The sequence below is a fragment of the Bilifractor sp. LCP21S3_F8 genome (assembly GCF_052117805.1).
Classification (GTDB): Bacteria; Bacillota; Clostridia; order Lachnospirales; family Lachnospiraceae; genus Bilifractor.
Window position 1 is genome coordinate 1 of sequence record NZ_JBQKIK010000021.1, and the last position, 57,671, is coordinate 57,671.

Genomic DNA, 57,671 nt, shown 5'->3' on the forward strand with positions numbered 1-57,671 from the left:
ATGCCGTTATAATAAGTATACACGAAATAAGGAGGTAGTATAATGGGTTTTCAGAATACAGGCTATATCTATTGTGGTGCTCCGCCTGCGGGGCATGGGGGTTTACTGTATTTTTCTACTATCCGTTCTATATTTGATCAGCGTCATGGATCATGTACTCGTCTGACCCTGCCTGAACGCACAGTTATTCATCCGACACTGCTTGAACTCACAGTATTTCCCCCAGAAGTGTCGGTACTGTCATACACCGTATCCGTCTGATACGTGGACGCGATCTCCTGGCTTCGCTCGTCCAGCTTATCAATCACAGACTGTGCGTCCGCCCCTGTCAGCGGCGTGGGAACATAATCGTTGTACTCCCAGGTCGTGGACTCCAGACAGGGAATGATATTAATTGCAGAACCTGTCATCCTTGCGTTTTCGTCCACCGAGATGGTTGTCTGGAAAATCATCGTATCGATTTCGGTCGGATGATAATTGCCTCCGAAGCAGAAATTTCCGAGGGAATAAGCGATGGTCTTTCCCTTATAGTACTCGATTCCCTGTATCACATGCGGATGATGGCCGACCACGAGATCCGCTCCCTCGTCGATCGCCTGATGCCCGAGCTTCACCTGATACTGATCCGGGCAGCTCTCCAGCTCATTGCCCCAGTGGAAGACGGCGATAATTACATCCGCACCTTCCTTTTTCAGCTTGTTGATATTTGCGGTAACCTGAGGTGCCACGCCGTCATACTCGTCCAGCTCATAGATTCCGAACAGACCGACCTTCACACCCTTTACCTCAATCACGGCAGTATCGTCATAGCCAAAAGGCTCAATGTGATTTTCCTTCAGCGTGTTCACGGTATCCGTAAAGCTCTTCTCGCCGTAATCATGGCTGTGATTATTGGCCACGTTTGCGGCCTCAATCGACTCCTTGTTGATGATGTTCACATATTCCGGAGGAGCCTTGAAGGCGAACTGATTAGCAACCCTGGCAGTCTCGTTGGTCAGCGTCCCCTCAAAATTGATAACGGTAAGATCATCCTTGCTGAAGATATCCTTTACATTCTTCAGAAAATAATCCGGGCCGTTCAGGTCGTAGTAGGCATTCATGCTGGTGCTGTAATCAAAATACTCATCTGTCCCGAGAATTACATCTCCGGTAAAAGTCATCTTCAGGTCTGTCGGCGTGATCTTCGCGGATGCTGCCGCCGCAGCTTCAGAACTGGAGGCGGTCACCGCTTCCAGCGTCTCACCGGATGCAGTCTTTCCTCCTCCATTCTTCGAGGGACCGCCTGCGTGAACCGCCGCAGCGATGATAACCACAAGCAGAACTCCTCCGCCCGCACAGCAGGACAGTATCCGTTTCCTTCTCCGAACCTGTGCCTGCCGGCGCCGTCTCGCCGCCATCCGCCTCTTTCTCGCGCGAATCTCTTCCTCCGTCATGCCGGAAATGTCCCGCCGTGAATCCCGCCGCGCACCTGGCTTTGTGTCACGGTTCCTTCTCCCGTCATCCATAACCATAATCCCCCACATTTGAAAACTATATTCGCAGCTTCCGTGCCGCTAACAGGCGACCGTCGTTGTCGTCGCTAATGTTCTTGGCCCGCTGATGAGCAAGCTCCCCGTGGGCCAGGAACATTGCGACTCACCTTATACAAGTATATATGCAAATCCTAGTGATGAAAAGCCTTTCGTTTACTGTGATTCTTTCTTCTCCACTCTGGCTGTGATATAGTATTTAAAGAATTTTGCAAGTGAGGTCTCGGACATGGATCTGAAACAGATGGAATATTTTCAGGCGGTTGCAGACGCGGGCAGCATCAGTGAAGCGGCGAGGCGGCTTCATGTCGCCCAGCCGCCGGTCAGCTATCAGATGAAGATGCTGGAAAACGAGCTCGGAGTACAGCTCTTTGAAAGAGGTGCCCGCCACATCCGGCTTACCAAAGCGGGCCATATTTTTTATACGCGGGTTACCCGCATCCTTGAAATGGCGGATAATGCGGCAAGGGACACGATTCGGGCCGGCAAGGGGCAGACGCTGTATCTTGGGATGACATCCACAACCGTCTCCATCATCCAGCCCGTGCTGAAACGTTTTGCAACAGACCATCCCGATGTCCACTACCAGCTGTATGACGGTTCCACCTTTGAACTCCGCCACCTGCTTGACACGGGCGTGATTGAGGGTGCCGTTCTCCGGACTCCCTTTCCTGTGGAGGAGTTCAACTGCCGCCTGATTCGCACCGAACCTATGCTTGCAGGATTCCCTGCACAGTGGAGCCCGCAAAAGGCAAGAGATGCAGAATTCCCGGCCGCAAAATTCGCGGCCTCAGAATCCCCAACCGCTAAATCCCCGGAAGAATCCATTTCCGGAAATTCCGGAAAGATCTCTCTCTCAGAGCTCTCCCGCTATCCGCTCTCCGTTTACCGCAGATACTATGATCTGATTCATGAACAATTCACCGCGCAGCATCTCACACCTGATTATTTCAGTATCTGTGACGACGCCAGAACATCATTGCTCTGGTGCAGCAGCGGATGCGCCGTATGCCTGTTCCCGGAATCACTCCGGCCCGCACTCCCCGACGGAATCCGGACAATGACCATCGACTCGGAAGAGCTGCGGACCTCAATCCTGTTCGCTGCTCCAAAAGAGCGGCAGCCCTCCGCCCTGATCACCGACTTTACCGGCTATCTCATGTATGCGGCCGAATGAAATATCAACTGCAACGTACATATATGCGGCCGAATGAAATATCAACTGCAACTTATTCAGTACGTCATGTATACCTGCCGGATCCGGTTCTTTTCTCATCACACAAACCGGCGGGTTATCATCACACAAACCGGCAGGTTATCATTGATTTTACCCCCAGTCTGTACTAATATAGTTCCATAGGCAAAGCAGGATTGAAATGCGTAGTGTTTCCACTGCACGGGAGATGAGTGGGAAACGAATTGCCGGCCTTAGACAGTATATGGCACTTGTAAAAGCATGACATCTACTGGAAATGCATGGCTGCGATATTTCAGTCCATCCCGTTGCTGGACTTTATTACGGGACCTGTAACCTTGCGGTCCTGTTTTTTTTGCCTTTTTATCTCCTGCGCATGCGTCATGCCGGCTGCAACAGCGAGAAAACGCAGCCCGCGTTTCATTGAATTGGAGGTTTTATCTTATTATGATTGACAAGGTGAAGGTGGAACAGGCTGTGCGCCTGTTTCTTGAGGGAATTGGCGAGGATCCTGACAGAGAGGGCCTCAAGGGTACGCCCGACCGCATCGCGAGGATGTGCGAGGAGATTTTTTCGGGTACAGACGAGGCGGCAAAAAAAGCACTCTCCGTCACATTCTCCAGTCCCGCCGACAACCTGGTTCTCGAGAAGGACATTCATTTCTACTCAGTCTGCGAGCATCATCTGCTCCCCTTCTTCGGCAACGTGCACATCGCTTATCTGCCGAACGGAAAGGTCGCAGGACTCAGCAAGCTTGCCCGCACCGTTGAGGCATATGCCCGCCGCGCCCAGATCCAGGAGAAACTGACGGATCAGATCGCGACCGCTGTGATGGAAAATCTGGACGCCCGCGGTGTCATGGTTGTCATCGAGGCAGAGCATCTGTGCATGTCCATGCGCGGGATCAAGAAACCCGGCACCCGGACCATGACCTATGTCTGCAAGGGAGCATTCGAGAAAGATCCCGCTCTTGTAGACCGCGTGCTCGCCATGATCCGCACCTGAGAAATCCGTCACCTGTTGCCTGTCAGGATAATGTCTGAAGTCTGCTGGCAGATAGCCTTACGATTTCATGGACAGAGCCTGAAGTCTGTTGCATATAGCTTTGAGGCTTTCGAAAAAACCCTGAGGCATGCAGCAGATCAGCCTCAGGTACCACACAGAATTATGGAGGCAATCATGTCCCCACACACCAGTGAGAACAGCCAGCATCCGGAACAGCCGGACCGTGTCCGCAGGATCATGGAGCACCCGGAGTTCCGCATGGAACTGGAAAAAACACAACACCTCGAGAAGGACCGCGTTTTCTGCCGTCACGACTGGCAGCACCTTCTCGATACCGCAAGAATCATGCAGATCCTCTGCCTTCGGGAGAATCTTCCGGTAAGAAATGATCTGATCTATGCGGCCGCTCTGCTCCATGACATCGGAAGAGCGCGCCAGTATGAGGACGGCACTCCTCATGATCTTGCCGGCGTACAGATCGCCGGCCCGATTCTTGCGGACTGCGGCTATACCGCAGCTGAAACCAGCCTGATCCTGTATGCCATCGGCAGTCACAGATTACACGCAGCCTTGACTGCCGGAAGCGATCCGGCCCTTGCTTCGGAAAAGGCAGAATATTCCGAAGCTATCCAAAACCGATTTGCACAGATTATGTACGCTGCAGATAAAAAATCCCGTCCGTGCTATATATGTAACGCCCGAAAGGACTGCAACTGGCCGGAGGAACGCAAAAACCGGACACCGGAGATATGACGGTTCCAGCCGCCTGCTCCTCTGCCCGGTTTTGCCGGTCTCGCGGGCCCGAAAGATAACAGACATCCAAAAAGAAAGTAGAGGTACTTGATCATGAGCAAATCAGAAGCACCACGTACAGAAGCCATCGAAGCCCCGGCAGCTTCCGCCGGCAAAGCAGTGCACACCATAAAAATCGGCACACGCACCTTTGAGCCGGACAAGCACTGCTATATCATGGGAATCCTGAATGTCACACCGGATTCCTTCTCCGACGGCGGAAAATGGAATCACCTGGACACAGCCATGAAACATACAGAGCAGATGATCGCAGAGGGAGCCGACATCATCGATGTCGGCGGAGAATCCACCCGTCCCGGATACACAAAGCTTCCGGACCAGGAGGAGATTGACCGCGTTGCCCCCGTCATCGAGGCAATTCACAGCCGCTTCGATATCCCGATCTCCCTCGACACCTACAAGAGCGCCGTTGCAAAAGCAGGTCTTGCGGAGGGCGTCGATCTAATCAACGATATCTGGGGCTGCAAATATGACCCCGAGATGGCTTCCGTTATCGCCTCGTCCGGCGTCGCCTGCTGCCTGATGCACAACCGGGACAATACCGACTACACCGATTATCTGCAGAATGTTCTGGATGATCTCAGGGAATCCGTCGCAATCGCGAAAAGAGCCGGTGTGGCGGATGACCGGATCATTCTGGACCCCGGCATCGGCTTCGCCAAATCCTACGAGCAGAACCTGAAGCTGATGAACCACCTGGAGCTTCTGAAGGATCTCGGCTACCCGTATCTTCTCGGCACATCCCGGAAATCCATGATCGGTCTGACCCTGGATCTGCCCGCGTCCGAGCGTGTGGAGGGAACCATCGCCACAAGCGTCATCGGTGTCATGAAAGGCGCCGGCTTCGTCCGCGTCCATGATGTCAGGGAAAACGCCCGGGCCATCCGCATGACAGAAAAGATCCTGCAGACCATATAAGTCCCCCGCATTGCACCACTGCCGCAATGCGCATATATGACTGCGCCGTTCAGACATACAATTCATAAAAACAGAAGGAAAAGAAACGATGCATTCAACCAGCCATGACGAAATCCGAATCGACAATTTAACGGTATTCGCAAAGCACGGCGTCTATAAAGAAGAAGCCGTGCTCGGTCAGAAATTTACCGTATCCGCGGTGCTCTGCACCGATATCCGGAAGCCCGGCCTCACCGACAATCTCGAGAACACCATTAACTACGGAGAGGTCTGCCACGAGATCACCGGTTTTTTGACAAACCGCCGCTTCCAGCTGATCGAGGCCTGCGCCGAACAGCTTGCGGAACACCTTCTCGTAAAATATGAAGGTCTTCTCCGGGAAATCACCCTCGAGATCCATAAGCCCTGGGCACCCATCGGCCTTCCGCTCGACCAGGTCTCCGTCCGGATCCACCGCGGTTGGCACACTGCCTTTCTCGCGCTCGGCTCCAATATGGGCGACCGGCAGGCAATGCTCGATCTCGCCGTGAACGGTATCAAAAATGAAAAAAAGAACCGTCTCCTGAAGGTCTCCTCCTTCATAGAGACGGCTCCCTACGGCTACACCAACCAGGACCCCTTCCTCAACGGTGCCTGCATGATCCGCACTCTTCTCACTCCCGAAGAGCTGCTTGATCTCTGCGCCTCCCTTGAACAGGAGGCACAGAGAGTCCGCAAAATCCACTGGGGTCCCCGCACCCTCGACGTGGATATCCTCTTCTACGATCAGGAAATCATCGGAACGGAACGTCTCAACATCCCGCACCCTGACATGGCAAACCGGGACTTTGTCCTTCGGCCCATGGCAGAAATCGCGCCGTGGTGGAGCCATCCGGTCACACACCTGACCATGGCGCAGATGCTCCGGAACCTGGAAAATTTTGAAGGAACTTACAAAAAAAATTAATTTTCGTCAGGCATTTTGAAGAAAAAGACCGGTTTCCGACAAGATCCCGATTAATAATAGAGGAGACAAGATGAATTTCAGAGAATCAATGGAATATCTCGACAGCGTCCCGAAATTTTCACCGAAAGACGTAGTAAGCGGCACCGTCGCCTACGAACTCGGAGCAATGCGGACGCTGATGGAATCACTGGGAAATCCGGAGAAGCAGCTCCGCTTCGTTCACATCGCCGGAACAAACGGAAAGGGCTCCGCTTCCGCCTTTCTCTCACAGATTCTCATTGAGAGCGGCCTTCGAACCGGAAGCTTTAACTCTCCCGCCATCGAGCATTTCACCGAACAGTTCCGCATCAACGGACGCGACATCACCGAGGAAGACTTCGCAGCAATCCTGACCCGCGTCGCGTCACAGATTCAGCAGAACCTCAGAGACGGAAAACCGCAGCCCACTCAGTTCGAGATCCTGGTTGCAGTGATGTTCCTCTATTTTCACGAACAGAACTGCGACATCGTCGTCCTCGAGACCGGAATGGGCGGTCTCCTCGATGCCACAAATGTCATTCCCTCCCCGGAAGCCGCCGTCATCATGACCATCAGCATGGACCACACTGAGATTCTCGGCCGCACACTCCGCGAAATTGCCTTTCAGAAGGCCGGCATCATCAAGGAAGACACCGACGTTCTCCTCTATCCCCAGAAGCCGGAGGCCGATCAGGTCTTCGAAGCGGTATGCAGAGAAAAAAAATCCCGCCTTCACCGGGTAAACGTCTGCCGGGAAGCGCGGGAATATTCCCTGCAGGGACAGATCTTTGATCTAACGCTCGAAGCGGATTCGCAAAGCTCTTTATCTGAAATGTCTCTTCCCGAATCTTCCGGATCTGAAACATCAGTACGCGAAACATCAGTACGCGAAACATCATTATTCGGAACATCAGTATCCGAAATCTCTACAGATAACACGTCAGCATCAGGAACAACGATCCGGGATCTCTTCATCCCGCTCCTCGGCTCCTATCAGTGCGCAAACGCCTCCATGGCCGTCGCCGCAGCCGAAATTCTCCGGCAAAAAGGCTATCCGATCACGGAAGACGCTGTCCGAAAGGGACTCAAACACACCGTATGGCACGGAAGATTCGAACTCATGCACAAAAATCCCGCCGTCATCGTAGACGGCGGGCATAATCCGGAAGGTGCCGCAATGCTCCGGGACAGTCTCACCCGCTACTTCCCGGGGCAGAAAATCACCTTCCTCATGGGCATCCTCGCAGACAAAGACTACCACAGGGTCATCGATATCGTCGGACCCCTTGCAAAACAATTCTACACCGTACCCGTGCCGAACCCCAGAGTCCTCGATCCCGAACAGCTCGCCCGTGAACTCCGGGAGGCCGGATACACAGCTGAAGCCTGCGGCTCGATCGAAGAAGCCACCGACAAAGCCCTCAAGAACTGCACCGAAAAAGATGTCATCTGCTCCTTCGGATCCCTGTACTATGTGGGAAGAATACGGGAGCATCTGAATGTCGAATTCTCAGAAACGAAATAATAATCGAAGTAAAAATACCAATTCTGAAAAGCAGATCATTTTTACTCAGCGATCAACTCCAGCAAGAGCCCGGAAACCGGGCTCTTTTCTGCTGCATCCATCCTATAAATACACCTCATGAATTGCTGGATGACACGATACTTTCATCCGAACCATCCTCATCCACCTTCTTCGAAGAACTCCCGTCTGCAGAGCCCGCCGAATCCAATGATGAACCGGACCCCTTCTGACTACCTGCACTCGTTCCACCACCGGTTGTACTGTCCGTACTTCCTCCGGTATTTGTAGCCGCATTCGAATTCGCTGCCGATCCACTATTTTTCCCAGATCCTGCTTTCGGCGCAGCATTTCCTGTAATCGTGTTCGAACCGTCATCTTCCTTCACATTAATTGTAACAGAGGTACTTACCACTTTATCAGGTCCGGCAGCGGTGATGACATACGTTCCGGCAGATCTGCTCGTGAATGTACGTACACTGCCCGTTTCTGGCAATAAAACCGAATCGCCTGAAATTTCATTGCCATTCGGATCCGTAACTTTCCAGGTTGCATCATTGACATACTGGTTCTGAGCGTCTTTGAGAGTGAGCTGAACTGGAGTGTTCATTAAAATCGTTATCGGGTTATTCTCATCCGGTTTTTGTTCAACATTGTTATTCGTGATGCTGAAGCTGTATGATGGCAGGTATGTGATCCGGCCGTGGCCATTTCCTTTATCAGAAGAATCAAACGATGGAATATCACTATTTTCTCCAACGAGAGTACCTCCCCTCATTGTTGTTCCATTTGTAATGGGTGAAGCAATATTAGAGGTCTTAAAATAACCAGAACCGCCGCCAGCGGAAGGAGCAACCTGATTTGTGGTATCCTTAAAGTTGCTACTACCTCCTCCGTACCAGCCGCCACCACCGCCGGCACCAACACTGTACTCATTTTTTTCACCATTACTATTATTCTTCAATGGTGAACCTCCTAAACCGAATCGACCACACATAACTCCATTGTTACCTACTACGCCACCTGTGCTTTGAGTTCCCCCGGTTCCATATATTGGATCACGAGACTCCGCCTGCTCTGTATTAGTAAACGCAGTGCCCCTTGTTCCTGCATCACCACCACCATTCCCACCTTTATTTCCTATACTAAAATATACTTTTTTACTAAATTTATTGCCGTAGAACCCGGCGCCGCCTCCTCCGCCAGCTACAAGTAAAATGTGATCCTTACTTGAATAAAAATCTTTTAATTCACTTGGCTGATCTTGTGCCTCAGCCCGAATAGCCATGTGTGACGCTCCACCTCCTGAACCCAAAACCCAATAGCTAGTCTTTTGACTATCCCCTATCGAAAGACTATGAGATGTTCCGCCTCCATTCCAACCACCTTCTAAAGTCAGATCTGTTGTATTGTTTGTAAACATATTTTCTGTCGCATCCATGCCACGACCACCAATATACACATCAATGCTTTCATTTTTATTCAGATACACGTAATTAACTGCATATCCACCTTTTCCACCTTCCGCAGTCTTTGAATCAAAAGACGCATTTCCTCCGTTAGCGCCCCAGACTTCAAGCTTATACCAACCATCAGCTGGCGCAGTATATGTCTGCACTTCATTTTTCGAATAATAATCAGTTACATTATCTATTTTCCATTGGGCGGTAAGGGTTACTGTACCTGAAGTCGCTAACCCGGATACTTTATCCCCCGCACGATAAATGTTACCGGATTGATCCTGCCATCCCTCAAAAGTCCAATTTTGGCCCTCTGGCGCCTTACACTCAGGAAGAGTTACGTCTATTACATAATCGATATTATCAATTCTGGATATTTCTTTACCGTCAATTTCAGGTGTTCCATCATTTCCATCAAATTTAATCGAATAAATCGCATCATTCCAGTCCCAGTCACCAAATGCGATCATTCCATCAGGCATTGGGAATGGATAAACCTTTTCATTTGAGCCAGTGTATTGATAATATGGTTTTGTTGTGTCTTCACTTGCTTTTTTACCGTATTCGTATTGGTCAGTGAGATTCTGAAGATCTTGGTAAGAGTAACCTCTAACTTTTTCTTTTATTGAATCATTATTCTCGCTCTCTTTTATCGCCTTCTTTTCACAATCAATGCTAGTGAGATATGCACAATTCTTTATCTGATTAGAATACTCTGGTGCTGTATACGACTTAAGAAAGAAATAATAATTATTCGACACCGTACTTTTCCAGATAGCAGAATAATCATTCGAAATACCATCAGTCCAACTGCTATTATTATACTGATAAAGAAATCCTGCACCCTTGGTTGCATTAAATAACATTCCAACACTATGACACTGATCTATTTTACCAGCTGTACAGGAATACCCAAAACCGGCTACTATATCTGATGCAGTCACTAGCGCATTAGCATAACTGGATTTAATTGTTCCGGAATTATTCAAGAAAAATCCTGCCGCATTTTTATTGCCGAATACTTTTCCCGAGTAGCTACAACCATTAATAGTTCCTTTATTGTCCTGAATAAAGCCAGCAATATCCTCAGCATCTTTGGAATCTGAAATGTTGCTATATCCGCAAACTAACAAATTATATCCAGCCTTCTGTTCAATATCATCTGAATACATTTTGACTAGATTCGGATTATAATACATAGTTTGGTTTTTATAGGAATTCTGATATTGTAAATATGCATTATTATCAGCATATAACTGACAATTTTCTATTGAATGGTTAGCATCGTTATTGTTGGCAAAACCGTTTTTACCTATCTGGGCATTGATCACATTACTATTCGATATAGTACCGCTATTGCTGTCTACAAAGCCATTTTCACCGATCGTAACAGATTGCAGAGATACCCCTATACTATCTTTACCTTGGGCACCAATTGTTCCGGTATTTGTTTCTGCTACTCCGTTTTTATCTATTTTAGCATTGATCACTTTACTATTTGATATAGTTCCACTATTGTTGTCTACAAATCCATTTTCGCCGATCGTAACAGATTGCAGAGATACCCCTATACCTTCACTTTGGGCACCAATTGTTCCGGTATTTGTTTCTGCTACTCCATTGCCTTTGATTGCAGCAATTTTAATACTGCAATTTACAATCTGCTTATTATTTTTCCTTACAATACCATTCTTTCCAATATTGCTAATATCCTCCAGATTTACATTGCTGATTGTTCCATTATTTGAATCTGCAACTCCATTATCATCAATATTGCTGATATTCTTGAGACTTACATAGCTGATTGTTCCGTTATTATCATATGAAGCTCCATTCATGGATATTTTCGAATTATTGATTATACTATTCGATATTGTCCCTTGGTTAGTCTTTACAATACCATTTTTTTCTATTTTTGTATTAATGATTGTACATCCATCAATTTTATCTGTTAAATTCCATCCTTGATTCGTTGTTGATATTCCATTTCCATTGATATAAGATTTTTCTATTCTTACATTTGAAATGGTACCATTGTTTGTTGTTGCTACACCATCACCTTCTGTTGAAACATCATCTAATGAGCAATTAGAAATAGTTCCCGAATTATTATTTGAAACAAAAGCAGCACTAGAAAAACTAGAATTCAATATCTGTAAAGCACTCATTACGCCGTGATTATCACCCACCAGAGAAGATGCCTTCATATTAGTTATTACTAGGTTCTCTAAGTGGCTATAATCTTGACTATTATCCTTCCTCCAATGAATTGAATTTATCAATGGATTGGTTAATGAGTCGAGACAAAAATATTGATCATCTTGTTTTATTGCCCCTTTATAAGTTCCGAATAAATTGCTTAAGGTTGGTGATTTAATACTTATATTTTTACCCATCTCAGTAAAATGGATCAACGTATTATTAAACGAAATGTCCATTGTCTGAGTCACAACATTAGTACCATTACCAGATGTACTAAGATACTTTCCCCCATCTAAAAGCTCAAATAACACTTGAAGTTGATGTGCACTTCTAATGTAATAAGGTATAGTATCAGATGATGTTGAAACATAATCTGAAAAGTATGGATTCATAAAGAACGTTGTAGGCCTAGATTGTAAATCATTGTAAAAGTCAATGTTTAATGTTGTAGAATACCCATCACCATAATTTTCTCTCGAAATTACTTCATTATTCTTTGTGTTGAAATAATACGCATGATATCCTTTGATTTGTAACTTATCCGTAATATCATCATATTGAATAAGAATCTCTGAATTGACTAAAGAAGAAATAGAACTTTTAACACCATTTCCTACCCAACTCATTGAAACCTGATCAAGATCATTTTGTTCCGATACAAGAATTAGATATCCATCCTCAGTAACATACTCTCCCCCATCCGGTGCTGCCAAAAGCCTATGCTCATTTAATATGCCTGGAGACTGCTCCTCATTTAAGGTTGTTCTTGTATTTATTTCTTTATAGGAGACGTTGGAAGCGTTACCACCAACAACCGCATTCCCTATATACCCATGATAATATACGCTCTTATTTTTTGCTGCTTCGCTTCCGGTTCCATGCTGCACAATCTCGTAGTACAGAATTCCGAAACTGCCATCAAGGTCCTGTGCCTTCGTAACGACCCAGTCGCCATAATACACCGACTGTCCGGAGATCATCTGATACGGGTATTTTCCCTTAAGACTTGAATCATATCTATTTGTATCTACTGAAGAAGTCTGTTTTGCAAAAGGAGTACCGGCATCGTTGACGTTTGCTTTCTTTACGCCTGCCCCGGTGAGATCCGACTTGTTCACCCCGGCCAGATAATAATTCTTCGGTGAATTATTACCTCCGTTGCTGACACTTCCACCCACGAACACTGTCCCGTTCGTAAGTCCTGTTGAATAACAGGACTTAACCGACAAGTTCTCATTTGTGCTGTTGGCGATAAAGCTTCCGGCCTCGGCGGCATTCTCCGAGTCACTATCGTTACCTGAATTTGCGGTGGTCCCGGAATATGCAGATGCTGTTGTGAAGCAATTCTCGACACTCAGAGCATTGCTTCCTGCTATCTGTCCGATGAAGCCTCCGACATAGCCATTTCCGCGGATGTTGTAACGTCCCTGCGTTGAATTGTTATTTACGGTTTCGTTGTAAGCTCCTTCCGCTGTCCTTCCGCCGACATAGCATTTCGATATCTGGCTTCCACCGGCCGAACTGTTCAGGTATCCGATGAGTCCGCCGAAGCCATCACCGGCCGTACCCGCACTTTCCCCCTGTGTATCAGAATCCGCGACATACATGGATACTGCATCGTTCTCGACATCAAGATTTCCTTTGCTGCTGATATATGCGGCAAGCCCGCCCGCAACTTTTTTCGCGGAGATAAGATCCTGGTTTCCCACGCCGAATACGTTGCAGTTCTTAATTGTTACAGATCCTGCATAGTTGGTATTGTTTCCGGAATTACCTTCTGACGTGCTTCCAGGTTCGCCTGCTGCACAATAGCCGAGAACTCCTCCTGCAGAGTAAGCTCCGGTGATTTTCAGATATTTTTTGCTATTATCTGCATTGCCAGCATTCGCTGAAGTGCTGTTTGCTTTCCCGGATACCGAAACTGTGCAGTTCTCCATGCGCAGACCCGTCCAGGTGCCTTCTGTCCCTGTTCCGCCTCCAATCTGACAGCCGAGGATTCCCCCTGCATTTGCGTTATTATTGGAATTTGCACTATTTGAACCGTTATTTTTAGCAGTATTCGAATCGTTGCCCGAATTTGCGGCAATTGTCAGCGTCTTCCCGGACAAAACTTTTGCATAAAGGATGCTGGTACTGGAATTTGCCGCCTCTCCCAGGATGCCCCCTGCCGCCTGATCCGCCGTGAGGCTAAGCGCAGTATCTCCTGTTACGGTTACATTCTGAATCTTGGTCTCCCGATTTGTCTTTCCAACCACAAATCCGGCATAGGCAGCCTTTTCAGCCGTCGGATTCTTCAGCGTCAGCCGCTGGATTGTCATTGTGTTTCCGCCTGTTGTTCCGGCATCGATATAGCCGAAGAGACCTGCACAGGTACTTCCTTCAGATTTATTCATTTCCTCAGGAGTGGTCGTTTTGGGGCCGGAACCGGTCTTGTCCGGAGTGCCCGTGCCCGAACCGGCAGTTGCAGAAGCCGCTCCGATCTGAAGATTGGAGATCGCAAATCCGTTTCCATTGAATTCCGTCAGGGCAGAATCCGAGATGCTGTAGAAATTTCCGGCAGCCGTAAGCGCGGCACCCACAGCCGTATTCCATGTATTATTATAGGAAGACACAGAGTATGAAGCTGTTCCCGCTCCGCCGCCTGCTGATGTACTGCCCGTAGTCCGTTTCATCGCTTTTTCACTCAGAAAACGAATTGTCATGTTTGACCAGTCGAGGTCATTCAGCATTTTTGCTTTTGTGATGACAGCCGAACCAGACCGGGAACCCGAAACCTGCGCCCCGGTACTTCCAGTGAAGTTTACGCCGGAAACAACCGTGCTCAGGTTCTGCAGATGACGCCCATAGGCGATTCGAGCAGTGCCCTTGTCACCTCCGCTGTTTGAACCATTTGCAAAAAGGCTGTTGCAGGACAGCGTCACAGATTTTCCAGCTCCGTCAGCCGACAAAGTATCTTTCTTCTCTGCATCGGATTTTTCCGTCTCATCGCCATAAACCAGGCGGACGGTAATTGTGAGGTTTTCTCCGGGGATAAGTGGCTTCTCATTCGCAGATGCAGAGTTGCAGAACTGACTGGCAAAATGACCATCTGCCCCGTCGGTCACACTGTCCAGGGTGTAATAATACAAACGGTATTTATTGCTACTTCCACTGCCCCGTTGAATCACTCCGTTCAGTCCACTTCCACCCATAAGATTCGTAGTGCTGCCACTGGCAATACCCTTGGATGTTCCCAGGCTGATTTCCCTGGAGTTTCCGCTTGTCTGTCCGGTCACAGTCGCTTTAACCGTATAAGCTCTCTGTGAAGCTGCAGAGTCAGATTCTTTCTGCTCCGGCACAGCGACTTCGAGCATCAGACGGTCATCATTCTCAATGATGGCGCTGATATTGTCATTCTCTGACTCTCCTTCTTTCGCCGCTGATGCCGCACCGCCATAATAGCCCACCATCGGGTTGCTCTTCATGCGGGCAGATTTGCTGGTACGGTTTTTATTGTTATAAGCCGTTGTATCAGCAATGGAAGTGCTGCCTGTACTCGCCTTCTTCAGGTCCGCGGGCTTACAGTACCACACACCGTAGACCGTTGCCGTCTCCGCATCGTATTCAATGAGAATGTTTCCGTTTCCGCGGAGTGTCTCATCGATGGAGTCGTCCGGGAGAATCATGGACAGAATACGGGGATCGCTCTTGCCGTCAGCACTGACCGTCACATACCGGAAATCGTGCTTTTCATCTTTCCCAAGTGTTCCATCCGCCCAGGAAGAATCCCATGAGCCAATGCTTCCATCATAGTCAGACGGCCCGCCCGTGCCACCTGCAACGGCTCCCATTGCCTTGCCAAGCCGGTCAGAACCTCCACCTGTCTGACTTTCCGCTTCCGCAACATAGGTATCCCAGTTTCCGCTTGCCCTTGCTACGGTCATGTGATTCTGCGCTGCGACAAAAATCTCCCGCGCGGTGTCATCGAGCTCGGTCTGCTTAAGGGACTTCTGATAGCGGATGACCGCGACAAAGGCAAACGCTGCCAGAATGCCGATAATTGCAACGGTAAGCAGCATCTCTGCCAGCGTAAATCCTCTCCGGGCTCTGTCCCGGGCTGTCTTCCTTTTGTTCAGGCAGATCTTGTCCGCCTCTTCTTCTCTATGCTTCTGATCATCTGGAAAATCATTATTTCTCATGTTCTGTCATCCCCGATGTTAAAAATCCGCTCTGATATCTGGTCTGATTTCGTTCCCTGTATCCGCATGCAGGCTTGTGTCGCCATATGCGAACCATGTATTCGCATATCGGCTTGTGTCACCATATGCGCACCTTTTCTGAGATCCGGGCTGATTCAGTTTCCCGTATTCTCTCTGCTATCTGCCCTATTAGTTTCCCGTACTCACCCTGCTGTCTGTCCCTATTAGTTTCCCGTACTCGCCCTGCTGTCTGCCGCTGCCGGATAGCCTGCGATTACTGCGGTCTTTACCGTTTCCGACTCCACTACAGTATTCTCGTCCCCGTGCAGAACCGAGATCGTATACGTGAAATACGGGTTCGAATTCGAAAACTTTGTCTCTGAATCGCCGCCCGGCACATTGCCTCCGGAAGCCTCCGCTGCGGACGGTGTAATCGAAATATCCTTAATCTGAAGCTTCAGGTTCTGTGTTCTCGTCTTTGTTGTGACAATCGGAATCGCGCCGGTCGCAGAAGACGATCCGCTTGCGGAGGGATCGGATGAGCTGCTCTGAGCGTCGGTCATATATATGGTGTCCCCTTCATTATGGATATGTACCTCATATCCGCGATTTCCGGAAAAGAAGGATACATCCTTTCCATCAGACCCGAAATTCAGTGTAGAGAGATCCGCCGTGGCAAAATCATCGTCCACTGCAGCGATCGCCGTTCCGAGAAGCGTCTGTGCCTCAGCTTTCAGCGTCATTCGCCGATAGGTACGTACTGCGGCTGTCACTCCTGCCGCGACAGCCAGTGTTGCCAGAGACATCAGAAGCACAGTCACGAGCATCTCCATGAGGGAAAAACCCTTCCGCGATTTTATTGTTTTTATTCTATTACGGTTCATAGAATCACCTCGTCTGCGTCTCATGATCCTCTCTGCTCTTTTCCGGCGTCTGTCCTGTTTATCCCATCTGGTCAGCTATCCCGGCAATCATATAGGTCTGCAGCATGCCTCGTATCTGCCCTGTTTCAGCTGTCCGCCGGAAAAAAAACCGTATTTCCATCTTTATCGGTCTGCACGTTAACCTTTTCATGAATTTCGTGCAGGCTGTTGTTATCATTCCCGGCACGCGCTGGCGTGAGGGTTATTTCTGTAGGGCTGTTCTGGCTGCTGCTTTCAACCGCCAGCTCATTATGCTCCTTGATGTAACCCGAGTAGGCGGACCCGGATCTCGTGACCACCCGGCGGGAGGCCTGCACCATCGTAACCAGAAGAATGGAAGCGAGCGACACGATCAGAACCGCTACCAGTGTCTCTGTCAGACTTTCGCCCGCCTTTGAACCAAGCTTCACCCGCACGGAGCCTCCAAAACTGCCCCTTCGTCCGACACTGTTCATAGCGTTCTGTCTCACGTTTCGCGTCCTTGTCATAAGCCTGTTCATGCCTGGTTTCTTTCGTGAAAGTTTCTGCTTTTGTATTCCTGTCTCGTCATATATACTTCTCTGTCCGGATATGAACGTAATGTCTTGCATACGTTTCTGTCTGGGTATGACCGTTACGTCTGGCACTCTTTTCTGTCTGGGTATGACTGTTTCGTCTTGCATTTTTCTCTGTTTTCCCTGCATTCTTCTCACTGTCCCTTAATTATCCGTCCATCTCCAAAGAACATTCGCCGGATCCTTGTGGGCCCGACAGATCCCTATGAGCCTGCCGGATTCTGCGCGGCAATCGCGGATCCGGTGTAGACCTTTGCTTCTCCCCATCCGAATCCGCTCAGTGTCACACTTCTGGTAACAGTCACCTTGTAGGTAACGGAACCATCCGTATCATCCATGTTCTGGGGCGATACTTCTGATGGCGCGCCGGATCCTCCTGTTGTTCCGGAAACTGCGACGGGAGCAGATGCCCCCGATTCTGCGGTGTCTTTATTTTCTTCGGTGTCTGTATCCTGTGCGTACTGCAGTTCTCCGCCGTTCGCAGGAATCTTCACCAGACATCTTGCCGACGCATTTTTAAATGTGGAAGTCTGTTGTCCATTTTTATTATCTTTTTTATAAGGATAAATCTGCGCCTCGATGTTCAGATTTTTATCCATGTAAAAATCCACGCAGATCTTTATTGCTTCACTGCCCTTTCCGACGTTCAAAATATATGACTGTTTTTTGAACGCAGAGTCAGTCAGGGAATTGTCCACTGAATCGCTGTGGCCGTACATCCAGGTATGATTGCCCGGAACATCATCGCGGGTCCAATTGTAAGCATTATCGTTGGAAAATCCAGGCTCATCGCCACTCTGCCCAAGTGTTCCATCATCTTTCAGGACATAATTGCTCCAGAAGTAATGGATAATCTCTCCTGCACGAACGATTTCATACCCGGTGAGATTCAGTCTGGAATACACAGGCAGACCGGTCGTACTCTGAAGATTCGCGAACGGAGATCCCGGAAGACTTCCGTTCAGGTAATCCGAAGTGTCTGCCTGTGATGTGCCGGAACTGTCGGCCGTATTTCCTCCCGGAATTTCAGTGGTTCCCGTTGAAGCCGTCCCTCCGGATTCTGGAGTGGAAGCTCCGGACGTACCGGCATCAGCGGTTCTGGAATCGACATAGGTTCCGTCTTCATTTACTCTCCGATAGAAAGAAAACTGCGCAGTCGCCGTCAGGGTATTGTCCGTCGGGTTGCAGACAATCTGCGTACTGTCTCCTGCATTGCCGGTGCTGACTTTAGCACTGTTTCCAGCGCCGCCACTCGTTCCGCCTTCCTTACCGTTTTCGGAGGCTGTGAGTCTCAGAAGTCCCGGAAGAATCTTCTCATCCGTCAGATTCTTCCCCGCCATGCGACGCACGACAAGTCTTGCCGTAGAATACACAGCATCCTTATCTCGTTCCGTCGAGGACAAATTCTTCATTCGACCTACCGATGAAGTCGCCGCAGCGAGTATCACGGACCCGACAACCGCGCATACCAGGAAAAACAGCAATGCCACGGACAGGCTTGCACCCTCCTCCGACTTTATTTTTCTCTGAATCAGGATAGTTCTTATCTTCTTCATAATATTTCTAACGCTCATACGTTTTTCACAAAAATGAATAAGCGGTAAATCACACCGCGCCGCAAGAAAGATAAGGTCTTAATCACACCGCGCTGCACACCCTTGCGCCTGTTCGGTTAATTCCGTTAAATACAAAAAATTATAACGATAATATTACATTTTTAATAATAGCAACAAAGCTATCTCACGTCAAATTTTCCTTGATTTTTAATGGTTCTGGTGATTTATGCCCCGCAAAATCGAACTGTTCTCTCTGACGGTTTGTTCTGAGTTCCCGGAAGCGGGGTCGCTATCGGCTGCCATCATCAGAGATGTTGGACCGCCTGCTTATTCTCAGTATTCTGCACAATAATATCAGACAATAATCATGATATTTGCACGAATTTGCAATTCTCGCCCTCCTTATTGTTGACTAAAATGCTCCAGTATATTACAGTTATCTTATAAATTATTTGACGCCAACGAATATCTCATAAATTATTTATTTGACGGCAACAAATAACAGGCTGATCAAAACAATCTGATTCACTTACTGATCCATCAGCCGATTCACAGACTGATGCACAAGCCGATATACAGACCGATTCACAGACTGATCCACAAGCTGATTTACGGACCGATTCACAAACCAAACAAAAAGGACGAAAACAATGCTGATCACCCGGGAAACTGACTACGCTTTACGAATTCTTCGCGCTCTGGCGGACGGAAAACGGCACAATGTCAAAGAGCTCTGCGAGAGCGAGGCCGTTCCGCTTCAGTTCGCGTATAAGATTCTGCGGAAACTGACGGAAGCGGGAATTGTGAAGAGCGTCCGGGGCGTCAATGGAGGAACAGAGCTCACCGCCGATCTCGGCAGCCTTACCCTCCTGGACATCATTCGAATTACAGAATCTGACTCTTATATCTCTGACTGCATGAGCCCCGGCTATCACTGCACCTGGTCCGCGAAGAACTGCAGGAAATGCACGATCCATTCCAGACTCTGCGGGATTCAGCAGAAGCTTGATCACGAGCTCGCGAAACTATCTATCCGCGACCTTTTGAAGACCGGTCCAGATACAACGAAATCCGCCCCACCCCGTCATTTGAATTGAGTCTGAATTGAGGTCTTCCTGTACATGAAATTTACCTTATGACCGTTGCTGACAGCTGCTGACAGCAGCCGGGTCGTTGGAATTGTATTGACCGTGCATCTGCTGTATACAAAGAGCATCGCGATGGCGGAAAACCCCGAAATGTGTTTTATCTCACTCTGAATGTGTTTAAATTTTTGTGTTTCATCTGATTTTGGAAATGAAAAATATTCAGGAAAAGGAGGCAGGTCTATGAACTACGCAACCACACAGAAACAGGAGGAACTCCGCGCGAAGGTACGCGCCTTTGCCGAAGCCGAAATCAAACCATACTCTTTCGAATGGGACAAGGGCAATATTTTCCCGTCAGAGGTTGTTCGCAAGATGACCGATCTAGGCATCATGGGACTTCCCTACCCGAAGGAATACGGCGGCGCAGGGCTTGACGTAACAAGCTACGCCATCGCCGTGGAGGAGCTCTCCAGAGTCGATGCCGGCGTGGGCGTTATCCTCTCCGCGCACACTTCTCTGGGAACCTGGCCCATCGCCGCGTACGGAACCGAGGAGCAGAAGCAGAAATATCTTGTTCCTCTCGCGAAGGGCGAGAAGCTCGGCGCATTCGGCCTTACCGAGCCGAATGCCGGTTCGGATGCCGGCGGCACGGAGACCACCGCTGTACTGCAGGGCGACTATTACCTGCTCAACGGTGAGAAGATCTTCATCACCAACGGCGGAGAGGCCGACATCTACGTAATCTTCGCCCTCACCACGCCGGGAATCGGCTCCAGAGGCATCAGTGCCTTCATCGTCGAAAAGGGCATGCCCGGATTTGAATTCGGCGATCACTACGACAAGCTCGGCATCCGTTCCTCCGCAACAGCCCAGCTCCTGTTCAACAATGTGAAAGTTCCGAAGGAAAATCTCCTCGGGCAGGAAGGTCAGGGATTCAAGATTGCCATGAACACACTTGACGGCGGACGCATCGGCATCGCCGCACAGGCGCTTGGCATCTCACAGGGAGCGTTTGAGAGCGCAATCGCTTACTCCAAGGAGCGCGTGCAGTTCCATAAGCCAATTGCCTTCCAGCAGGCGATCTCCTTCAAGATCGCAGATATGGCGACAAAGATCCGGGCATCCCGGATGCTCGTCTACAGCGCCGCGGAGCTGAAGCAGAACCATGAGCCCTATGCAATGGAGGCCGCAATGGCAAAGCAGTACGCTTCGGATACCGCCGTGGAGGTCTGCGACGAGGCACTGCAGATTCACGGCGGCAACGGCTACCTGAAGGGCATGGATGTTGAAAGATTTTACCGCGACGCGAAGATCACAACCATCTATGAGGGAACCAACGAGATTCAGCGTCTTGTCATCTCGACCGCGATCCTCGGAAAGGCTCCGAAGGAGGCTTCTGCTCCGCTCTTCCAGCAGCAGCCGAATGTCACCGGCGCTCGCAGAAAAAAGATCCTCAAGGACGGCTCCGCACAGGAACGTGTCGAGGAACTGGTAAAGGATCTGAAAAAGGATGGCTATGACTTCACGGTCGGCATCCCGAAGGACACCCCGATCGCGAAGGCGGAACGTGTGGTATCCGCAGGAAAGGGCATCGGTCCGAAGGAGAACATGAAGCTGATCGAGGATCTGGCGGCAGCCGCCGGCGCAGCCATCGGCTCCTCCCGTCCGGTATCCGAAACTCTTCACTACGTACCGCTCAACCGCTACGTCGGCATGTCCGGGCAGAAGTTCTCCGGCAACCTGTATATCGCCTGCGGCATCTCCGGAGCTGTTCAGCACCTGAAGGGCATCCGTGAGGCATCCACCATTGTCGCGATCAACAAGAATCCGAACGCGCCGATCTTCAAGAACTGCGATTACGGTATCGTCGGAGATGTGAACGAGATTCTCCCGCTTCTTACAGAAGCACTCGACACGGGCGAGAAGAAACCCGCTCCGCCGATGAAGAAGATCAAACGCGCTCAGCCCAAGAAGATGAAACCGCCGTACAGCCTCTATGTATGCGACGGATGCGGATACGAATACGATGCTGCCATCGGAGACCCGGCTGCCGACATCAGGCCAGGAACCCTCTTCGAGAAGCTTCCGGAGGACTGGGTATGTCCGGAATGCGCGGAACCAAAGGCAAACTTCACAAAGGTGGAATAATTCACGGATTCAGACAACGGATATGACAAATTCCAGAACCGGCATATCGAAAACCTGCAAAAGGCAGACATGTCGAAGATCTGCGAAAGACAGGCATATAAAGGACGGGCATGTCGAATCATCAGTATGGCATTAAAGGACAGGCATGTCGAATCATCATTATATAGGAGGAAACCATATGCATTGTGTAAGACAGGTGACGGACAATCTGTGGTGGGTCGGCGCGAATGATCATCGCACTCATCTCTTCGAGAATATTCACCCGATACCGAGAGGAGTCAGCTATAACGCATATCTGCTGAAGGATAAGCAGAACGTACTTTTTGACACCGTTGACTGGTCGGCCTGCCGCCAGATGCTCGAGAACATCGAGTATCTTCTGGACGGCGCGAAGCTCGACGCTCTGGTGGTCAACCACCTGGAGCCTGACCACGCGGCATCTCTTCAGGAGGTACTGCTCCGCTACCCCGACTGCCGCATCTACTGCACGGAAAAAGGATTTATGCTGATGCATCAGTTCGGTTTTCACACGGACGGACACGAAACCATTGAGGTGAAGGAAGGCGACACTGCCTGCTTCGGAGATCATACCGTCGCCTTCGTGCAGGCACAGATGGTGCACTGGCCGGAGGCAATGGTCACCTTCGACACCACGAACGGCGTTCTCTTCTCCGCGGACGCCTTCGGCTCCTTCATCGCTCTGGACGGAAAGCTTTTCAATGACGAGGTGAATTACGACCGCGACTGGATCGACGAGTCCAGACGCTATCTCACCAACATCGTGGGGAAATACGGTCCGCATATTCAGAAGCTTCTGAAGAAGGCAGCTCCCCTGCTTCCGCAGATCAAATATATCTGCCCGCTTCACGGACTGGTGTGGCGCAGCGATTTTGACTATCTGCTGGACAAATACCAGCACTGGAGCACCTATGAGCCGGAGGAGAAGGCGGTCATGATCTGCTACGCCTCCATGTACGGCAATACCGAGGCGGCTGCCCAGGCGCTGGCCGCAAAGCTGGCGGAGCTCGGCGTCACCAACACGGTCGTATACGATGTGTCGAACACACACGTATCCTACCTGATCTCCGAGACCTTCCGTGTCAGCCACATCGTCCTGGCCTCGGTCACCTATAACCTCGGCATCTATCCGGTGATGCACAACTATCTGATGGATATGAAGGCGCTGAACCTCCAGAAACGAACCTTCGCCATCATCGAAAACGGCTCCTGGGCATGCAAGTCAGGGGATCTGATGCAGGACTTCCTCAACAACGAGCTGAAGGACATGACCATCCTGAACGAAAGGCTGTCGCTCGCCTCCTCGATGAAGGAAGAACAGGAAGACGATCTGACCAGCCTTGCCGAAGCAATCCGGGATTCCCTGAACGAAGCCCTCTGATCCTTAACAGAATACCCTCTCCGCTGCGAAATCATCAAGAGCGTACCCGGTAAGAACAGCACACGGGAAAACAGCTTAACCGGCTGTCTTCTCCGTTCACCTTCTTCCGCGTACGCTCTTGTGATGCGTTTCCTTTACCAGATAGAGCTCCCTGTCCGCCTTGTGAACCAGCCTTCTGAGCTCCTCCTCGCTTTCCACTCTTTCTACTACGAATCCGGCACTGCACCGGATCGGGACTGAAATTCCGGGAACGGAGGCGGCTGAAACAGCATCCTGCCAGCTGTCAATACGGTGCTGAAACTCCTCCGACTGATCCGTTTTCATGAGAACCAGAAATTCGTCTCCTCCATAACGAAAGCAGCAATTTCTCGGAAAATACCGCGTGAGCAAAGACGCCACGCACATCAGCACCTGATCTCCCGCCTCATGTCCCGCTTCATCATTATACCGTTTGAAATAATCGACATCCGCCATCATTACGGCGACCTGACCGCCGACATAATTCTGAAAAACTGTCCGGAGAGCCATCCGGTTTCCGATACCCGTCAGAGCATCTGTCATGGAAAGGATCTCCAGCTTTTTATTCAGGTTCTCCACCTCTATACACTGCCGGATCTGCCTTACTTCAATGTGGTAGCGGGTGATCATGCCGGCGCATAGAAGCAGAGCGAGTGCCAGATAATTCAGGAAACTGATTCTCGCCGCTCCGTCTTCCAATTCCAGAGCAATGAAGAAAATACCGTGTGCCGACAGAATCAGAGCGATACTCATCAGCGGAGGCATCGTAACGAAACAGGTAAACACAATTTCCACTATGAAAAAGGTCAGCATCTGCTCTCCGGACACATAATGGCGCAGCGACGCCGCCATACCCCAGAAAACCAGAATTCCGTAATAAAGAATGATAATCACATTTTCGCGCAGAAGATGCTTATTCAGGCTGATCTCATTCCGCGAAATTCTTGTCATATGCACCGTGATATATACACTTACCAAAATACATGTCAGGGCGCTGATCACACTCCGCCAATAATGCAGAACAGCGAAATAGTAATGAACGCAGAACAGGGTCAGAATCACAATCTCAACTGCCGTAACCGCAGCTGAAATCTTCTTCAGGCGATAGACATTATCCCGGATGATTTCATCCTTCACATTTCTCGAAACATCCGGAAAAATCGTAAGCTTAAGTTTTTGAAAGAAGAAAGATATTTTTTCACGCATAATTATATTTCCATTTCGAATACGCCAGGAAAACTGCAAGTGTTTTCATAAGGCTCCTCTATTTTTCAACAAGCTTACAAGCTTATCTATCAGTATACCATAAAACGGCGAACGAAGTCTTAAGAATTAGAAGACCCCCCCAAAAAAAAAAAAAACAGCACTTCCGGTACAACTATACCAGGTTTATTCCAATACTTATGTCAAATTTCTTTCAAGTATATGCCAGGTTTCTTCCGGGTACATATCAGGCTTTTCCGATGCTTACATGTACACACTTTCCTCTAATAATGCTATAATAAAAATAGTTTTTATTTACGCGAACAGTGAGCCGCAGCCGAATGCGAAGTATTCGTGTGCGGCGAGCATCGCGATAGCGAGATAAAACTCGCGCAGCGTGTTTTATCTCGTTTCATACAGTTTGTGGCACAATTATCACATCGTGTTTTACCGGAGAATCTATGAAAGTACGTAGAGAGAAGTTTCTGCAAAGGCTGGCAAAATTAATCGTCGGGAGAGACCTGGATCTTTCTGCAGACAAGGATCCCCGCCTTAAGTCTGATATCCTCAAAAACAGCATATTTTACAGCATCACCGCGTGTATTCTTCTCTGCATACTCGCACTGATCGGAGTGATCGGCTCTGTTTTATCCTTAGACAAGGGCTATGTGCTCTCCGGTGTCAACGCCACCTCTGCCTACCTTATCCTGTTTCTGACCAACGTTGTCTTCCTGCGGCTGGTGCTGTATGAGCAGAAAAGGCCCGGGGATGATATCACACGCGGTCATGCCGCGCTGATCTTCCATCTCTTCTGCGGCATCAACATGATTCTGTCAAGTATGACCTTTTTTACCACTCAGAAGAACAGCAGTTTTTTCTTTGAATACATTCTTGTCACGATCATCGTCTATCTGCTGCCGCTCTCGGATATTCCGTCTTTTATCCGGAATGCCGCGATCAACATTGTGTCGATGATCTTTGTTCTGTGCTTCCTGCATCATAATATTGCGTGGCAGGATCTGGTCGATATCATTGCCCTGCATCTGATCTGCGGCTTTGTCAACTGGGTCCGTTGGATTTCCTTTCTTCATACAGAAGGCATGCTGTTCTCCATTGAGAGCAAGAGGGATCTCTATTACACCAAGAGCAGGACAGACGCGCTTACCACCCTTCTTAACCGCTATGCGCTGCGGAAGGATTTTCCCGGCTACATCAACCAGAAGCTGTCTCTGGCACTGATCGATCTGGATTCCTTCAAGCAATACAACGACAATTACGGTCATGAATACGGGGACAAGGTGCTCGAGAAGACCGGGAAAAAACTCAGACATGTTTTTCATGATTACGAGGATCGCTGCTATCGATATGGCGGAGATGAGTTTCTGATCATCTCCAGGGACAATGCCCAGTCGTTCAGCCAGAAACTCCGCGAGTTCCAGAATTCCTGCGCGGAAACCGGGGATGATCACCCCTTTACCTGCAGCATCGGATATTGTGTCGGTATTCCTCATGCGGAATCCGATCTGCGCGCTCTGATAAAAATCGCCGACAATTACCTCTATAAGGCAAAAAGCGACGGAAAAGGCACGATGCAGGGGACGCTGTCTCTGGTCAATGCCTCGATCCGGATGATGACAGACCAGCTTCTATCCCCAGCTGCCATAAAAAACACGGATGACGCCGTAAAATTTTTCACCCAGAATAAAATGGCAGGCAAATCATGGTCAATTGCCTATCTGAACGTCAACCGTTTTGCGGAAATCAATGAAACCATTGGCACCCGGAACGGACAAATCATCCTTCAGGCCATTCTTAATACACTCCTGCGGAATTTTCCCGACTCGATCCTCTTCACCCGCGAGCTGGATCATTTTGTACTGTATGCGACAGTCCCGGATTCTGAATTCACGGACCGGATCCGAAAAGTTCAGTCCGACGTCGCCGCTCTGGAAAGCAGCCGGGTTGTCATTCTCCGTGCCGGAATTTATCACCATCACGATACTGACGCTCCTGCAGACTTCATCACCGGTATGTACAACGCGAGATATGCGGCAAATCAGGCATATAATGTCACCTCAGGCGACAACTATCTCTGCATCTACGATGCAGTACTGGAGCAGAAACGTGCGAGGGAAAACTTTGTACACAACAATTTCATCGCTGCCTTGGAGGCAGGCCATTTTGTTCCGTACTACCAGCCGATCGTCGGATCCCTTTCCGGAACCACCTGCGGATTTGAGGCACTGAGCCGGTGGATCGATCCGGAGAAGGGCATGATTTCTCCCGCTGATTATGTTCCTTACCTGGAAGAAAGCTTCGAGGCTTACCGTCTCGATCTGTACCTTCTGGAACAGGTGTGCAGGGATATCCGGAAATACAGCGATAAGTTCCCGAGAAAGCTTTTTGTCAATGTTAATCTGTCTCAGACCGATTTCAAAATCATGAATATGCCGGAGGAAATCGAGCGCATTGTCTCGCGTTATGAGATCCCAAGGGAACAGATTCAGTTCGAGATCACGGAATCCGCCTTCGCGGAGACAAATCTGATTCATGATGCCGTGAAGCAGCTGAACGAGCACGGCTACCGGGTGTGGATGGATGATTTCGGTGTCGGAGAATCTTCTCTGTCCGCCTTCCATAATTATGAGGTCCAGGGCGTGAAGATTGACCAGTCCTTCTTCCGGGATCTCTCGAATCAGCGAACCAAAATCATCATTCAAAGCATCGTTGATCTCTGCCATGAGACCGGCAGCATGATGATCGCGGAGGGAATTGAAACCAGAGAACAGCTCTGGTATGCACAGCAATGGGGTATGAACTTCATTCAGGGCTTTTTCTTCAGCAGACCGATCCCGCTCAAGGATCTGATTGGCAGTCCTTTCGTCAGCAACGTTACAGACGAAGATACGGACCGCTTCTATCAGACCATGGCTGAGGTGAGTCTCGTGAATAATTTGCCTTTCCGCTATCAGAATCCGCAGAATCATCAGCCTCTTCTTCTGGCAAGAGCCGTCATTGTCCTCAATCCGGATCAACAGCTGGCACTCCTCCGCATCGACAAGGATATGCAGGATCTGCTGAAGGACTCTGTGATCGCCGTGAACAAATATCAGTACTCCCTCAGGCAGGATTTCAGTCTTTATGCGATCCTGACTGACGTGATCCGCAAAGTCGACGCGAAGCATCCGGCCTTTGATTTCAGCGTCGAGCTCAATAATCAGAAGTATCACGCAATGCTCAGCTTTCTCGCAGAAAAAAGCAATGGCGAAATGGCAGGTTTTCTGCTGACCCTTGCCAATTTCGTCATTGCTCCATAAATCCCGGAATTATCATATTCCGGGATCATTATGTTCCGGAATCACGCTTCCGGGGATCATCTCTTCCCGGAGTCATGCTTCCTTAAATTATTTCTTCTTCAGATGCTTCAGCGCCGTCACGCCTGCCGCAACCGCGACAGCCGCTCCGACAGCCTTGGTGACCGCGCTGTTCTTCACGTCTTCCACCGCCTCGGCAGCCTTCTTCTTGTCGATCACCGGTTCAAAGTCCTTTTCCTCTGCCGCTCCGAGACGGATCAGAAGCGTCTCCAGATCCGTGTTGCGCGCGAGCTTCAGAGCGCCCATGATGGCCGCCTTCTCACCTGCCCCGATCGGCCAGTCCTTAATCATCTTGCCGTCGTTCATCTTCACACCTGCAGTGATCAGATCGCGGATATCATAAATGGATCCCCACACCTCCGGAACTCCCCGGTCTACCTTGCAGAGGGTATAGACCGCTTCCATACCTGTGCGGATGGAGTATTCTGTCGTGAATACCGTATCCCGCGGAGTCTCCGCATACTGTCCGAGGAAGGCCAGATTCACGGATCCCTCCGGAACCACGAGCGGACGATCGCCATACTTTCTCGGCTCAAAGAAACTCGTTACGTAAGGCATCATGCATGGGGTGGTGTTGCACTCCTTGTCCGCAAGCTCATCGATATGATCTGCAGGAATTCCGAGATGATACAGCCACTCCGCACAGAGCTCACGGCCGCTGCACATGAACATCGGCTTCTGGACATAGTCGCCGCAGTCATCCCAGCAGTTCAGTCCGTAAACCCAGATCAGGCAGTGATCATCCGGCTGATCCTGGAACTGACCCTGGCGGTTGATTGTCCAGCTGATGAGCCAGCTGGAATCCTTCGCTGTCACGATTCCGCCGGTTACTACCTTTCCGGAGAGCGGATCTCTGTGGCAGATCTTCTCGATGGCCTCCAGAATCTCCTTGTTCGCCGTATCCACCGTCCAGGACTCCCAGCTGGTCTCCTTGATGTCCCGGAAGAATACGTCCGGATGACCGAAGGCGTCATCCTGAGCCGCCAGCTTCTTCCACAGCTCCACAGACGGGCCCTGTCCGTTCTCGATCTGAATCTCAGGCGCATGCGTCTGATCGCCGTAGGCAGAACCGTCGCCCTGCGAACCGTTTGTCACAAAGACCAGATCATCCTCAGTCAGATCAATGGCCTTATCCTCTCCGTCCTGTGTGTACTCCAGTCTGACAGCCTGTTTTCGCGAAGGCTTGCAGTCGCAGACAATATTCGTCACCTGTGTATTGTACTGGATCACCGCGCCGGCATCCTGGATATACTTCACCATCGGAAGGATCATCGACTCATACTGATTGTATCGTGTGAAGTGCAGCGCACTCAGATCCGGGAGTCCGTCGATGTGATGGACATAGCGCTGCATGTACTTCTTCATCTCGAGAGCACTGTGCCATTTCTCAAACGCGAACATGGTCTGCCAGTAGATCCAGAAGTTTGTCCGGTAAAAATCATCATCAAACATATCGTCGATGGTCTTGTCCGCCAGCTCCTCATCGCTGGCAAACATCAGCTTCAGCAGCTGCTTCTCCGCGTTCTTGTTCAGGTCATACTTCCGATCCGTGTGAGCATCCTGTCCCTGCTTCTCCGTTACACGGCAGAGGGAATAGTTCGGATCCTCCTTGTTCAGCTTGTAATACTCCGAAAAAATCGTTTCTCCGGGATTGACAATGGAGGGAATGGACCGGAACAGATCCCACATACATTCAAAATGATTATCCATCTCACGGCCGCCGCGCATGATGTATCCCTTCTGCGGGTCATGCAGACCGTCGCACGAACCTCCCGCAAGCGGAAGTGACTCGAACAGGGTGATATTCTCTCCCGGCATCTGTGCGTCCCGGATCAGATAACATGCAGCCGAAAGGCCTCCAAGGCCTGTTCCTATAATATACGCATGTTTCTTCTCAATTCCTTCCGGTTTCTCAGGTGTCGCAAATGCTTCATAATTTCCACTGCTGTAATACATGGCATGTACCTCCTGCATAACTGACCATCAGTCATTTTCGGATTCAGAATACAACAAAATAAATTCCCCGTCAAGAAAAACGGGGAATTTGACAGAAATTTTATACTTTTTAGAATCAGATAATCATTCAATTACGCCCGCGTTCTGCACCTTTTTGTCCTGATACAGAACTTCATCGGCGCGCTTTTTCACATCGATGATCTGCTCCCTCGGATCTGTGCACGAAGCATATCCGACAGAAACAGTAAGCGGAAAGGCAAATCGCCAGGAAGGAGAAGTAAAAAGGCTCATACGCTTCCGCGAAATGATACTGCATCGATATGTTCATGCATTCTCCACTGCTTCGCCTTCATCTCCATCCGCGTCAGTCTTGCTGAGCATTGAATGACCACTTATCACAGCTCCGATCATAAACAGCAGCGTAAGACATCCAAAGCAGCCATGTACCTTTCGGATCGGCTTGCAGATTCCGGAAAAGAACGTCAACAGCATACATACCAGTGCAAGAATTCCAAATTGCTTGTGTTTCTCCATGACAATACCTCCAGTGTAGAATGTACTGTATGCGATTGCGAATGCCTGTGGATTGCGAGAGTGCGAAGCACGGAGCAATCCGCAGCTTATACATTATGTGGCACTATATATCGCACAGTGGTTACCGGCTGCAAGAATTATAACACAAATAACGATTAAATACACTGAACTTTTTGTGACCCGTCCTCAATCCTGACGCATCATATTACCGTTCACGCACCACCAGAACGGCTAAGATTGTACCGTACCTTTGCCGGAGCATCCCCTTGCCGTTAAAAGTTTATCCGTTTAAATTCCTGCCACATATTACAATTCAGGTATATTTATTTTACATTTCTCGAATCTCCTGTCTTTTTTCTCTTTTCGTGGTAAAATTCTTGTAGCCATATATCGTTCTAATATATGCATCGCGAGCCCTGCATCGTTCATGCCGGGTGATTTAGAAAGGGAGGAGAACTTTATGAAAAGAAAACTAGTTGTAGCAGCACTTGCCCTGTCAATCGCAATGAGTACGGTGACGGTACAGGCAGCAGATTTTGACCTCGGCAGCGCGCCCGGGTCCACGGGCTTCGATATCACAATTGTCGGGGCGGGAAATCCGGCTGACTCCGACAACACGGCGGACGCACCTGCCCAGGCAGGGACGAATGAAGAATCTGATACCGAGGGGCTAACCGGAACGGACGATGTGACAGAATCAAACCTCGATCCGGATGAGCTCTATCCGGAAGGCACCCCAGAGGAAGCGAAAGCCGCGAGACTTGCCTCTGCGAGATTTTTGCTGGGTTCCGTCGGTCTGTTTGATTATTATCATTCCACCGATGCCCTGAATGCCATCTTTAATAGCACTTATGCGTCCTCCACCACACCAGGTGCATATGGCGACGCCACCGATATGAACAATGTATACAACAGCCTTCAATTCATTGACGAGTGCAATGCTCTCCGCGCTAAGCACGGTCTTTCCGCTCTGAAGGTGACCGACGTTCTGATGGCCTGTGAGGAGGCAGATGTCAACTGGTCCAAGGACAACCTGCAGCACGCGATGCAGTTTAATATGGGGGAGAATCTTTCCTGGGGATATCCCGATCCCTTCACCGGATGGTATGACCAGGAGAAGGCGGCATATGATTCCGGAGTCACCGATCAGCAGCAAATCGGTCATTACCTGAATATCATCGATCCCTCCTATACCACAACCGGTTTTGCGATCACGCAGCTTGGATCCAATCCCTATGGCGTAACGATGGGACAGTCTTTTCACTGGGCCGGTGAATCCGACGCTTATACCACGGACGAGTACAGAAACAGAATCAGTGCCTACGCGAATTACCTTTCCGAAACACTCTTTGAGGATGTGCCGAACCTGAACAGCTATTACTTTGATTCCGTATACTGGGCGCGTGAGAAGAGTATCACAAACGGCATAGGCAACAATCTTTATGGCCCTGACAATAACTGCTCTCGCGGTCAGATGGTTCTGTTCCTCTATAATATGAAAGGTAAGCCATCCATTTCAACCCCGGCCTCCTTCAAAGACGTTTCCTCCACCGACTACTACGCAACTGCCGTTTCATGGGCAGCGGAGAATGAAATAACCTCGGGAAGCGGCAACGGGAAGTTCAGCCCGAAAAACCCCTGCACCAGAGCTCAGATGGTACAGTTCCTCTACAACCTGGCGGGAAGACCCGAAGTGACGACGTCTGAACCCGGCTTCTCAGATGTTTCCTCTGACAACATCTATGCACGTGCGATCGCCTGGGCGAAGGACAACAACATCACAAGCGGAACCGGCAACGGCAAATTCAGTCCGAACGTAAGCTGCAAGCGCGGACAGATGGCAGTATTTCTGAAGAACTACGCCGACAATATCGGAATCTGACAACGGTTTCCTATGGAAAACAGATGCAAGAAACAGGGGCAGGATATTTCCTGCCCCTGCTCAATTCATACGAATCAATACAAATGATTATCTACGCCGGATCCATCATACGGCGGAAGACACGCCCTAAGAATTCCGAATCTTCCTTTATTCTACCGCCTTGAGCGACTCGGCCATGTTGATACGGCGAATCTGCCGCCGCATCAGAACGTTCACGATCACCGCAAACAGCACCGTAATGATAAGTGCCAGCACACAGCTGAACGGCCGCACCGCAATCTGATACGTCATATTGTCGAGCAGAATCCGGCTCACCACCATATGTGTACAGAGAATCCCCAGCGGAATTCCCAGAAGCCCCGCAATAAAAGAAAGCACCAGATTTTCCCTGAGCACATAGAAGCGCACCTCTCCGGGGGTGAACCCCAGCACCTCGACCGTTGCGATCTCACGGCTCCGCTCCTCAAGGTTGATGTTGGTCAGATTAAAGATCACGATGAAGGACAGCGCTCCGGCAAAGGCAATGAGCAGCCAGATGATATAATTCAGGCAGGCGACAGATCCGTCCACCTTGGCCCGGCTCTCGGAGAGCCTTGTGATACCGGTCACACCGGTTATCATCCCCAGTTTCTCGCTCAGAGACTGCTCCTGTCCGGCAGAAAGATTCCTCGTGCAGATCAGCAGCGTGTTCGGGCCTGCCTCTCCGAAGAGATCCTCACCTGTTTTTTGCGAAGTCAGAATAAAATTTCCAATGTAGTTGACAAAGGTGTGTCCCGCCCGCAGCGTCTGTCCGGAAGCCGTAAATTTCGTTCCCACTGACAGGCCGAGCTTCTCGGAGAGCCGCCTGGAAACAAGCGCCGAACCATCCTCCGGCACGACCAGCGTTCCGCCGTCCGACACATCTGACAGCTTCCAGAAGCCGGACAGGTCCGCCCTGTCCGCGAAGGCGTAAAGACTGACCGAGCTCATGGAAGAGGTTTTCGACGAAACATCCAGAACCTTGCTGAAGGCTGGCAGAACCTTTGTGACGTCCTTCTCTTCTTCTACCTCCTTCATAATGTCCGTCAGAGACCTCTGAGCTGTATCGATCGCGCATTCAAGCTGATAGGTCTGAATTCCGTCATACTGCTGACTTCCGACATGAACCATCGAGTCCCGGACCCCAAACGCAGTGACCACCAGAGCGCCCGAACAGCCGACACCCACCAGCATCATAATCATCCGGATCTTATACCGAAGCATATTCCGGAGCGTCGCCTTTCGGAGAAATGACAGCCTCCTCCAGACCGGCGTGCAGTACTCAAGCAGAATCCGCTTTCCAGGTTTCGTCGACCTCGGACGGATCAGCGATGCCGGCGTCTCCCGCATCACCCGCACACAGGCCGCCATAGTGCCGATTCCGATCGACAGAACCGTTACCAGAAGCGTCACGATCGCCAGTCTTCCATCAAAAAGGTACCGGAGCCCGATAAAGTCGTAAAGCGTAGAATATGCCGCCCAGAAACCCCGGGGCAGGAAAAAGGTTCCCGGAAAAAAGCCTCCCGCCCATCCCAGAACAGCGGCACTTAACGCATACCGCATGTACTTTCCGGCAATCGCACCTTCCGAATACCCGAGAGCCTTGAGCGTTCCGATCTGTCCGCGTTCCTCCTCCACCATCCGCAGCATGGTCGTGATGCATACCAGAAGCGCGATTAATATGAAAAACAGCGGGAAGATATCCGCAATCGAATGGATGATCGAGGTGTCGCTCTCAAAGCTCACATACCCCGCGTTCTCGCCGCGGGTGAGCACATATACCTTTGGCGCCGCCACAGCATCTGCCGCAGCCGACATCCCATCCGACGCTGCAGTATTTGCTGCCGGGTCTTCGGACGCTCCCGCTGACATCGCAGCCTGTGCCGCGGCTTCCCGGATCTCAGAGAGAATGCTTTCGTACCGGTTCTCCGAAAGCTCCTTCGCCTCCTCCTTCACGCTGTTCTTATACTTTGCCGTCAGATCCTCATACGCATTCCCGAATATCGCATCCGGCTCCTTCTCTTCACTGTCCGGATTCAGAACGAGATCTGCCCCGGTATAAAAATCCGAGGTGAAATTATCCGGAGGCAGGTAGAGATAACCCGCGCGCTCACCCTTTCCATCGGGAGCGCTTCCTCTGTCGGAAGAAAGAAACAGCGGCGAGTTCACGAGCCCGACAATCGTATAGGTCTTATGGCTGAGAAGATTCCCTGTCTCCGCGTCATTGTCCGAAGAAACCCTGATGGTCTTTCCGATATCGCTCTCCGAGAAGGCTCTATGATCCGCGAGGCATTCGGTATCCTTCCCGGGAAGGCGCCCCGCGTACAGACTCGGAACGTTGATTCTCTCTGGAATCGACAGAACCTGATAATCCCTTGCCGTCCCCGCGAAATCGAAGATCATATCCGCCGTCTTCTCCCCTTCCGCGTCATAAATTCCGGTAACCTCTCCCAGCTTCCCGATATCCTCTTTGGAAAAGCCAAGTGTGGAATAAACTCTGTAATCATACATGTTTGTTGCCGCAAGGTACCGCCCTGCCGCGTCCCACATCTGCTCCTTTGTCACCTTAAGCCCGGAGAGAAAACCCACGGACAGCAGCACAATCAGAAGAATCGCGAAATATCTCTTTTTCTGGGCGAGAATACTGCGGCGCGCCAGCTTCCCGGCCGTCTTCCACTGTCTCACCATTCGAGTTCCTCCGCCTTCTTCGGATGCTCATTCACAGCATCTGCCACAATCCGCCCTGACTGAATTCTGAGAACCCGGTCCGCCATCTGGGCGATCGCGGAATTGTGCGTGATCATCAGCACAGTGGTCCCGTTCTCTCTGCCGAGATCATACAGCATCTTAAGTACCGCCTTGCCGGTCACAAAATCCAGCGCACCTGTCGGTTCATCGCAGAGAAGCATCCTCGGATTCTTCGCAAGCGCTCTGGCAATCGCGACCCGCTGCTGCTCCCCGCCGGAAAGCTGCGCAGGAAAATTTCCTGCCCGCTTCGAAAGACCGACCATGTCCAGAGCTTTTTCTGCCGGAATCGGATGGTCGCAGAGCATCGCCGCAATCTCCACATTCTCAAGAGCGGTCAGACTGGGAATCAGATTGTAGAACTGGAAGACAAAACCCACCTCCCTGCGCCGGTAATCCACAAGTTCCCTTTCCTTCATGGCGGAAACCTCCTGATCGCCAAAGAGGATGGTACCGGAGCTTACCCGGTCCATGCCTCCCAGAAGATTCAGCAGCGTCGTCTTGCCGGCGCCGGAGGCACCCAGAAGGACACAGAACTCTCCTTCCTTCACCGTAAAAGAAACATCAGCGAGGGCATGGACCTGTCCCTCTCCCTTACCATAGGTCTTGTACACATGCTCAAATCGAATCAGTTCCATGGGCACCTCCATCTCAAAAGCCTCAGTCACTCTGATCCATTCGTCATTTACAAGGAGGCGGCAGTTTTGAAAACGCCTGAATCAGCAGTCCCAAACGAATTTTCTATCTTCGGTTGGCTCTGCATTCTTGATGCAGGAAAGAACCTTTTGTTCTTCCGAACCGGGAATCAGCAGAAGATTGAATTCTTTCCATTCAAAGCTTCCTTTTTGATTATCGGCGGTATGCAGCACACGAAAGTAATCGCGGCATACTCCGTCCGGAGCCTTCCGTAACCGTTCAATCATCGTGTCAGGATCAGCAAAAGCCCAGTAACGTTCCCGATCCTCCGGAAAAATCATATGATGGCAAAAGACCTCAAGCCCCTTGCGAAGCGGATCATGGTCCGTGCGGCCGCCTTCAATGCCGAAGTTGTTGAGCACAGTATCCGCAGTATCCTGTTCCGGGTTCAGCACATGGACATCATCAAACAACAGCATAATATCCGATACCGATTTGTAGAGTACTTCACCGATCTTCTGCGTCCGTTCCTCGGTAATATTGACGATAGACAGGAGAAATACGCATCGATTATCCTGTTTAACGATCATTTTTCCATCCAGACGGACAAAAAAAGAATTGTCCGATACATACAGGGAAGCGCTTCCGTCACCCCGAAGCAAATGACCGTAGAACTCCAGCAGTCTGGCATGAAGCGAAGTATTCCTGACATTCAGGACAAATTCCGAATTTTCTCTGTGAACACGTCCGATACTGCGCAGCTGCTCCTTTTCATGTCTGTTGATATACAGATAATGAATATAATCATTTGTTATGTCGTACTCCATGACCGCCCGCGGCACGTCGCTGTCAATCACGCAGGCATCTGCCCGGTCATAGAAGTCCTTCCATTCGATCACTTCCGAAGGCATATTCATATGACGCAGAAATTCCGGCACCTCCTGCATATGCAGCGGCTTCGAGAAATAATACCCCTGCATCATGTCGCATCCGATCTCTTTCAGAAAGTGTGCCTGTTCTTCTGTCTCAACCCCTTCCGCAAGTGTCCGTATGCCCAGATTCTTTGCCATGCTGACGGCACTTTTCATGATTTCCATGGAGGTATGTGTAAAGGACTTCAAAAAGCCCATATCCAGTTTAATCAGATCAAGCGTATAGTCATTCAGAAAGGTCAGGGAAGAATAGCCGCTCCCGAAATCATCCATCCAGATCGCAAATCCCTCGGCCCGAAGCTCTCTGACGACTGACGTCATCTTCTCCTTGTCCGTGACCAGCAGACTCTCGGTAAGCTCCAGCACGATCAGATCGCGGCGAATATTGTACGTATCGCAAACCTTCTTCGCATATGCAGCCATATCCACGTGATCAAAATCCTGTCGTGACAGATTAACCGAAATCGGTCCGACAGGAAGACCCGCGTCGATCCGGTTCCGCTGCAGCTTCGCCACTTTCTTCAGGATAAAGCAATCTAACTTATAGATCAGTCCCTTCTGTTCCAGGATCGGCACAAAGGTCCCCGGCATTAAAAGACCAAATACCGGATCTTCCCAACGGGCAAGCGCCTCGGCACCCGCAAAACTATTCGTTATTGTACGGATAATTGGCTGAAAATAAGGTGTAACCCATCCCTTCGCCAATGCTTCCTCCAGATGTGAAGCAATATACTGATCCATATCATGTGTATCCATATAAAAATATTCCTTTACTGAATTTCATCAATATCTTTCATTCCGCAGCAGTCCTTTTTGAAAAGTCTCATGCTTACGGACTTCACAGTCCAAGAATAACGTTCAAATAATCCTGTCTCTGATCGACGACCGCATACACAATTACTCTTCTTCTATTTTCGTCTATCTTATAGAATATAAGGTCCTTTTCCAGAATAAGGACCTTATATCCTTCGCGTTTCAACACCAGATATCGCGGATCAACTCCTGCAGAGGGATTGTCCCCTAGAGACAGAATACTTTTCTCCATATCGTCCAGTTTTTTCAGCGCAACCTCCGCTCCAAAATTCTGTGCAACATAAAGTATAATGCGCCGGATTCCCTCATCTGCGGTATCTGTTCTTACAATCTCGTACTTTTCCATTAGCGCACCTGAAGCTGCTTCCTCAGATCATCGAATGTTTCCGTAATCGGAGCCACACGACCGTTCTTCACGTCGTCCTCACCTTGTGCCAGAAGCTCCAGCAATTCGATCCGGGCTCTCATATTCTGATATTCTTCATAGGAGATTGAAACGGTATCGCCCCTGCCATTCACTGTAATAATTACTGCCTCTCGGTTCTCCTTGCACTGCTTTGAGATCTCATTGTAATGATTTCGTAGATCAGCCGATGGTCTGATGGATTCCTTCAAAGTCATCATGTCAAACACCTCCCAACAAATCTATATGCAAATTATATCATTGATTACATATATCTTCAACGCCAGTTATCGCATCCGCACCACCGCACAAATACATCTCTTCAACTACAGCTGGGATTTCTCATCTCCGATCTTCCGGTCGTTTCCATTTACACGGATTGTTTACCGTTTACAACCCATCCGAAAAAGGCAAAAAAGAAGACCCCCACAGAAGGGATCTTCCTTAGAAAAGATGATTTAAATTTTTATGCGGGCTGTTTGGTTGCCAGTTCCTTTACTTCGTCAACGGTTAGTCCTGAATATTGAGCTATCTTCTCATAGCTTAAATCTCCGTCTTTGATCATCTCACGAGCCGAACGAACGGCGTTTTCTTTTGAACCTTCAGCTCTTGCTTCATTTCTCATATCTTCCATCGCCTTGCACATAGCCGTCACTCCTTTCTCGTCTTCTTTAAAATATCGGACCCGATCCGCCAACACATGATAATACATGTCCTTTGCTTCGGTACAAGCGAAATCATGCATCAGCTTTCCGAAAGAAGTTTCATCTTTAATCTGTGAGTTCACATAAACGATATGCTCTTCATCTTCAAACGGCTCTCCGGTTTCCGCAATCATGCGCTCAATGTGATAAATCGGAAGACTCTTCCCCAGCACATCATTTTCTGTGATGAAGATCACATAGCTTTCATTAAGCGATTCATATTGTGCTCCCGTCAACTTCCTGAAAAATTAACCCTCAAAGCTGCATGAGCCCTCATTCCTCGTCTAAATCCGATTTTCCGGCAAGGAATTTTATGATCTCGTCGTAGGATCGTGGGCTTGCTTCGATTGCCTTCAGCAATTCCTTCATGAAGCATTCACAGGCATATCGAATGTCAGGAACGAAGTTTTTCCAGTGCCTGGTCTATGGTAAGTCCTTGTGCCGTAATCTCTGCCATTACTTCGTCCACACGCTGTTCATTCAGTTCATCTTCGATCTGCTTTATCTGATCGTCTATTACCTGAAGTTTCTGTGTATACTTTACCTGATCTTCCTTTAACTTTTCCAGTTTGCTCTGCAATACCTCTGAGCGACTGCGACGTGTACGTTTTCCTTCTGCCATGTTATACCCTCCTCCACGCAAAAAATATTCTGTGACTTTTATAAAGAAATTACAGTAGGTATCTCATGAAATTCATATTAACATAAGGGAACAGCCTCTGCCAGACTTAATAAAGGCAATCCTTTATGAATTGACCTCTTCTCAATATTAAATGGTGACGTTTTCCGGATCTTCTTCGATAGAGATATTTCCATGTTCCTATAATGAATAGCAAAGGCCGTCGCGGTGCAGCAGATTGGAAGCAGGAGATACTTTTCTTCAAATAGGGCTTGCAAAAAACATTCTATTCTTTACGCTTTAACTTCAACAAAAGGATATTCCTTTGTCAGATTGTCATTCTCTTCCATCATGCTAAGGAGCCTGCTTGAGCTTCCAGCTGGATGATTTCGTCCTGACTCCCATGCTTCCACTGTTTTATCAGAAACTCCCATGTACTCAGCAAACAACTGCTGAGACATTCCTGTCCTCTTTCGAATCTCCTTTACTTCATTAGCTGTGTACGTTTTTACTGGCGTCACAGAAACAATTCTTCTTTGAAGCTTTCTTTTCCCTTTGGCGTCATCAACAGCTTCCTGAAGGCCACGCATGATGCTGTCATAGATTTCATTCATCCCCATCACCTCCATGTAGTTCTCTTGCCTGTTCTTCTAGCATGGCGATCATCTATGTTGAATCTCTTTTCACTTGTATATAAAAGAATATACCCTATTAGATAGGGTATTGTCAATCAGTACCGATACGTCGGATTGCTGTCCTCTGTGAACTTCCAGATATTTTGCAACTAAAACTCATTTGTGAACTTCCTGGAAAAAGTACCCTAAAGAGCTTTTGACTGTCGAATCAATAGTTGAAGAGAAAGTCATCAAGGTCGATGAGAGCTTCCTTCAGCTCCGGATTCCGTTCGCGCTGAATCAAACTTTCGAGATCAATCGCATCCGCGTCGGTGTCTTCCGCGGAAAGGTCATAGGACATCTCCACCAGCCTTGAGAGAATCTCCGCTTTCTTCGTTTTGTGGGTGAAACAGTATTCCTCAATCAGGATTCTCGAATACTCATGCATCAGCTTCTTCCTCCTCATTCTTCGGAGAGTTTATGAAAGTCAGGATCTCATCAAGGGAATGGGCGCTGCTTTCCAGAGCCTTCAGGATCATATCCCTTTGTTTTGCCCTGCGTATATCATACAGCTTTTTGAGCTCGTCGATCGCCTTTTCATGAGCGATTCGTGTCTTTTCTGCCTTTTTCTCTGCCAGCTCGATCTTCAGTTCCAGTGTTTCAGCCGAATTCCGCCGTGTTCTTGCCATCGTTATGCTCCCTTCTTACTGTCGGATTTTTCCTGCAGGTTTTTTCCTATCTCTTTTGCCTGGTACCGGACATTCCCTTCATCCATGTGAAATGCAGACAGGATCGTTTTCTGCGTTTTCGTAACTGCGTGGTCCAGACGGTATACGCCGTCCAGCTGCCTGATCATGACGATCTTCTCCAGTTCTTTTAAAGCCGCCGGAACCGTCATGTAATTCGGCCGCTTTGCCATTGTCTCACAGCATTCCTTCAGTTCCGTATACAGCCTGCACCGCAGGATCAGTGCAATGAACTGGATAAAAATCTTTGAGGCGAGCGCCTCGTCGGAGCACACGCGCATGCTGGTGTTTCCGAGATAAGATTTATCTGCACGGAACAGCTTCTCGGAAGCGTCCCGGCTCTTATACTTATCCAGTGCCTCTCTTGCTGTCATCTTGTCTGTTGACACGATTGCAAAGTATCCTGCCAATGACAGTTCCAGTTCAACAGCAGATGTGTTTTCTTCTGCCAGCTTCAGCGTTTTTCCATCTTTTTCATAATGAAGATAGAAATGATCATTGACTTCCGGTCCGAACGGGCCGCATTCCTTTCCGACGCACTTGTTAAGATAGTGTTTGAGTCTGCGGATTCTTGCCTTGATTTCCTGCTTCTCTCCGTAAGCACGGCTGTCACTGTAATACAGGTGGACATGCTTTTTCTTTTCGTCTCCTTCAAACAATACGCATTCCACACTCGTTCCGTAGACATCATACCGGTCGATGTAATGGATTCGTTTGCCTTCAAATGTCCCCTGATTTTTCAGTATGATCCCCCGGATGAAATCTTTCATCCCTTTGATCATGATCAGATAGCTGTATCCATGCCTCTCGATATACCCAAGGTTTTTCCGGCTGAAGCATCCCCGGTCAAGGATGAAGCCGAGATTCCGGTATCCATAGCCGTATGCCTTATCGATCATGCAGGTAAGCTGGGACATGTCGTTAATACTGCCCGGGTATTCCTCATAAAACAGCGGCTCCCTGTTTGCCGTATCAAAAGCAACGGAATAGTTGAAGATTGGCGTTCCTTGATCCACCTTGGCCTTTCCAAACTCGACGATATCGATGTCACCCGCCTGAGAGTTCTTATTCGTGGAATCATAAGAAATATAGATCCTCTGTCGTTTGCTGCGGGGACTATTCCAGCTGTTCAGAAAGCCCAGGATCTGTTCCGGTTTCAGCGCCTGCAGAAAATCCGACACTTTGGAGTCTGTGTACACCCTCATCCCTGGCGTGAAGAGAGGGTGGCTGTATGCGTGGTCCGGGTAATACTGGGCAGCATTATTCTCACTGAGGATACTGTAACAGGCCAGGTCAAGGACGAAACCGGCGTCCTTCGTATCCATGTGTTTTTCCAGCATTGGCCGGATTTCTGTTTCCGTGATCAGCTTGTGCAGCACAACATAAGACCCGATGCTCAAGTAAGGGCTTCTTGATGAACGATCCACCTCTTCCGGCAGGGCAGCGTCGGGAAAGTATTTCAGGTAATTCTGGTTTGGATACATCTGGTCCGGGGTATCCTTATCCACTTTTCCGATCGATGCTCGTTTCGGATAGGTGATCTGCTTTACCGGATCATAGGTCCGATCATACTCATACTCGATGAACATTTCGCCGCCGCGGTTCTTACGAACGAGCTTTCCGGAAGTCTCCGGAACCGGCACCTTATTGATTTATACTTAAAACTGACCCAGGATTAACGTTCAAAACTGATCCGCCCTCTTCAGAGGATTTTGGTTCGGCACATGAATTCTGTTTCTAAAATTTACATTGAATATTGACCCACCAACAGATAATTCCATACACTCTTCCTGCTACTGAAAATCAGAATAGCAGGAAGGAGAAGGGATGTGTATCACTTGCAACAGTGGGCAGCAGTTCAGGAACTGCATAGAAAAGGAACATCAATCCGAGGGATAGCAAAACAACTTGAGATATCACGGAACACGGTCAGAAAACTTCTGGCTGAAACGGAGGAACCGCACTATCACAGATCGTGTTATCCTTCAAAACTTGATCCGTACAAGGAACAGATACTGGAATGGAGGTGCAGCCCGTACGAATTTAACGGAACAAGAATCTACAGGGAACTTCAGACTCGCGGTTATACCGGTAGCATAGGCCCTGTCTACAGATATCTGCGGCGGATTGATGAAGATATCGATGGCCGGATATCATCCAAAGCAACTGTCCGGATAGAAACACCTCCCGGAGACCAGGCGCAGTTCGACTGGTCTCCCTATCAGATGGAGATCGGCGGACGAATCCGGAAGGTATACTGCTTTTCTCTCATCCTTGCCTGCAGCAGAAAAAAAGCAGTCTGCTTTTCGCTGAAGGATGATGCGGATTCGATTTATGAGGCAATTCAGGAACTGTTTTCCGCTCTTGGAGGTGTTACACTGGAATTGCTGATTGATAATCCGAAGGCGCTTGTGCTGGAGAATAATCCGAAAACCGAAGATGAAATCCGCTACAACCCACATGCGCTTCTGCTTGCCAGACATCTCGGTACAGAGCTGAATGCCTGTCCCTGCTACTGGCCCAGGAAGAAAGGTTATGTAAAGACTTTCGTTATGTAAAGAAATGGCGGCCCAATCCCGTAAATACAATGAATTGAGCCGGGATTTCTTTACATAAAATTTAAGCCCTGTTGAAGTTCTTGAGCCAGTTCTTCAAGTCAGCATTGTTATCCCAGAGAGACTTCTCTTCAGGGACGATCTCCTTACTTGCAGCTTCTATAGCTTTTCTTTTCATCTGCGCGTCAGCACGTGCGTACACCTCGGTCGTGGTAACGCTCGAGTGCCCTAAAAGGTCACGTATGTATATGAGGTCAACGCCTGAGGACAGCAGTTCCATCGCTGTTGTATGGCGCATCTTGTGTGGGCTCAGGTCTTCGGGAACGGATGCATCCCCATTGGCACGCGCCTTACATCCATACTTTTTAAGCACATAGTTAATGCCCTGACGGGTAAAAGGTTTGCCCATGTGGTTCTTGAACAGAGCTTCGTTATAACGCGCATCGCAGTCATACTCCATCAGGGACAGATACTTTTGAATGTGTGGTATGGAAGTTTTGAGGAGTGGCACGTACCGGCCCTTGTATCCTTTGCCATGGATCCTCATCGTACAAGGCTCTGTAAGGGAAAGATCCCTGACCCGGAGTTGTATCAGTTCGGAGACACGAATCCCGGTAGTGTACAGGAGAAGCAGCATCACGTAATCCCTCAACCCGTTCTTTTTACCGGTGTCCACTTGTGCGACGAGAAGCTCCACCCCGTCCGTCTTGAGGTAGGATATTTCACGCTGGATGGTTTTCTTCAGCGGTATTGCAAGAATCCTCTGGTACTCGTCAAGATAGTCGGGAAACTCGTACTTCAGGTAATGCACAAAACCTTTCATTGCAGCAAGGCGGTAGTTTCTGGTTGCCGGAGAGTTACCCCTCTCGCTTTCCAACCAGCCGAGAAAGCCGCGTATGTTGTCACGCGTGAAATCGGCGATGACCATTTTTTCAGGAGGCATGCCTTTTGTCTCCATGTATTCGAGAAAAAGGATAAACGCATACCGGTATGAATCAATAGTTTGCGGCGAGCTGCCGCGCTCGTTGGGAAGGTAATGCGTGAAATATTTCCCAAGGTGGGTCGCGAAGTCAGTGTTCTTCATCAACGTCACCTCCGCCGAAAATCCGCTCTGCCGTGTCGCGGAACTTCTCCTCAATGTAAGGAAACATCTGCAGCGTGAGACGGACATACTTTTCCGTCGCAAAAATAGTCTTGTGTCCAAGGTATGCCGAAAGTATCGGCAATGCTACGTACATGTCCAGCCCGGAGTCGGTCAACTGCTTGAACGAATACACAGCCATGTGGTGCCGCCAGTCATGGATGCGCGGGCCCTCCCCACCGCCCACATATGGGATCCCTGCCTGGCGGAGGAATGCCCTGTGGTTTTCGTACACCGATTTTTCATCCATCCGGCCGCCGTTGGCATTTGTGAAAATATAGTCATCGTCAGCCAGCATATAGAAACAGCGGTTCGCATAGACATTAAGCAGACTCAGCAGGTCGTCACCGCAGACAACGTATCTTTGCTTGTTGTTCTTGGACTCGTTGAGCTTTATTATGCCCTTGTCAAGGTCGACATCCTCCTTTTTGATGCCGAGGGTCTCGTTGATACGCGTGCCACAGCAATACAGGATTCGGAAAAGCACGGGGTACTGCAACGCCTCCTTCCTGTTTACGGTGTTAGAATAGCCGTCAACCGCCCGAAAATAACGTGCAGTTTCGTCGTCCGTGTAAACGTGGGGCTGGAAATCTGTCCCTTTGTACTTCACGTCGCGAACCAAGTACACGTTGTACCCCTTGAGGCTCAGGTATGACAGGAAATGCTTGCTGGCGTTCACCCGTGAATAATGGGTTGTGTGGGATTCATTTTCACGCCGTTCAAGCCATGCTGATGCGTCCCTCACCGTGAAGACTGGGTCCATAATGCCCTGCGCATTGCAGAACCTGTCAAATGAAATCATATGGGCACGGAAACTTTTTTCGCCATATCCGGCAGCAACTTTGTCGCCAATATATGCCTCAATCTCTTTTGCAAAAACGGAGGAGAATTCATATCTTGCCATATGACACCTCCTCACTATACAAAGACGAATGAAGCGGCGGCATGGGCAGTGCACAAGCTTTGAGTTTGTCATAGTCTACGGAAACGTACAATTTTGTCGTTTCCGTCCGCTGATGTCCCATTACAGTGCTTATGATCGGCAATGCGACGTTCTTCTTTAAGAGGTTCGTCGCAAGGCTATGACGCATCGCATGCGGACCATGTTTTTTCCTTGTCCACCCTGCGATGTCAGCGCGCCGCAGATACTTCGCCACGATTGAGTGAATCGTAGGAGATGACAGGGGCGTCCCCAGGTTCACTCCCATGTGCGAGACGATGATCTCCGGCACATGCGATTTTGGCCTGCCGTGCTTCAGGTAGTCGATGATTGCGTTTCCAACCGAGGACAGGAGCGGGAACTCAACCGGCACATCCGTTTTATGCTGGTCGAACCTTATGACATTGTCATCCCAGTCAACCTGGTCAAACCGGAACAGCGTGACATCCTTTGCCCTCCATCCGTACTCGCTCACAAGAAGAAGCACAAGATAATCCCGCTTCCCAATGGCTGACGCGCGCTCTACGGAATCAATCATGCTTCGTATTTCCTGTTCTTCATAGGACGTCGGAAGCTTGCTGTTTTTACGGTAGTTGTCCTTAAGGACATAGACCGAGCAGTCCCTGCCATACTTCCCGGTATCAAAGACGTATCTGAGGAAGCCTCGTACCACGTTGGCGCAGTTGTGCCTCGAAGACAGTGAGTATTTCCTTTTCTTAAAGAATGCTTCCACTTCTTCAATGGACAGGCTGTCAAACCACATGTTAGCATCGTCCATGTACTTGCTGAAATCAAAAAGATATATTCGCTTATTGTCCAGCGTCTTTTGGGCAAGTGCCAGTTCAATGCCGCAGTACTCAAGGTAGTCGAATGCAATCTTTCCGACCGCGCCGTCAAACGAGTACTCGACTTTGGGGCTGCGGAATTCAAACTCGCCACATTTTTGATACGAGATCAGCATCCGGATTGCCCGGAATCCCTCACGTATCGCGATGGGAGGCTTTGGAGGAAGCAGGTGCGCCCCATACACGGATTTGAGATATCTGTTGCCGACATCCTCATTGAATTCCGTGATTCCCTGTTCCCCTATCCATGTCCGCAGTTTCTCCCAGTAAGATAAAATGCGGGCATAGTAGGAACCCATGTATTCCCTGTGACGGAGTTCCTCTTCACATAAGGCAACCAGTGCTTCAAAATCTTTCACCATATATCATCACCGTCCTTTCTTTTTATGGTGTGGATATATGGTCACATGTGAATTATTTTATGTAAAGAAATCCCGGCTCAATTCATTGTATTTACGGGATTGGGCCGCCATTTCTTTACATAACGAAAGTCTTTACATAACCTTTGGATTTTCCGCTTCTTACAGGCGCATATCCGATGTGAATACCAAGTTTTGCCAGGGACAGTTTCAGCTGTTTGGCTACATACTGGGAACCATTGTCAAAGTATGCCCGGTCAAACTTACCGGCACGCAGAAGCACTGTATGAAAAGTATCTTCAACGATAGTTTCCTCACAGTTATCATAAAACTTCGATGCGATCACAAAACGTGAATGGTCATCGATGGCAGAAGAAAGATAGGTCTGTACCTTTGCACCATTCTTACCAATCGGCAGCTTTGGCCCATATTTAATATCGCCCTGGATCAGCATCATTCTGTGTGGCTTGCAAAACCGCTTGGATGAGCTCTCGCGTGCCTCCTTGTAGGTCTTCAGATGTTTAGCTCCAAAACCTGCCTTGTACAGATGGCGTTCCAGTGTTGAACGTTTCAATACCCCCGGTGCGATACGATGTTCCAGTTCCAGGATCAGAATTATCTGGGATACAGATCTCTCAGGTACTTCCCGTCTTAACTGGATTGCTTCATCTACAAGCTCATCGAAGTTATCCGGCAGGGCCTGTGATCGGCGTTTTTCCCGGTTCATCGGCCTCAGCCCGTTAAATGCCTGATCCTTAAATGCTTTTTCGTAGCGGTATAACGAACGGATCGTCATGTCGTTGACTTCTGCAATCTGTTTCCGAAGGGCAACACGTTTGGCGTTATCCAGATCCTCCTGTAACAGTGGAGCGATCAACGTATAGCGGCGCAGCGCCTCGTTATCCTGCCATTCTTTGTTTATCGTCATAAATAGTAACCTCCTTATGAGATCACTATACAGAGCATGATTATGACAGTATAAGAAAAGTAGGTGCACGAGGTTCAATAATAAACCGGCAGCAGAAACCCGCCACTGTTATAAACGGACCGGATGATCTGTTCCAGCCAGCATGGGGATCTATGGCGTATGGATTCGAGCAATGGTACCTGTGAATACAATACCTCCTGATCGTAATCAGAAAGCTCATAAGCAACAGAGCGCAGATATCCCTCGATGCGTTCCAGGTTTCCTGTAAACCAGCGAATCCAGAGCAGCATGGTATACACACATGGGTAGTCTTCTGAATCAAGGTCATCAGAAGTAACTACTCCGTCGATCACACCTGAAATGGCTTCGGCTTCGTAGTGCTTGTACGGCACCAGGCAGTCCGGCAGTTCATTATGATAGCGGCCACAGCCAGAGCATCGAAATCTACGGATCATGAGCCACTGCCTGCTTCCGCCCTCGGATTTCAGAATTCTGGGCTTCCTGTCGCGATAAACCAGTCTGGCCCGGCAGACAGGGCATGGAGGAGGTGTACCATTGCTCTCAACATAAAAAATCTTTATCCTCATTGTGAACAATAGCAAAGTCTGATACACTGAACATGGTTGTAAAACCAGGGTCCAGAGTACACGACGTCGCGGGAGGGTGTTCTGGACCTTTCCTTTTATTTACTAAAAGACAGTATACAGAGCAACTCCGTGACACACAAGGGGAGCAACTATTGGACATGCTGAGAAGTCAGCAACAATTTGTGCAGAAACGTGTTTTGTAAAGGATTTATACATTACGTATTTTTTTAACATTCATAGATATTTTTTTTATATTTGTACACATTTCATTATAAGTGTCATTTTCAATAATATTGTTGGTTACCATCCAACTCCCACCACAAGCCAGAATATGTTCGTTTTTTAAATATGCATCCATATTGCTAAAATTAATTCCTCCAGTTGGAATGAATTTTACATTATGGTAAGGAGCTGCTAATGCATTTATCATGGCAATACCCCCTGATAATTCTGCAGGAAAAAATTTTACCACATCCAGCCCCAATTCCAGTGCCTGCTCAATTTCACTAGGGGTTTGAATCCCTGGTAACACAGGAATATTTTTTTTTAGACAATATTTTACCGTCTTAGGGTTTAAACCCGGGCTAACAATGAACTTGGCTCCAGCACTAATTGCCAGATCAACTTGTTCCGTTGTTAAAACTGTTCCTGCTCCAATCAGCATATCAGGATGCCGATTAATCATTATTTGAATGATGTCAGCTGCAACTTCAGTACGAAAAGTAATTTCCGCACATGGTAGTCCTCCATCATATAGTGCATCTGATAGCATCGACATCTTACTAGTATTTCGAGTGGCAACGACAGGGATAACACCTATTTTATAAAAAGTTTTAAAAAAATCATCCATATTATACTTCCAATTTCTTAGCCAAACATTCCTATTATCATGACAGTAAATCTATAATCTAACATTGAATACTTATCATATAGGATGTTTGGAGAGATATACTTCTTTAATTTCAATTTTGCCAGTTTATAATATTACAAATAGAATATTCACTGTATGGCAATTTGTGGGGTGTTTTGTATGAAACACTCAAGTTCCTTTTTAGATGGAAGACCCTCATTATCGCCAAATACTGTTAACATTTTTGCGCCCAACGCATTACCTCGAACAACAGCATCGTAAATACGCATTTGTTCTAAGAGTCCTGTAATAATACCTGTCGCAAAAGCATCACCAGCCCCGACAGTATCAACAATGTTATCTACTTTAAATCCTGGAACATGTTCACCAATCCCTGTTGCAGTTTTATAGTATGCGCCGTTGCCTCCGCATTTTACGATGACAGCTTTTCTCACTCCATTAGCCAAATAATATTCTGCTATCTCTTCTGCGGATTCTTTTCCACATAATAACTTACCTTCTGCTATTCCTGGTAAAAAATAATCTGCCTTAGAAGCAAGGAGATTAATTTTATATCTCATTTTATCTTCATCATCCCACAGACTCTTTCGAATATTTGGATCAAAAATTATCTGCAATGGAATATTATTATTATGGATTTTTTCTATCAGAAACAGCGATGCATTAAATGTTTCTTCTGATAGCGCAGCTGTTATACCGGTCAAATGCAGAATTTTGAAATCATTTAAAGAAAATGTATCTAATTCTTTGATGCTAATATGGGATGCAGCAGAATTTTTTCGCATATAATATACACTTGGATCGCCAACATCGACCTTTGTTTTAAAATATGTTCCAGTCAAAAAATCTTCTGTGATGCTTATATGCTTCCAATCAATATCTTCATCTTTGATTTTTTTTAGAATGTAGTCACCTGCAAAATCCGATCCCAATTTTGTATAATAGGTGGCAGAATGACCTAATCTTCTTACGCCAATTGCAACATTTAGTTCTGCACCAGCTACGCCTTTAGAAAAATTCTTTACGGAGGAAAAATCTCCAATTTCGTGTGGAATCCACACCACCATTGGTTCTCCAAATGTTAATAATTCAGTCAATATGATTCCTCCTCCGCTGTTTTATTAAGCGATTTTATAAAGAAAATGTTCTACCTGTTATTCTCCGTAACATTCCTTTGCTTTTTTATATTCTTCTGTCCAATCAAGATTTTTATATTTGACTGCTCTTTCATCCACATTAATAAATTCCACGAGTTTATCAAGAACTGAGGTTGGCCATACGTCAACATCAATATCTGCCGTATTATAAATATTTCTCTTTATCATTTCAAAGCCAAATAAGTCTTTGCAGTGTGTTTTTTCAGCGGCATCAATAACTCGCCTAACCATGTGTGCAGGAATAAAAATAACCCCTTCTTTATAGGCGAAAACGATATCACCAGGTAGACAAACAGCTCCACCAATACGCACTGGTGTATTAAAACCATTCATAACAAAATCTTTTATTGGCGTAGGATCATATCCTCTATAATAGATCTGAATGTTGTCAATCTTATCTATCTGCTCTATATCTCGAATTCCTCCCCATATTACAGCTCCTCCATTTTTGGTTCGGTTAGCTATCGCAGTAGACAAATTTCCACCAACAAATGTTCCTTGGAAAATCTTGTCATAGAAATCAATAACAATTACATCTCCTTCTACCAGCGTATCAACAACCCATAAATTATGTGTTCCCCGTCTTCCTTCGGAATGCCCAATATTTTCAACTGTTTCGAACAGATCCGGTCTTGCTGGAATATATGCAGCAGTCACAGCTCTACCAACAAGTTTAGTATTTTGTTTCATTCTAAAAAAGTGTGATTCAAACTGATTAACATAACCTGATTCGTATAAGGGCTGCCAAATCTCCTCCAGCGTCATAGAACGCAATATTTCCAAATCCTCATTGGGCACCTTGGGTCTTCCATCTGGGAATCTCTCTCCTGTCCATTTTGATGTTATTTGGATAATATCTTCTTTTACATTAAAATGCATTGCTTTCTACCTCCCCATTAACTCCAGCAACGATCATGTGAGTACTCATAATTCCATTCATCAGTAGGTGCCCACATATCCTGGTAATCTGGATGAAGATGTTCTTTTAGTACGTCGTCATTTAATTCTGCGATCCCTAAACCAGGTAAATCCGGAACATGAATAAATCCTTTATCAACAATTGGTGCTTTTACTCCGCTTTTCACTATATCATTCCACCATGGTACATCTACAGAGTGGAATTCCTGTGCTAAAAAGTTCTGTGTTGAAGTTGCAACATGAGCGGCTGCCATTGCTGAAATGGGTGTCTCTGCCATATGAATACACATAGCAACGCCATATTCTTCAGCCAAATCTCCCAACTTTTTTAATTCACCTATTCCACCTACAGTTAGAATATCTGGGTGAATAAGGGAAATCCCTCCTGATTCAAGTAATGGTTTGAAATTCTCTTTCAAATATATGTCTTCTCCTGTACAAAGAGGAACAGATGTTGCTGAAGAAATTTTTTTATACAAATGTGCATACTGCCAGGGAATTACATCCTCCATCCATACAATATTGTATTTCTCAATTCTTCTTGCTAACTTGATACAAGCTTCTGGCGTAATGTGTCCTAAATGGTCGATGGCTAATGGGACTTCGAAGCCAATAACATCTCGCACTTCTTTTACATAATTTTCCAGAATATCCAGACCATGCTCAGTGATTTGTACTCCCGTAAAAGGATGTGCAATATTTTGAACATCATACCATTTGTTTCTCTGACACCATGCATCCCTGGTTAATTTTCTTGGAATTGCATTATAGTTTTCTCCAGAATTTTTCAGCTCTTCCACAAATCCCAATGGTGCACTGATAGCTCCGGGTTCATCAAATAGTAAATCTATTCCAAGATCCATCTTGCAGAATGTAAATCCCATTTCAAGACGTTTTTTTAAAGCCATACCCATTTGTTTTCCAGTATGTTTTCCCTCTACATCTGTATCACAATATACTCTGACGCTCTCCCGAACTTTTCCTCCTAGCATCTGATATACTGGTATTCCATATGCTTTTCCTGCAAGATCCCACAGTGCGAGCTCAATGCCACATACTCCACCTCCCTGTCTGGCATGGCCACCAAACTGCTTAATTCTCCGGAAAATTTTATCAATATTGCATGGATTTTCTCCAATAATCCTACTTTTTAATGCAAGCGCATAATTTCTTGATCCACCATCTCTTACTTCTCCATATCCGGTTATGCCTTGGTTAGTATAAATCTTAAGTATCGTACAATGCATAGGTGCATCTACAATATCGCACACCCGCATATCCGTTATCCTAAGATCTGATGGCTTAGAATTTGTATTTACATGATCTAATAATTCTTCATATGTCTTTTCCATAACAGGTCTCCTGATTGTTTTATTTCACGCTACCGTCAGTATTTCCAGATACTAATAGACTTTGAGCAAGAATATAAATAATAGTTACTGGTACTGAAGCTACAACGCAGCCAGCAAGAATTCTTCCCCAATTGATAATATCGCCATATTTCCAACTGGATATTGCGACAGTTGCTGTCATCTGTTTCATACTGGTTGTCATAATCATTGCATATAAATATTCATTCCAAGACATAGTAAATGCAAATGTGGCAACAACGGCTATTCCTGGAAGGGCTATAGGAAGAACAATATATCTTAATGTCTGCATTCTAGTTGCACCATCAATTAATGCAGCTTCCTCCAAAGCATACGGAATTGAATTAAAATAGCTTCGTAACATATAGCAACAATATGGAACAACGAATGTTGGATAAATCACTAACAGCGCCCATTTTGTACCACCTAACCCCAATCCGCTCACAAAAATATACATTGGAATAAATAAAACAGCCGTTGGAAGCAAATAGGATATAATAACACTTGCGCTAAAAAATTTTCTTCCCGGATATTTTAATCTGGTCATTGAATATGATCCAAGAATACTTATCCCCAATCCAATCAAAGTGGTTATTCCAGAAATAATTAAGCTGTTTAATAGGTTTACTTGGAATTTGGCTTCTTTAAAAAGTTCTATATAATGACTTACAGTTGGAGTAAAACCAAACAATGTAGGTCTCGCAACATACATTTCATTATCAACAGTAAATGAGGATTTTATCATCCAATACAAGGGAAAGATTGTCCAAATCAACGCTATTATCAATAAAATATAGGTGATGAACATCCTTATTTTCTTTTTCTTATTTAAATTCATACCATTATTCCTCTGTTACTATGCATCGATCTTTTTCTGAATTTTTTGAAATACAAACATAAGAATAAGGAGAATCGGTATAACAGATACCGCAATTGACAAAGCTCTCCCCAAATAATTTTGAATAAATGCCATATCATATGTATAGGTGGCAATTGTACTAGAAGAATACAGTGGGCCACCTCCTGTAACGAGCCAGACATTTTCAAAATCATTGAACGTCCAAATTGTCGATAATAACGTTGTTACCATCAGAACATTTGCAATGTTGGGTATGGTAATATGAAAAAACTGTTGAAAAATTCCGGCACCATCGATAATGGCTGCTTCATACATTTGTTTATCCAAAGTTTGAAGAACGCCAAGAATGCTAAACATAAAGAAAGGAACACCTCTCCATACATTAACAATCATAGTAGATAATAAGGTCAACTTAGGATCTGACAGCCACGCTATTGGAGTCGAAATTATCCCACTATGTAAAAGCAAACTATTGATGATCCCATATGTTCCGTCATACATCCATCTCCATGTCATTGCAGCAACCATGCCAGGCAAAGCCCATGGAATTAATAGTGCAGTTCTAAAAAATCCCTTTCCTTTTAGATCCTGGTTTAATAATACTGCCCAGAGTAATCCCAGCAGAAATTTGGCAGCAATACATCCACATGTATATACTAATGTATTAAAAAAGGATTTCCAGTATATTTTATCGTGGAAAATTCGTATGTAATTTGCCACACCAACAAATGATGGCTTAGAACCAACAAGTTTATTGGTAAAACTCCAATATACTGCTCTGACAAATGGAATACCGGTAATGGCAAATATGACAAACAGTACAGGAATCACCAAAATAATTCCAAGTCGTCTATCCTTCTTTTGTTGGCTTGCATATTTTGTTATCTGCGTGTTTTTTATTTTCAAACCGAAACCTCTTTTTATAATTTGGGGTGGCTTTTGGCCACCCTCTTTTTACATTCGCATCTATCAGCTGTTATAAACTTCCTTAAATGACTGTTCCAAATCAGCCACTGCATCTTCGGCAGAGGTTCCGTTAACAAGCATTTCCTGTACTGCCTTTACGCAAAGCTGGTTGCTAAAACATGTCATTGCGCGATCATCTGTCGGTGCCGGGTAATACGTTGCAACAGTCTGCTGTGAAGATTCAAGCCATGGCTTGTGAAGATCTTCCTGCCAGAATGGTTTGTCATCAAGCCCATTAATAACTGGCTGCCACATACCATCCATTACCTCAATCATAGATTCATAATTATCCACATCTGAGAAGTAATATTTTACAAACTCTTTAGCAGTATCAACATTCTTGCCTGAAGCAATAATTCCGAAAACGTTGCTTCCACCGAGTGCATATGTTCCTTTGGGTCCAGCAGGATATGCAATAACTTCTGTATTTGCTAACAGATCTGGATCATCCGATTCCATAGATGCAATTACAGATCCAGAATTACAAATAACTCCTGTGGTTTTAGCTAGATACGCCTGATTGTTCCAGTTATCGTCTCCAGTTATTGCATCCTGTGAAATTAACCCTTCATCATAAAGAGATTTAATGTACTCAAATGCAGCCACCGTCTCCGGAGAATTTACAGTAACATTTCCATCTTCGTCTACTGTCTGTCCACCCCAGTCAAGAATAATTGTCCTAACAAAACCTTCAGCATCTCCACCACCTGATGCACCCATTGCAAATCCAAGAGCATAAAAGTTATTGGACGGATCATTGACCTTTTCTGCCTGTTCTTTTAATTCATCCCATGTGGTCGGCATGCTTAAACCGGCTTTTTCCCATACATCTTTTCTAATGTACATACCTGGAGCTGTAAATGCCTGTGGAATCATATATTGCGTTCCATCAAAATCACCAATCAATTTTGCTGCATCAGTAAAATCAATACTATCTACAACATCTGTGACATCTGCTAACTGTTGTAAAGATCCGAACTGGCCAACAAGCGTATTATCTCCAACAATCAAATCAGGTGCATTCCCTGCCTCAATAGCAGCCATTAGCTTTTGTTTCATATCAGCTGCGGGAACATTTACATAATCGACCTCAACATTGTTCTCTTTTGCAAAATTATCAACGACTTGCTTCATCATTGTGCCGTATTCGTCAACATATTCCGCTTTATCCCAAAAGACAAGTTTTTTAGAACTTCCAGACGTTTCAGCAGAAGCCGAACTATCCGTTGTTGATGCTTCGCTTGCAGAAGCAGTTGCCACTGTCGATGTTGTTGATTTACTAGATGCGTTAGAACTGGTTGCTGTCGATCCAGATCCACATCCAGCCAATGTGACACCAAAAACAGATACTGCTGTCAACATTGCAATGACATTCTTTTTCATATTACGCTCCCTCCTTTAAAAGACTACTTCCGATAGGCAACAGCCTTCGTTCACGCTTTTGGATTAAAGGCAGTGGTATCTCCAATTGTTAAATAAAGTGGAATTAGAATATTTGTCCGTTTTTTCCGTTCCTCTTCAGAGTTAATCTTTTTGCACAATTCCTCAAAAGCAATCTCAGCGACCTCTTTTGCCCTCAACTCAACTCTAGTCTGAACAGTTTCATCTAATGGACTACGCTGATAATATTCAATGTTAATATAGGAAAAATCATCAGGAACATGCAATCCGCATTTTTGTGCCGCTAATAACATCATCGGCCTCACATTTGAAGAAATGATAAATGCAGTTGCAGTTTTATCATTAAAAATCTCTTCCCACATATGAAGCAATGTTTCATCGTCAGCATTACGCACTTGATATTTGTGATCATACCGGATGATATTTTCGGGTGGAATGCGCTGTTCCGAACAAATCTCTAAAATACCCTTATCTCTTACTTTGGAAACAACACTATCATCTTTTAATGTTACAAAGCCAATTTTTTCATGATGCAATTGCCGTAAATACTTTATAGAATCTTCTATCGCTTTTTGATGGTCTGACGCCACAAAATTGTAATCGTCAACATTCCATATTTTGCCAACACACATATATGGAATATTTTTGCTTTCAAAATCTCTAAAAAACAAATTGTCTTCAGAAAGATCAAAAACAATATAACCATCGATTAAAGACGAAGAAATCCCATTAAGGTATTTAAAATCATCATCTCTGATGCCGCTCATTGGATATAGCAAAATTCGATAATGCCTTTTTGCTGCAGCTTTCTCAATAGCTCTAAAAACCGTCGGATAGTATAAAGAATCAAAAATACGAACCATATTTCTTGGAATAATTAAGCAGATAGTCCGGCTTTTAGTTTTATTAGCAAGTCTTTGAGCACTTACATTCGGAATATATTCCAATTCCCTCATCGCATTTGAAATTGCCTGTTTAGTTGAATCTGACATTTTCTCGTATCTTGCATTAATATAATTAGAAACTGTCGATTTGGATACACCTGCCCTTAAAGCAACATCCGAAATTGTAACCCTCATATAATCAATCCTCCAGGAATAGTTATATTTAATTGTAATCTCAATATTACCATATTAATGCTATCCTGATCTCAGATTATATGGTAAACCATTACACATATATATAGCAATGGTTTAATGTAATTATTTTTAGTTTTTGGTAAACCGGTTTACTTATAAATGTATTGTACTACTTTTACACAAAATGTCTATTGAGCTTTTTATCCAAAAATAACTTCCTGTTTATATATAATTATGCCAAACATCTCTTAACAGGACATTCCGTGCAGATTGTCGGGCTAAACGGACATCTGTGCCATATTCGGCGGACAGTCTGAGACACAATTAGCGGACAAGTAAGGACACATTAACCGGACAATAGATCTTCAGATATAATAAGCGCATCTCCTTAAAATGGAGAAATATTATATCTGGAGGTCCTACTATGGATTACAAAAAGTACTAAGGCTTCACTTTGTGAACCATCTCAGCTGCCGTGAAATCGCCGGAAAACCGGATGAGACCACCAAGGTCACGATCTTTATCGCTGCCCTCACCTACAGTGATTACTTTTACGCTGAGGGAATGACCGAATGCGATATCCGGAACTGGATCCGGGTCAATAATAATGCTCTGACTTACTTTGGCGGCGTGATGCCGACGATCACCCCGGATAATTGCAAAGTGGGCACTCTTCAGCTGTCAGTATTCTCCAGATGAGTGGGGAAATCAGCTGAGTGACGAGAAGGAATGCTACGGTAAGCTTGACGGGATCAGACGCAGACTGACGACAGGATTTACTGTACTGATTGAGAAAGCATAGCTTTCTTCTGGAACACCGATCAATATTTCTATAATGCTATCATCCTTCCCAACTGAGATTCACATCCTCAGTTACGGCACATCTTACCGTAGACTTTTGCACATAGCAATCTATTTTTTGCGGTCTTTCGGATGCCCCATCTTCTCCTTCACTTCATCCGGCACATCGATCAATCCGAACCGAACGATAGAACATTCCGTAGATGTAAGTCACTCCCCGGATATCGCTCAGAGCTTTCGGGC

At 47.3% G+C, this 57,671-nt stretch carries 47 protein-coding genes (1 of these 47 running past the window's edge); 13 read left to right on the top strand and 34 right to left on the bottom strand.

Annotation, left to right across the window (positions count from 1 at the left end):
- Positions 1-188: 188 nt before the first annotated feature.
- Complete coding sequence (locus ACTQ3A_RS09935; RefSeq protein WP_441494781.1) at positions 189-1,505, bottom strand: CapA family protein; 1,317 nt, start codon at positions 1,503-1,505, stop codon at positions 189-191.
- A 253-nt stretch (positions 1,506-1,758) separates the two neighbouring features.
- Between ACTQ3A_RS09935 and ACTQ3A_RS09940 the strand changes: the two genes are divergently transcribed.
- The 6 genes from ACTQ3A_RS09940 (at position 1,759) to ACTQ3A_RS09965 (ending at position 7,949) form a co-directional block, all read left to right on the top strand.
- Positions 1,759-2,706: a LysR family transcriptional regulator gene (locus tag ACTQ3A_RS09940; RefSeq protein WP_441494780.1), complete on the top strand. Its 948-nt coding sequence runs from the start codon at positions 1,759-1,761 to the stop codon at positions 2,704-2,706.
- 465 nt (positions 2,707-3,171) lie between these two features.
- Positions 3,172-3,729, top strand: a complete 558-nt coding sequence (gene folE, locus ACTQ3A_RS09945) for a GTP cyclohydrolase I FolE (protein ID WP_441494779.1) — start codon at positions 3,172-3,174, stop codon at positions 3,727-3,729.
- A gap of 162 nt (positions 3,730-3,891) precedes the next feature.
- On the top strand, positions 3,892-4,482 hold the full coding sequence (locus ACTQ3A_RS09950; protein ID WP_441495308.1) for an HD domain-containing protein: 591 nt from the start codon (positions 3,892-3,894) through the stop codon (positions 4,480-4,482).
- A 168-nt stretch (positions 4,483-4,650) separates the two neighbouring features.
- Entirely contained in the window at positions 4,651-5,460 is an 810-nt protein-coding gene (gene folP, locus ACTQ3A_RS09955; RefSeq protein ID WP_441494782.1) for a dihydropteroate synthase, read from the top strand.
- An 88-nt stretch (positions 5,461-5,548) separates the two neighbouring features.
- Entirely contained in the window at positions 5,549-6,406 is an 858-nt protein-coding gene (folK, locus tag ACTQ3A_RS09960) for a 2-amino-4-hydroxy-6-hydroxymethyldihydropteridine diphosphokinase (RefSeq protein ID WP_441494777.1), read from the top strand.
- Positions 6,407-6,476: 70 nt separating this feature from the next.
- The gene (locus ACTQ3A_RS09965; protein WP_441494776.1) at positions 6,477-7,949 is read left to right on the top strand and encodes a bifunctional folylpolyglutamate synthase/dihydrofolate synthase; all 1,473 of its coding nucleotides are present in this window, start codon (positions 6,477-6,479) and stop codon (positions 7,947-7,949) included.
- Positions 7,950-8,064: 115 nt separating this feature from the next.
- Here ACTQ3A_RS09965 and ACTQ3A_RS09970 read toward each other — a convergent pair whose 3' ends face one another.
- The 4 genes from ACTQ3A_RS09970 to ACTQ3A_RS09985 form a co-directional block, all read right to left on the bottom strand.
- Complete coding sequence (locus ACTQ3A_RS09970; RefSeq protein ID WP_441494775.1) at positions 8,065-15,786, bottom strand: glycine-rich protein; 7,722 nt, start codon at positions 15,784-15,786, stop codon at positions 8,065-8,067.
- 224 nt (positions 15,787-16,010) lie between these two features.
- Positions 16,011-16,670: a prepilin-type N-terminal cleavage/methylation domain-containing protein gene (locus ACTQ3A_RS09975; RefSeq protein WP_441494774.1), complete on the bottom strand. Its 660-nt coding sequence runs from the start codon at positions 16,668-16,670 to the stop codon at positions 16,011-16,013.
- A gap of 125 nt (positions 16,671-16,795) precedes the next feature.
- The gene (locus ACTQ3A_RS09980; protein ID WP_441495309.1) at positions 16,796-17,197 is read right to left on the bottom strand and encodes a hypothetical protein; all 402 of its coding nucleotides are present in this window, start codon (positions 17,195-17,197) and stop codon (positions 16,796-16,798) included.
- Positions 17,198-17,466: 269 nt separating this feature from the next.
- Complete coding sequence (locus ACTQ3A_RS09985) at positions 17,467-18,819, bottom strand: hypothetical protein (protein ID WP_441494772.1); 1,353 nt, start codon at positions 18,817-18,819, stop codon at positions 17,467-17,469.
- 650 nt (positions 18,820-19,469) lie between these two features.
- On the opposite strand from ACTQ3A_RS09985, the gene ACTQ3A_RS09990 reads away from it, so the two are divergent.
- The 3 genes from ACTQ3A_RS09990 to ACTQ3A_RS10000 all read left to right on the top strand — a co-directional run bounded on the left by ACTQ3A_RS09990 (position 19,470) and on the right by ACTQ3A_RS10000 (position 23,454).
- Complete coding sequence (locus ACTQ3A_RS09990; RefSeq protein ID WP_441494771.1) at positions 19,470-19,916, top strand: RrF2 family transcriptional regulator; 447 nt, start codon at positions 19,470-19,472, stop codon at positions 19,914-19,916.
- Positions 19,917-20,147: 231 nt separating this feature from the next.
- A complete protein-coding gene (locus ACTQ3A_RS09995; RefSeq protein ID WP_441100261.1) occupies positions 20,148-22,055 on the top strand; it encodes an acyl-CoA dehydrogenase family protein in 1,908 nt (635 codons plus the stop codon).
- A 178-nt stretch (positions 22,056-22,233) separates the two neighbouring features.
- Complete coding sequence (locus ACTQ3A_RS10000; protein ID WP_441494770.1) at positions 22,234-23,454, top strand: FprA family A-type flavoprotein; 1,221 nt, start codon at positions 22,234-22,236, stop codon at positions 23,452-23,454.
- Between the two features lie 96 nt (positions 23,455-23,550).
- Here the strand turns inward: ACTQ3A_RS10000 and ACTQ3A_RS10005 are convergent, their stop codons facing one another.
- Positions 23,551-24,678 carry a GGDEF domain-containing protein gene (locus ACTQ3A_RS10005; RefSeq protein ID WP_441494769.1) on the bottom strand — a complete coding sequence of 376 codons (1,128 nt, stop codon included), beginning with the start codon at positions 24,676-24,678 and terminating at the stop codon, positions 23,551-23,553.
- A 458-nt stretch (positions 24,679-25,136) separates the two neighbouring features.
- Between ACTQ3A_RS10005 and ACTQ3A_RS10010 the strand changes: the two genes are divergently transcribed.
- Positions 25,137-27,992 carry an EAL domain-containing protein gene (locus tag ACTQ3A_RS10010; protein ID WP_441100266.1) on the top strand — a complete coding sequence of 952 codons (2,856 nt, stop codon included), beginning with the start codon at positions 25,137-25,139 and terminating at the stop codon, positions 27,990-27,992.
- A gap of 87 nt (positions 27,993-28,079) precedes the next feature.
- Here the strand turns inward: ACTQ3A_RS10010 and ACTQ3A_RS10015 are convergent, their stop codons facing one another.
- The 3 genes from ACTQ3A_RS10015 to ACTQ3A_RS10025 form a co-directional block, all read right to left on the bottom strand.
- Positions 28,080-30,005: an oleate hydratase gene (locus tag ACTQ3A_RS10015; protein ID WP_441494768.1), complete on the bottom strand. Its 1,926-nt coding sequence runs from the start codon at positions 30,003-30,005 to the stop codon at positions 28,080-28,082.
- A 123-nt stretch (positions 30,006-30,128) separates the two neighbouring features.
- Complete coding sequence (locus tag ACTQ3A_RS10020; RefSeq protein ID WP_441494767.1) at positions 30,129-30,296, bottom strand: hypothetical protein; 168 nt, start codon at positions 30,294-30,296, stop codon at positions 30,129-30,131.
- A gap of 33 nt (positions 30,297-30,329) precedes the next feature.
- The gene (locus tag ACTQ3A_RS10025; protein WP_441494766.1) at positions 30,330-30,539 is read right to left on the bottom strand and encodes a DUF6219 family protein; all 210 of its coding nucleotides are present in this window, start codon (positions 30,537-30,539) and stop codon (positions 30,330-30,332) included.
- Positions 30,540-30,999: 460 nt separating this feature from the next.
- On the opposite strand from ACTQ3A_RS10025, the gene ACTQ3A_RS10030 reads away from it, so the two are divergent.
- Positions 31,000-32,421: an S-layer homology domain-containing protein gene (locus ACTQ3A_RS10030; RefSeq protein ID WP_441494765.1), complete on the top strand. Its 1,422-nt coding sequence runs from the start codon at positions 31,000-31,002 to the stop codon at positions 32,419-32,421.
- Positions 32,422-32,568: 147 nt separating this feature from the next.
- Here ACTQ3A_RS10030 and ACTQ3A_RS10035 read toward each other — a convergent pair whose 3' ends face one another.
- The 11 genes from ACTQ3A_RS10035 to ACTQ3A_RS10085 form a co-directional block, all read right to left on the bottom strand.
- On the bottom strand, positions 32,569-35,127 hold the full coding sequence (locus tag ACTQ3A_RS10035) for an ABC transporter permease (protein ID WP_441494764.1): 2,559 nt from the start codon (positions 35,125-35,127) through the stop codon (positions 32,569-32,571).
- Entirely contained in the window at positions 35,121-35,822 is a 702-nt protein-coding gene (locus ACTQ3A_RS10040) for an ABC transporter ATP-binding protein (RefSeq protein WP_441494763.1), read from the bottom strand. The genes ACTQ3A_RS10035 and ACTQ3A_RS10040 overlap by 7 nt, the downstream gene beginning before the upstream one ends.
- Positions 35,823-35,903: 81 nt before the next feature.
- Positions 35,904-37,508, bottom strand: coding sequence for an EAL domain-containing protein (locus ACTQ3A_RS10045; RefSeq protein ID WP_441494762.1), 1,605 nt, complete (start codon positions 37,506-37,508; stop codon positions 35,904-35,906).
- Positions 37,509-37,590: 82 nt separating this feature from the next.
- Entirely contained in the window at positions 37,591-37,911 is a 321-nt protein-coding gene (locus ACTQ3A_RS10050) for a type II toxin-antitoxin system RelE/ParE family toxin (RefSeq protein WP_441100642.1), read from the bottom strand.
- Entirely contained in the window at positions 37,911-38,189 is a 279-nt protein-coding gene (locus ACTQ3A_RS10055; protein ID WP_441100641.1) for a type II toxin-antitoxin system Phd/YefM family antitoxin, read from the bottom strand. The genes ACTQ3A_RS10050 and ACTQ3A_RS10055 overlap by 1 nt, the downstream gene beginning before the upstream one ends.
- A 245-nt stretch (positions 38,190-38,434) precedes the next feature.
- Entirely contained in the window at positions 38,435-38,908 is a 474-nt protein-coding gene (locus tag ACTQ3A_RS10060) for a hypothetical protein (protein WP_441494761.1), read from the bottom strand.
- A gap of 158 nt (positions 38,909-39,066) precedes the next feature.
- Positions 39,067-39,294, bottom strand: coding sequence for a hypothetical protein (locus ACTQ3A_RS10065; protein WP_441476542.1), 228 nt, complete (start codon positions 39,292-39,294; stop codon positions 39,067-39,069).
- 290 nt (positions 39,295-39,584) lie between these two features.
- A complete protein-coding gene (locus ACTQ3A_RS10070) occupies positions 39,585-39,905 on the bottom strand; it encodes a helix-turn-helix domain-containing protein (protein ID WP_441494760.1) in 321 nt (106 codons plus the stop codon).
- A gap of 229 nt (positions 39,906-40,134) precedes the next feature.
- On the bottom strand, positions 40,135-40,353 hold the full coding sequence (locus ACTQ3A_RS10075) for a hypothetical protein (RefSeq protein ID WP_441486280.1): 219 nt from the start codon (positions 40,351-40,353) through the stop codon (positions 40,135-40,137).
- Positions 40,346-40,594 (bottom strand): hypothetical protein, encoded by a 249-nt coding sequence (locus ACTQ3A_RS10080; RefSeq protein WP_441486281.1) that lies wholly within the window; start codon positions 40,592-40,594, stop codon positions 40,346-40,348. Before ACTQ3A_RS10080 ends, ACTQ3A_RS10075 begins: the two co-directional genes overlap by 8 nt.
- Before the next feature lie 2 nt (positions 40,595-40,596).
- Positions 40,597-42,240, bottom strand: coding sequence for an IS1634 family transposase (locus ACTQ3A_RS10085; RefSeq protein ID WP_441494759.1), 1,644 nt, complete (start codon positions 42,238-42,240; stop codon positions 40,597-40,599).
- 240 nt (positions 42,241-42,480) lie between these two features.
- Between ACTQ3A_RS10085 and istA the strand changes: the two genes are divergently transcribed.
- Positions 42,481-43,209 carry an IS21 family transposase gene (istA, locus tag ACTQ3A_RS10090; RefSeq protein WP_441494758.1) on the top strand — a complete coding sequence of 243 codons (729 nt, stop codon included), beginning with the start codon at positions 42,481-42,483 and terminating at the stop codon, positions 43,207-43,209.
- 61 nt (positions 43,210-43,270) lie between these two features.
- Here istA and ACTQ3A_RS10095 read toward each other — a convergent pair whose 3' ends face one another.
- From ACTQ3A_RS10095 to ACTQ3A_RS10155, 13 genes are all read right to left on the bottom strand, one after another.
- A complete protein-coding gene (locus ACTQ3A_RS10095; RefSeq protein ID WP_441494757.1) occupies positions 43,271-44,290 on the bottom strand; it encodes a tyrosine-type recombinase/integrase in 1,020 nt (339 codons plus the stop codon).
- Positions 44,277-45,251 (bottom strand): tyrosine-type recombinase/integrase, encoded by a 975-nt coding sequence (locus tag ACTQ3A_RS10100; protein WP_441494756.1) that lies wholly within the window; start codon positions 45,249-45,251, stop codon positions 44,277-44,279. Before ACTQ3A_RS10100 ends, ACTQ3A_RS10095 begins: the two co-directional genes overlap by 14 nt.
- The gene (locus ACTQ3A_RS10105; RefSeq protein WP_441494755.1) at positions 45,238-46,494 is read right to left on the bottom strand and encodes a site-specific integrase; all 1,257 of its coding nucleotides are present in this window, start codon (positions 46,492-46,494) and stop codon (positions 45,238-45,240) included. Before ACTQ3A_RS10105 ends, ACTQ3A_RS10100 begins: the two co-directional genes overlap by 14 nt.
- 115 nt (positions 46,495-46,609) lie before the next feature.
- Positions 46,610-47,419 (bottom strand): DDE-type integrase/transposase/recombinase, encoded by an 810-nt coding sequence (locus tag ACTQ3A_RS10110; protein ID WP_441494754.1) that lies wholly within the window; start codon positions 47,417-47,419, stop codon positions 46,610-46,612.
- Between the two features lie 74 nt (positions 47,420-47,493).
- Positions 47,494-48,006: a DUF6431 domain-containing protein gene (locus tag ACTQ3A_RS10115; RefSeq protein ID WP_279198748.1), complete on the bottom strand. Its 513-nt coding sequence runs from the start codon at positions 48,004-48,006 to the stop codon at positions 47,494-47,496.
- Between the two features lie 208 nt (positions 48,007-48,214).
- Entirely contained in the window at positions 48,215-48,856 is a 642-nt protein-coding gene (eda, locus tag ACTQ3A_RS10120) for a bifunctional 4-hydroxy-2-oxoglutarate aldolase/2-dehydro-3-deoxy-phosphogluconate aldolase (protein ID WP_441494753.1), read from the bottom strand.
- 149 nt (positions 48,857-49,005) lie between these two features.
- On the bottom strand, positions 49,006-49,974 hold the full coding sequence (locus ACTQ3A_RS10125) for a sugar kinase (protein ID WP_441487503.1): 969 nt from the start codon (positions 49,972-49,974) through the stop codon (positions 49,006-49,008).
- Positions 49,975-50,031: 57 nt separating this feature from the next.
- Complete coding sequence (locus ACTQ3A_RS10130) at positions 50,032-50,913, bottom strand: RraA family protein (protein WP_441487502.1); 882 nt, start codon at positions 50,911-50,913, stop codon at positions 50,032-50,034.
- A 17-nt stretch (positions 50,914-50,930) separates the two neighbouring features.
- Positions 50,931-52,304, bottom strand: coding sequence for a mandelate racemase/muconate lactonizing enzyme family protein (locus tag ACTQ3A_RS10135; protein ID WP_441494752.1), 1,374 nt, complete (start codon positions 52,302-52,304; stop codon positions 50,931-50,933).
- 19 nt (positions 52,305-52,323) lie between these two features.
- Entirely contained in the window at positions 52,324-53,160 is an 837-nt protein-coding gene (locus ACTQ3A_RS10140) for a carbohydrate ABC transporter permease (protein WP_441494751.1), read from the bottom strand.
- A gap of 18 nt (positions 53,161-53,178) precedes the next feature.
- On the bottom strand, positions 53,179-54,087 hold the full coding sequence (locus ACTQ3A_RS10145; RefSeq protein WP_441494750.1) for a carbohydrate ABC transporter permease: 909 nt from the start codon (positions 54,085-54,087) through the stop codon (positions 53,179-53,181).
- A gap of 63 nt (positions 54,088-54,150) precedes the next feature.
- Positions 54,151-55,530 (bottom strand): extracellular solute-binding protein, encoded by a 1,380-nt coding sequence (locus ACTQ3A_RS10150; RefSeq protein WP_441494749.1) that lies wholly within the window; start codon positions 55,528-55,530, stop codon positions 54,151-54,153.
- A gap of 50 nt (positions 55,531-55,580) precedes the next feature.
- A complete protein-coding gene (locus ACTQ3A_RS10155; RefSeq protein ID WP_441494748.1) occupies positions 55,581-56,627 on the bottom strand; it encodes a LacI family DNA-binding transcriptional regulator in 1,047 nt (348 codons plus the stop codon).
- Positions 56,628-57,020: 393 nt separating this feature from the next.
- On the opposite strand from ACTQ3A_RS10155, the gene ACTQ3A_RS10160 reads away from it, so the two are divergent.
- A complete protein-coding gene (locus ACTQ3A_RS10160; protein ID WP_441494747.1) occupies positions 57,021-57,326 on the top strand; it encodes a hypothetical protein in 306 nt (101 codons plus the stop codon).
- Positions 57,327-57,582: 256 nt separating this feature from the next.
- Here the strand turns inward: ACTQ3A_RS10160 and ACTQ3A_RS10165 are convergent, their stop codons facing one another.
- On the bottom strand, positions 57,583-57,671 hold the end of the coding sequence (locus ACTQ3A_RS10165; protein WP_441494746.1) for a hypothetical protein. The gene runs 646 nt beyond the window's last position; 89 of the gene's 735 nt are visible here — the last part of the coding sequence; its start codon lies off the right edge, out of view; its stop codon occupies positions 57,583-57,585.

What these genes read in the sequence shown, in the direction of transcription:
- ACTQ3A_RS09990 (WP_441494771.1), top strand. Translation starts at nt 19,470, where the DNA reads ATGCTGATCACCCGGGAAACTGACTACGCTTTACGAATTCTTCGCGCT.
- folK (WP_441494777.1), top strand. Translation starts at nt 5,549, where the DNA reads ATGCATTCAACCAGCCATGACGAAATCCGAATCGACAATTTAACGGTA.
- ACTQ3A_RS10025 (WP_441494766.1), bottom strand. Translation starts at nt 30,539, where the DNA reads ATGGAGAAACACAAGCAATTTGGAATTCTTGCACTGGTATGTATGCTG.
- ACTQ3A_RS09985 (WP_441494772.1), bottom strand. Translation starts at nt 18,819, where the DNA reads ATGAAGAAGATAAGAACTATCCTGATTCAGAGAAAAATAAAGTCGGAG.
- ACTQ3A_RS10050 (WP_441100642.1), bottom strand. Translation starts at nt 37,911, where the DNA reads ATGGAAAAGTACGAGATTGTAAGAACAGATACCGCAGATGAGGGAATC.
- ACTQ3A_RS10115 (WP_279198748.1), bottom strand. Translation starts at nt 48,006, where the DNA reads ATGAGGATAAAGATTTTTTATGTTGAGAGCAATGGTACACCTCCTCCA.
- ACTQ3A_RS10080 (WP_441486281.1), bottom strand. Translation starts at nt 40,594, where the DNA reads ATGGCAAGAACACGGCGGAATTCGGCTGAAACACTGGAACTGAAGATC.
- ACTQ3A_RS10155 (WP_441494748.1), bottom strand. Translation starts at nt 56,627, where the DNA reads ATGAGGGTTACAATTTCGGATGTTGCTTTAAGGGCAGGTGTATCCAAA.
- ACTQ3A_RS09970 (WP_441494775.1), bottom strand. Translation starts at nt 15,786, where the DNA reads ATGAGAAATAATGATTTTCCAGATGATCAGAAGCATAGAGAAGAAGAG.
- ACTQ3A_RS10100 (WP_441494756.1), bottom strand. Translation starts at nt 45,251, where the DNA reads ATGGCAAGATATGAATTCTCCTCCGTTTTTGCAAAAGAGATTGAGGCA.
- ACTQ3A_RS10020 (WP_441494767.1), bottom strand. Translation starts at nt 30,296, where the DNA reads ATGAGCCTTTTTACTTCTCCTTCCTGGCGATTTGCCTTTCCGCTTACT.
- ACTQ3A_RS10110 (WP_441494754.1), bottom strand. Translation starts at nt 47,419, where the DNA reads ATGACGATAAACAAAGAATGGCAGGATAACGAGGCGCTGCGCCGCTAT.
- ACTQ3A_RS10095 (WP_441494757.1), bottom strand. Translation starts at nt 44,290, where the DNA reads ATGAAGAACACTGACTTCGCGACCCACCTTGGGAAATATTTCACGCAT.
- eda (WP_441494753.1), bottom strand. Translation starts at nt 48,856, where the DNA reads ATGGATGATTTTTTTAAAACTTTTTATAAAATAGGTGTTATCCCTGTC.
- ACTQ3A_RS10005 (WP_441494769.1), bottom strand. Translation starts at nt 24,678, where the DNA reads ATGCGTGAAAAAATATCTTTCTTCTTTCAAAAACTTAAGCTTACGATT.
- ACTQ3A_RS10055 (WP_441100641.1), bottom strand. Translation starts at nt 38,189, where the DNA reads ATGATGACTTTGAAGGAATCCATCAGACCATCGGCTGATCTACGAAAT.
- ACTQ3A_RS10135 (WP_441494752.1), bottom strand. Translation starts at nt 52,304, where the DNA reads ATGGAAAAGACATATGAAGAATTATTAGATCATGTAAATACAAATTCT.
- ACTQ3A_RS10010 (WP_441100266.1), top strand. Translation starts at nt 25,137, where the DNA reads ATGAAAGTACGTAGAGAGAAGTTTCTGCAAAGGCTGGCAAAATTAATC.
- ACTQ3A_RS10085 (WP_441494759.1), bottom strand. Translation starts at nt 42,240, where the DNA reads ATGTTCATCGAGTATGAGTATGATCGGACCTATGATCCGGTAAAGCAG.
- ACTQ3A_RS09935 (WP_441494781.1), bottom strand. Translation starts at nt 1,505, where the DNA reads ATGGATGACGGGAGAAGGAACCGTGACACAAAGCCAGGTGCGCGGCGG.
- ACTQ3A_RS10150 (WP_441494749.1), bottom strand. Translation starts at nt 55,530, where the DNA reads ATGAAAAAGAATGTCATTGCAATGTTGACAGCAGTATCTGTTTTTGGT.
- ACTQ3A_RS09940 (WP_441494780.1), top strand. Translation starts at nt 1,759, where the DNA reads ATGGATCTGAAACAGATGGAATATTTTCAGGCGGTTGCAGACGCGGGC.
- ACTQ3A_RS09980 (WP_441495309.1), bottom strand. Translation starts at nt 17,197, where the DNA reads ATGACAAGGACGCGAAACGTGAGACAGAACGCTATGAACAGTGTCGGA.
- ACTQ3A_RS10030 (WP_441494765.1), top strand. Translation starts at nt 31,000, where the DNA reads ATGAAAAGAAAACTAGTTGTAGCAGCACTTGCCCTGTCAATCGCAATG.
- ACTQ3A_RS09965 (WP_441494776.1), top strand. Translation starts at nt 6,477, where the DNA reads ATGAATTTCAGAGAATCAATGGAATATCTCGACAGCGTCCCGAAATTT.
- ACTQ3A_RS09995 (WP_441100261.1), top strand. Translation starts at nt 20,148, where the DNA reads ATGAACTACGCAACCACACAGAAACAGGAGGAACTCCGCGCGAAGGTA.
- ACTQ3A_RS10015 (WP_441494768.1), bottom strand. Translation starts at nt 30,005, where the DNA reads ATGTATTACAGCAGTGGAAATTATGAAGCATTTGCGACACCTGAGAAA.
- folE (WP_441494779.1), top strand. Translation starts at nt 3,172, where the DNA reads ATGATTGACAAGGTGAAGGTGGAACAGGCTGTGCGCCTGTTTCTTGAG.
- ACTQ3A_RS10045 (WP_441494762.1), bottom strand. Translation starts at nt 37,508, where the DNA reads ATGGATACACATGATATGGATCAGTATATTGCTTCACATCTGGAGGAA.
- ACTQ3A_RS10070 (WP_441494760.1), bottom strand. Translation starts at nt 39,905, where the DNA reads ATGAATGAAATCTATGACAGCATCATGCGTGGCCTTCAGGAAGCTGTT.
- ACTQ3A_RS10000 (WP_441494770.1), top strand. Translation starts at nt 22,234, where the DNA reads ATGCATTGTGTAAGACAGGTGACGGACAATCTGTGGTGGGTCGGCGCG.
- ACTQ3A_RS09950 (WP_441495308.1), top strand. Translation starts at nt 3,892, where the DNA reads ATGGAGGCAATCATGTCCCCACACACCAGTGAGAACAGCCAGCATCCG.
- ACTQ3A_RS10105 (WP_441494755.1), bottom strand. Translation starts at nt 46,494, where the DNA reads ATGGTGAAAGATTTTGAAGCACTGGTTGCCTTATGTGAAGAGGAACTC.
- ACTQ3A_RS10075 (WP_441486280.1), bottom strand. Translation starts at nt 40,353, where the DNA reads ATGCATGAGTATTCGAGAATCCTGATTGAGGAATACTGTTTCACCCAC.
- ACTQ3A_RS10130 (WP_441487502.1), bottom strand. Translation starts at nt 50,913, where the DNA reads ATGCATTTTAATGTAAAAGAAGATATTATCCAAATAACATCAAAATGG.
- ACTQ3A_RS10160 (WP_441494747.1), top strand. Translation starts at nt 57,021, where the DNA reads ATGGAGAAATATTATATCTGGAGGTCCTACTATGGATTACAAAAAGTA.
- ACTQ3A_RS10040 (WP_441494763.1), bottom strand. Translation starts at nt 35,822, where the DNA reads ATGGAACTGATTCGATTTGAGCATGTGTACAAGACCTATGGTAAGGGA.
- ACTQ3A_RS10065 (WP_441476542.1), bottom strand. Translation starts at nt 39,294, where the DNA reads ATGGCAGAAGGAAAACGTACACGTCGCAGTCGCTCAGAGGTATTGCAG.
- ACTQ3A_RS09975 (WP_441494774.1), bottom strand. Translation starts at nt 16,670, where the DNA reads ATGAACCGTAATAGAATAAAAACAATAAAATCGCGGAAGGGTTTTTCC.
- ACTQ3A_RS10140 (WP_441494751.1), bottom strand. Translation starts at nt 53,160, where the DNA reads ATGAATTTAAATAAGAAAAAGAAAATAAGGATGTTCATCACCTATATT.
- ACTQ3A_RS10035 (WP_441494764.1), bottom strand. Translation starts at nt 35,127, where the DNA reads ATGGTGAGACAGTGGAAGACGGCCGGGAAGCTGGCGCGCCGCAGTATT.